Raw genomic sequence first — 55907 nt, 5'->3', positions numbered from 1 at the left:
CTGATGAGCGTCGAGGAGGCGGCGGCCGGCCTCGGCGTGCTCGCCGAGCAGCTCAGCCCCGGTGCGCTCGTGACCGACCGCGACGTCGTCGACGGCTTCGCCTCCGACCGGGCGCTCTTCTGCCCGGCCGGGCGGGCGCTCGGTCTCGTCCGGGCCAGGAGCGTCGATGATGTCGTCGCCGTCATGCGCTTCGCCACCGACCACCGCATCCCCGTCGTCACACAGGGGGCGCGGACGGGGCTCTCGGGCGGGGCGAACGCCGTCGACGGCGCCATGCTGCTCAACCTCGCCGGAATGGACGCGATCGTCGAGATCGATCCCGTCGACCAGATCTGCCGGGTCGAGCCCGGCGTCATCAATGCCGACCTCAAGGCCGCCCTCGCCGCCGAAGGACTCGCCTACCCGCCCGATCCGGGGTCGGTGGCGATCTCGACGATCGGCGGGAACGTCGCGACGAACGCCGGCGGCATGTGCTGCGTCAAGTACGGGGTGACGAAGGACTACGTCCGTGGACTCACCGTCGTCCTCGCCGACGGCACGGTGACGAAGCTCGGCCGCGCGACGGCGAAGGGCGTGGCCGGCCTCGACCTCGCCGCTCTCCTCGTCGGGTCGGAGGGCACGCTCGGGGTCATCGTCGCGATCACCTTGGGACTCACCCCGCTCCTGCCGCCGCCGCTGACCGGGGTGGGGATCTTCCCGGACACCGAATCGGCGGGCCGCACGGTCGCGGAGTTCATGGCCTCCGGTGCCCAGCCGTCGATGCTCGAATTCATCGACGCTGCGACGATGGCGATGATCAATGACTACGGCGACTTCGGCCTGCCCGCCGACGCCGGTGCCCTCCTCCTCGTCCAGTCCGACAAGCCCGCCGCCGAGGCGGCCCGTGACCTCGCCGGGTTCGAGGCGATCGCTGAGGCCAACGGGGCGACCGAGACCGTCGTCTCCGACGACCCCGACGACAGCGACATGCTCGTCGCCGCCCGGCGGGCCGTGGCACCGGCGATGGAGAGGTACGCGAACACCATCGGTGGGGGAGAGCTCGTCGACGATGTCTGCGTGCCCCGCTCGCGCCTCGGCGAGTTCTTCGCCCGGCTGCGGGAGATCGACGATCGCCACGACGTCGTCGTCGCCACCGCGGGACATGCGGGGGACGGGAACATGCATCCCTCCGTCGTCTTCGACGCCCGCGACGAGGCGATGGTCGCCCAAGCCCAGGAGGCGTTCGCGGAGATCATGCAGCTCGGCCTCGACCTCGGCGGGACGATCACCGGCGAGCACGGGGTCGGCTACCTCAAGCGAGAGTGGCTTGGCCGCGAGCTCGACGCCGGTGCCCAGCGCATGCAGGCCGCGATCAAGGACTCCCTCGACCCGCTGGGGATCCTCAACCCCGGGAAGATGCTCTGAGCACGAGCTCTGCGATGTCCGCGGGCGTCGTCCGGCAGCAGCCGCCGACGATCCGGGCCCCGCGGGCGATCCAGTCCGCGACCGGCCACGCGCCGAGGCGCTCGCCCGCCTCCGCGGTCGGGTCCTGCCACGTCATCGACTCCGCATCGTAGGTCTCGCCCGAGTTCGGATAGGCGATGAGGGGCAGCTCGGTGACCGCGGCCAGCGCCTCGAGCGCGGGAGACACCTGGTCGGGCCGCACGCAGTTGACGCCGACCGCGCGGACCGTCGGATGGGCGGCTGCTACCGCGGCGAGGGCCGTGAGCGGGGTGCCGTCGGGAAGTCGCGGGACGCCAGTGGGTCCTCCGTCGGCGAGGGTCACCGACAGCCACGCAGGGACGCGGGTCTCCTCGACGAGGTCGGCGAGGACCCGGATCTCGGGCAGGTTCGGTTGGGTCTCGAGCGCGATGACGTCGGCGCCCGCCTCGGCGAGGGCTTCGATGCGGGGACGGTGGAAGGCGGCGAACTCGGCATCGGTGAGCGCATAGTCGCCGGTGTACTCGGACCCGTCGCCGAGGACGGCCCCGAACGGGCCTACCGACCCGGCGATGAGGACGGGAGCGGCGGTGCCGCGTGAGGCAGCCTCGCGGGCGAGGGTGACGCTGTCGGCGCACAGTCGACGCACCGCAGTGTCCGTGAGCCCAGTGTCCGTGAGCCCAGCGCGCGGGCCTATCTGATAGCTCGCGGTCGTGACGATGTCGGCACCGGCTCTCGCGAAGGCGGCGTGCACCTCGGCGAGGGTGTCGGGATCGTCACGGAGGAGACCGGCCGACCACAGGTCGTGGTCGAGGACGATCCCGCGGGACTCGAGCGCGGTGCCCAGCCCTCCGTCGGTGACGAGGGGACGGCGGGAGCGCACGGCGGTCTCGAGCACGGCGGTGAGTCTCGGTCGCATCCACCCAGTTAAACTTGGCGGGTGACCGACATCGACACGCGTGCAGCATCTGAGACAGCGACACCGCCCATCAACGACCGTTCGCAGTTCGGCTTCGAGGTCGGCACCAGGCTCGAGACGGGCGGGCGCACCGGGGTGATCTCCACCCCGCACGGGCAGATCCGCACGCCTGCGTTCATTCCGGTCGGCACGAAGGCCACGGTCAAGGCCGTCAAGCCCGAGGACGTCGCCGCCCTCGGCGGGCAGGCTGTCCTCGCCAACGCCTACCACCTCTACCTCCAGCCGGGCTCGGACATCGTCGACGAGGCCGGGGGATTGGGGCGGTTCATGAACTGGCCCGGCCCGACGTTCACGGATTCGGGCGGATTCCAGGTGATGAGTCTCGGCGCCGGGTTCAAGAAGGTCATCTCCATGGAGGTCACGGGCGAGCAGAACGACGACGCCATCGCCGCGGGCAAGGAGCGGCTGTCGAACGTCGACGACGACGGGGTGACGTTCAAATCGCACCTCGACGGGACGATGCACCGGTTCACGCCCGAGGTCTCGATGCGGGTCCAGCATAAGCTCGGGGCCGACATCATGTTCGCGTTCGACGAGCTGACGACGCTCGTCAACACCCGCGGCTACCAGGAGACCTCGCTCGAACGGACCCGGCTGTGGGCGATCCGCTGCATCGAGGAGCACCAGCGGCTGACTCAGGCGCGTTCGCACCGGCCCTATCAGGCGCTCTTCGGGGTCCTCCAGGGTGCGCAGTACGAGGACCTGCGGCGCAAGGCCGCCCGCGACCTCGGCGCTATGGACTTCGATGGGTACGGCATCGGTGGGGCCCTGGAGAAGGAGAACCTCGGGACGATCATCCGCTGGGTGTGCGAGGAGCTGCCCGAGGACAAGCCGCGTCACCTCCTCGGCATCTCCGAACCCGATGATCTCTTCGAGGCGATCAAGACCGGCGCGGACACCTTCGACTGCGTCTCCCCGTCCCGTGTCGCCCGCAATGCCGCGGTCTACACCCGCGACGGCCGGTACAACCTCACGGGGGCGAAGTACCGCCGCGACTTCGGACCCCTCGACCCCGAGTGCGACTGCTACACGTGCGAGAACTACTCGCGCGCCTACCTGCGCCACCTCTACAAGGCCAAGGAGATGCTCTTCTCGACGCTGTGCACGATCCACAACGAGCACTTCGTCGTCAGCCTCGTCGCCGAGATCCGGCAGGCGATGGAGGACGGTCGATTCTCCGAGCTCGAGACCGAGGTGCTCGGACGCTACTACGCGTGAGTCAGGCCCAGCCGTGCGGCTCAGTCCTGGGCGTAGCTCGGTTCGTGACGTTTGACGAGCGTGATCACCCGGTACGTGACGGGCAGGAGGATGACCTCGACGCCGACCTTGTAGACGAAGCCGACGACGACGTAGTTGACGAAGTCCCAGCCGGGGATGACGCCGGCGAAGGCGATCGTGCAGAAGAGGAGCGTGTCGACGAACTCGCCGACCCCCGTCGAGGTGAGCAGGCGCACCCACAGCTTCGACTCGCCCATCCGCTTCTTCACTGCCACGAGGACGTAGGAGTTGAGGAGCTGGCCGACGAAGTAGCCGGCCAGTGAGGCCAGGACGATGCGCGGGTAGAAGCCGAGGACGGCGGCGAAGGCCTCCTGGTTCTCGTATCCGGGGCCCGGTGGTGAGATGAGGACGAGCCAGAAGACGAGGGTCGCGAGCACCTGCAGGGCGAAGCCGGTGATGACAGCCTTGCGTGCGGCCTTGAAGCCGTAGACCTCGCTGATGACGTCGCCGAGGATGTAGGCGATGGGGAAGAGGAACGCCCCGCCGTCGGTGACGATGGGGCCGAAGCCGATGACCTTCGTCGCCGAGATGTTCGAGATGATGAGCACCGCGCAGAAGACCGCGAGGAAGATCGCGTAGTACCGACCGCGCGAGGACGCGAAGGCCGCCAAGCGGTGAGAGGGGGGAGCGTCTGCCGAGTCGGGCGTCTCAGGACTCGTCGGCGACAACGGCGATCTCCTTCCCCCCGGTGAGCGTGACGAGCTGGTCGTAGGTGAGCGGCATCATCGACTGCGGGGTGCCCGCTGCGGCCCAGAGGACGGGGAAGTCACGGAGGGCTGTGTCGATGAACGTGGGGATCGGCGCGGGGTGGCCGATCGGGGCGACGCCGCCGATGACCTGGCCGGTCGCCGCCCGGACGAGGTCCTTGTCCGCGCGGTCGAGGGAGTCGACGCCGATGAGGGAGGCCACGTGGTCCGTGTCGACGCGGTGGGCGCCCGAGGTCATGATGAGCACCGGGTCCCCGCCGGCGGAGAAGACGAGACTGTTGGCGATCGCGCCGACGTCGACCCCGACCTTCTCCGCCGCCGAGGCGGCCGTCGGGGTGGCCTCGGAGAAGACCGTGATCTGCGGCTCGATCCCGTTGTCGGTGAGAATCTCGGCGATGCGGGTGTTGTTCGCGTGGTGCTTCGGGGCGGGGGTAGGGTCACCGGTCTCGGGGGAGGTCTCTTCCACCGGCTCCGCGAGCCCGCGACGGCGCAGCAGCGGTGCGACGTCGGGACGGACGCCGAAGAACTTCTCGATCGCCGTCATCGGGTCGACGGAGTAGCCGGGGGCGAGGATCGCCTCGCGGAACGCCTCGCCGGCCTCACGGTTGAGCCCGCCCTGGGATTCGAACCATTCGCTCACCCACGCGGCGATGACCTCGGAGTAGAGGTACGAGTAGTAGCCGGCCGCATAGCCGGAGGCGAAGATGTGGCCGAAGTACGTCGTGCGGTAGCGCGGGGGCACGAGCGGGGAGAAGCCGGAGGCGTCGAGCACCTCGGATTCGAAGGAGAGGACGTCTGTGATGTGCTCTCCGGCCTCGAGCGAGTGCCACGAGAGGTCGAGCATGGCGGCTGCGAGGTACTCGATCGTCGAGAAGCCCTGCCCGAAGTCCTCCCCGGCGATGAGGGAGGAGACCATGGACTCGGGCATCGGCTCGCCGGTCTCGACGTGCTTCGCATAGTGGGGGAGGACCTGCGGGTGGAAGCGCCACATCTCGTTGAACTGGGAGGGGAACTCGACGTAGTCGCGGGGCACCGAGGTGCCCGCCGTCGAGGGGTAGGTCGAGTTCGCGAAGAGGCCGTGGAGGACGTGGCCGAACTCGTGGAAGAGCGTCGTCAGCTCGGTCGGGGAGAGCAGGGTGGGCCGGCCGGGACCGGGCTTGGCAAGGTTGAGGGAGAGGGTGACGACCGGGAGGTCGCCGGTCAGCCGGGAGGCGGGCACGAGCTGGTCCATCCAGGCGCCTCCCCGCTTCGTGTCCCGCGCATAGGGGTCGATGAGGATGAGGCCGAGGGTGCGACCGTCGACGTCGGTGACCTCGTAGGCTCTGACGTCGTCGTGCCAGCCGACGACGCCCTCCGCGGGAGCGAAGGTGATCCCATAGAGCCCCGTGGCGGCGAAGAAGACGCCGTCCGTGAGCACAGTGTCGAACTCGAAGTACTGCGCGACCTCGTCGGGGTTGATGCCGAACTCGTCCTGCCGGTACTTCGCGAGGTAGTGCATGACGTCGGACGGGGCGATCTCGTCGAGGCCGTAGCGGTCGCGGACGGTGTCGAGCTCGGCCGCCAGCTGCGCATTGGCGGGCGCGATGAGGGAGGAGACGATGTCGGCTGCCGCGTCGGGGCCGCCCGCCGTCTGGTTGTCGATCGCGTAGGAGGAGTACGACGGGTAGCCGAGCAGCTTCGCCTGCAGGGCCCGCAGGGCAGTGATGTCCGAGACCTGCGCCCGGGTGTCGCCGTCCCCGCCGCGTGCACCGCGCGCCATCGAGTTCCGCAGCACGTGCTCCCTCGTCGCGGCGCTCTCGAGCGGTCCGAGGACGAGCTGCTGAGTGAAGTTGTTCAGTCCCAGCAGGTAGCCGGATTCGTCGCGTTCGCCCGCGCGGGAGGCTGCGGCCGCGATCTGGTCCTCGCTCAGCCCCTTGAGCTCGTCCGCCTCGCCGAGGTGGACCGCGAGCTCCCGGGTGTCCGTTCCCAGTGCCCGGGAGAAGGAGGTCGAGAGCGCGGTGAGTTCGGCTTCGATCGTCGCCATGTGCGCACGGTCCTCTTCGCCGAGGCGGGCGCCGGCCCGGACGAAGTTCTCGACCGTGAGCTCCTGGTGGCGCTTGTCCTCGGGGTTGAGGTCGGTGACCGGGACCTGTTCGATGCGGTGGAAGAGATCGACGCCCAGCAGCATCTCGGTGCGGGTCGCGGACAGCCGGACCCACACCTCGGCGACGGCATCGGTGAGCTCAGGGGTGAGGTGGTTCGATTCGATGGTGCGGACGAGGGCGGCGAGCCGGGCCATCGGCACGGTCGCGGACTCGAAGCGGACGGTCGTGGTGACGAAGGTCGGGTCGGCGTCGTCGGTGACGATGTGCTCGACCTCGGCGAGGGCGAAGTCGGTGGCGGCCCGGGCCGCGGTGCTGAGGGTGTCAGGGGTGACCGCGGAGAAGTCCGGGAGGGAGAAGTCGCCTTGTGGGTCGAGGAGTGCCTCCCAGACATCGATGGCTGTTGGTTCGGAACTCATCGTCGACGTACCACTTTCCTCACGATCTTCTCTCATGACGCCTCCGATCCTAACGTGTGGCGGCCGCCCGGTGCATGGTTGCTGGCTAGACTGGGGCGCATGAGCAGCGCATCCTTCCCTGTCACCAATGCCTTCCGCGTCGGGTTCGTCGGAACCCTCGGGGTCGGGCTCGCGATCGCGCTCATCACGGCGCTGCAGTCGGTGGGGACGGTGCTCATCTACATCGGCCTGGCGCTGTTCCTCGCGCTCGGCCTCGATCCCATCATTCAGTGGCTCGTCGCGCGCAAGGTCTCGCGGACTCTGGCGGTCATCCTCGTCGTCGTCGCGTTCATCGGCGTCGTCGTCGGCGTGGTGCTGCTCATCGCGCCGGCCGTCATCTCGCAGATCCAGCAGTTCATCGCCGATCTGCCGCAGATCGTCTCCCGTCTGCAGACGACCGAGTGGGTCGCCGATCTCGAGCGGCGCTTCACCGGAGCAGTCGACCTCGATTCGATCTTCGCGAGCGTGAGCTCGTGGGTCTCCGATTCGAAGAACGTGCTCTCCCTCGGCGGCGGCGTCGTGTCGATCGGGGCGGGGATCCTCAGCTTCATCACCGGGGTGATCATCGTCGTCATCCTCACGATCTATTTCGCCGTCACGCTGCCGACGATCAAGTCGGCGATGCTCTCGCTCGTCGCCGCGAGCTCACGGGACACCGTCGACTCGGTGTCCGAGGAGATCACGCGGTCGGTGGGGCGCTATGTGCTCGGGCAGGTGTCGCTCGGCATCATCAACGGCGTGTGCTCGGCGATCTTCCTCACGATCATCGGGGCGCCGCTGCCGGCACTGCTCGCGTTCGTCGCCTTCCTCGCCTCGCTCATCCCGCTCATCGGTCCGATCTCCGGCGCGATCGTCATCACCGCATCGTGCCTCATGGTCTCCCCGGGCCTCGGCATCGCGGCGGGCATCTACTACCTCGTCTACATGCAGATCGAGGCGTACCTGCTCAGCCCGCGGATCATGAACGCGGCCGTCGCCGTGCCCGGTGCGCTCGTCATCATCGCTGCGATCGCCGGCGGCACGCTCGGTGGGGTCCTCGGCGCCGTCGTCGCCGTGCCGGTCGCCGCCTCGTTCCTCATCATCATCCGCAAGGTCATCATCCCCGCGCAGGACAAGAAGTAGCGGCCGGACTCCTGTGGAATCAGCTGCGCCGAGGTGGGTCTCAGGCCTCGTCGAGGTGGTGCTCAGGCCTCGTCGTCGCCGTCGGTGCCGCTGTCGCGGGCGGAACCGCCGTGGTCCGTGCCGTGTCTGCGCGCGGAGTTGCTGTCGCGCGCGGAGCTGCGGTCGGCGAGGCGTCCGATGACGAAGCGGCTGAGGAAGAACGTCGCAGCGTAGGTGAGGGCGCCGATGACGATTCTCATCATGACGTCGACATCGCGACCGAGGGGGAACCCGACGAAGACCATGGCCGTGATCCCCAGCAGATAGGGGAGGGCACGGAGGGTCGGGCTCAGCTCGCTGCTCATGCGCTCAAGCCTAGCGCGCGTGCTTGAGCATCCGAGTCGGATGAACACGGGGCCCATACAGGGATGAACACGGTCCCATACAGGACAGTCGAGCGGCAGTTCGCGGCAGGTGATGCACGGAGACCCGCGCGGACCGTGAGTTGGTCACGATCCGCGCGGGTCGGCCGACGAGGGGACTTCCCGCTCAGCCAGCGGTGCGCTTCCCTCTGCGAAGGGTGCGCTTCAATCAGCGAACGGCGCGCCTCACTCCGTGAACGGTGCGCTGTCCTCGTGGAGGGCGTTGTGGAGGAAGTCGATGGCCACTGTGCGGGCGAGGTTCGCCGCCTTCGTGTCGCGGAGACTGTCGAGGAGGAGGAAGTCGTGGACCATGCCCGCCACGCGCAGCGACGTCACAGGGACACCGGCTTCGCGGAGCCTGTTGGCGTACTGCTCGCCCTCGTCGCGGAGGACGTCGGCCTCGTCCGTAATGACGAGGGCTTCGGGCAGTCCCTTGAGATCCTCGAGGCTGGCCTGCAGCGGTGAGGCGTACTTCTCCTTCCGCTGTGCCTCGTCGGTGGTGTAGGCGTCCCAGAACCACTTCATGCCGTCGCGGGTGAGGTAGTAGCCGTCCTCGAACTGGATGTACGAGGGGGTGTCGAAGTCGGCGTTGGTCACCGGGTAGAGCAGGGCCTGCGCCTTGAGGTCGAGCCCGCCGCGGTCCTTGTTCATCAGCGCGAACACTGCCGACATGTCCCCGCCGACGGATTCGCCGGTGACGGCGATGCGTGAGGTATCCATGCCGTGATCGGCGCCGTTCGCTGCCACCCATTGGCCGACGGCGTAGTTCTGCTCGACCTGGGTCGGGTACTTCTTCTCAGGAGCACGGTCGTAGACGGGGAAGACGCCGACGGCGTTCGCCCCGACCGTGAGCTCGCGGAAGAGCCGGTCATGGGTCTTGTCGTCGCCGAAGACCCAGCCGGCACCGTGGATGTAGAAGAGGACGGGCAGGTCGCCGGTGGCACCCTTGGGTCGGATGATGCGCGTGCGCACGGTTCCCCATTCGCCGGCGTCGACCTCGACCCATTCCTCGTCGACGTCAGGACGCTCGACGCCCTCGCCGCTCTGGAGGTCGAGGAGGATCTTGCGACCTTCCTCCGGCGGGACTTCGTAGATGCGCGGATGCGGGGCGGTCGCCTCGGCGAGCTCTTTGGCTTCGGGCTCGAGGAACGGGGTGATGGGGGCTGGGATCTCGGACATGGGAACGTGCTCCTTTTCATCGGATGAGGTCTCGCCTCAACGAGTGCGGCTGGGCCGAGGTCGGAGGATTCTGACAACCGACCTGTTCCCCCAGGCTATGAGTGCGCCTAAGCTGACGCCATGGTCACAAACGACATGCACCCGGGCGATGATGACAATCGGCGGCAGGCGAGCGACCTCGGGGACGGTCCGAGAGACGGTCCGGGGGACGGTGCGGAGGACGGTACGGGGAACACCGAGGAGCCTCGTTCGGAGATCGCCATCGTGCGGTACCGCGAGTGCCAGCTCGCCGCGGTCTACGGACTCACCGATGTCTTCCGCGTCGCGAACGAACAGTTGGCGCTGCTCGGCCGAGACGAGACTGTGCGAGTGAGCCACTGGGAGTGGTCGGAGGACGGGGTGCAGTGCGTGTTCGACTCGCACCCGGGGAGGCCGAATGCGCCGACACACGTCGTCTTCCCGCCGAGCCTGGTGCCGCCGCAGGGAATGGATTCGGCGCATGCCCTCCGTGACTGGGCGCTCGAGCGCCGAGGTGATGGGGCGGTGCTCTGCGGACTGTGCGCGGGGGTGTTCGTGCTGGCCCAAACCGGGTTGCTCGACCATCGTCGGGCGACGACGCACTGGGCGTTCGCGGAGGAGTTCGCCGAGAGGTTTCCTGCGGTGCGCCTCGATGCTCGGAGGATGGTCGTCGACGAGGGAGAAGTCATCACGGCCGCCGGCATCATGGCGTGGCTCGACTTCGGGCTGTCGCTCGTCGAGTCGATGTTCGGTCCGAGCATGATGATCCGGACGTCGCGGTTCATGCTCGCCGATGCGCCGAGGACGGATCAGCTGCCGTACATGGGGACGCTTCCGTCGACGACTCATCAGGACGAGATCGTCCTGCTCGCCGAGGAGACGATCGATCGGGAGCTGGGGTCGGCGATGACGCTCGGTCGGTTGGCCGCCGTGACGGCCACGCACCCGAGGACTCTGCAGCGCCGGTTCAAAGCCGCAACGGGGAAGACGGTGACGCAGTACGTCCAGCAGCTGCGGGTCGAGCGAGCGAATCATGCGCTGGCGACGACGGACGACACCTTCGAGTCGATCGCGCGCTCGGTGGGGTACGACGATCCCACGACGCTGCGCAGGCTCATCCTCCGCGAAACCGGGCTCACCCCGACCGGGTACCGGCAGAAGTTCGGCGCGAAGTCGTTGGTCAGGGGACGCCGAAACTGACAGCGTCAGTGAATTGGCGCGGTGTTCCGGCAGTAGGGCAGATCAGAAGGGGCTGATCAGAGCTGTGGCTCAGAAGGGCGGAGGATCGCCGTTGTCCCAGACCCATTCGGTTTCGGTCCGCTTCTTTCCGTTGTAGCTGCGAAAGAAGTCGGTCCGTTTCACCCACCCCGGTGTCCCGATGCTGCCTTCGGGTCCTGGGCACTCCTCACCGGTGCGGACGTCGCCGGGCTGGGGGTCGGGTTCCGGTGGCGGTGGTGGGAAGCGCGGATCGAAGTATTCGTCCGATGAGCCGCTCTCCGTGAGCTCGCCGCGCTCTGTGAGCTCGCCGCTCTCCATGAGTCTGGCGTGCTCGACGTTGACAGGGTTGTCCCCTGCCGCTACCGAGGCCCGGATTCCGTGGGGGAATCGGTACTCGATGATCCCTTTGTCGTTCATGGCCACGGAGTAGTTGCCGTCGGTCTTGCTCTGATGGTCCTTCTTGCACAGCGGATGGAGGTTGCCGAACACGGTCAGTCCTCCCAGAGCGGGATTGTCGTGGTCGAAGGGGATGATGTGGTCGACTTCGGATGCTTCGGCGCGTCTTCGACAGCCGGGCATCGTGCATGCCTGCCATTTGGCGGTCAGGGTCTGCCGGATCCTCGCTGGAATGTAGTAGCTCATGGCGTTGGCGTCGACAGGGGTTCCTGTTGCGGGATCGGTGAGGATCCGCGTCCACGTGGAGCATTCCCTGGCGATCCGGCGTGCCGTGTCGGCAGGGATCGGCGAACCGTCGGGAAAGGTGCCGGGCAGGTCGGAGTAGCCGAGGAGAGTGAGGAACGGCACCGTGGTGATCATCTTGCCCTGCGCGGCCAGCCAGTAGGCGTCAGTGGGCATGGTCAGGAGGATGTCGATCAGCCGGCCCTTCCTGCGGACGTTGCCGATGAGGTGGTCGTCTGTGCTGTCACCGCCGATGCCGTGATCGGTGCGGGCAATGGGACCGAAGGCCGAATCGGTGACCTCGGAGCCCGAAGCGTTCTCCGCGTCAGCCCCACGGCCGGCAAGAGCGTCAGTGCTGGCTCCGGTAGTGATGTCGGCGCTGTCTCCGGCGATGCATGCCCCGGTTCCGGCAAGCGACCTGCGGTTGCCGCTCACCGAGGGGTCCGCAGAGATGCCGACCGCCTCGGCGGCTGCGGTGATCCGCTCGGCGACATCGGCGACGTTGCGGACGCCTTCGAGGTCGAGCGGTAGTTCGCTGGTGCCGATCACCCCGGTGTCGGTCTCCTCGGTGCGAACCTGGATGCGGACCTGTGGGCAGGTGCGGGTGAAGATGTCGAACATCAGTGCCGCGATCGCGCGGTCGTCCTCGATGACGGCACCGTCGGGGATCTGGTCGCCGAACGCAGCCGTGTTGCCGTTGCGGATCGCCTTCGCGAACGCTTCGATGCGGAGGAAGCACGCCTGTAGCTCTGCCGATGGCCCGGTGAGGGTGAGACACGATGAGCCGTCGGGGTAGGTGGTGATGTCGACCCGGCGACGCTCGAATGCCTGTTGGGTGCGCTCGTCGGCGGGTTCGAGGACGCTGACCCTCATCGCGAGCGACTTCTTGAACGTCTCGATGGTGATGTCGGCGCGCCGGGTCTCGAGGTAATCGTCGATGTGGCGGAGGTCGGAGAACCGGACGCTCTTGCACAACCGAGTCGCGGCGTGGACGTGGGCGATGGTGAACTCTCCTGCCAGGCATCGAGCATGGAACTTCGGCAGGCCGTGGACCAGAGTCATCGCGTCGTTGATGTGTGCGTAGGTGCCTGCGGTGGTGGTGCCGAGAATAGCGGTGAACTCGCCGATCTCCTCGGTGTGGGAGTGCATGTGGACCCATCCGTCGATGGTCTGGGTCTCCCGGAACCTCGGGAAGCCGGGTACGGACGTCGCGTCAGGGGTGACTGAGGGGGCTTCCACGAGCGCGGCATCGCCGTCCGCGGTCGACTCAGCGGATGGATCCGACGTGCATTCCGCATCCGCCTCGGCGGAAGGCGTGGCAACTCCGTCAGCGGTGCTGGTCTCACCCTCCCTATTGGCGGCATCTGCGAATCGGGACGCGGTCTCGGTGAGGGTTGCGTGCCGGTAGGGGAATTCCGGATTGGGGTTGAGGAGGCCCAGGTGGTCGATGACTTCGGCGAGGAAGAGCGAGGCCGTGGTCTCGAGGGCGACGAGCTGAGCGCGATCGCTGCTCGTGTAGACGTCGAGGACGTCGGCGAAAGGGGAATCGGGGTCGACCTCGAGGCGAGGAGGCGTGCTCGGCTGATCGGGAGGCTCCTCGCCGGCAGCACTCGAGCCGGGTCCTGCGGGGTTCGCGAGGTCTGTCACTGCCGGTCACCTGCCTTCTCCACAACGGTGTGGACCGTTGCTCTCAGTCTAGACCTCAGAGGGAATCCTGTCAATAGAAAGTTCGAAACTCGTTCGAACTAAGATTCATCTGAATTCACGCAGGTGAGCGAGTTTGGGAGTGGTTTGTCCCGCGAGCGAAGTGGATCGGTCATGCGAGCAGAGGGAGAGCGCAGAGAGCATCGAACTTTATAAGCAACTGTCGTCAAGGTGGTCGGCACCGATCGCGTGTAGCCTCGAAGCTGATCATCAGATCGGACACCGGCAGAATCGCTCTTGGCGACAGAGAGGTGACATGCACTCTTCATCAGTCGGGCGCGCCCGTGCAGAGTGCCGGTGCGCCGAGGCCGTCGCCTCATCGCGCAGGCGGGCTCTGCCCGCTCAGTCACAGACGTCCGGACACCCCAAGTGACCCCGACCGGGCTGCCGCGGTGGCCGGATCCGCAGCCTTCCTATGGTCATGTCGCGCTCCGAGCGGTGAGCGAACGCGACATCGTCATGGCGCAGGAGCTGTCGATGGACCCCTATGTTCCGCAGACCGGATCCCTGCCACTCAACGCGACAGTGTCGCAGGCTCGTGACTGGGTCCGCAGGCAGCAGAATCGGCATGCCGAAGGCTCAGGCTTTTCGTTCACGATCGCCACTTCCGAGACCGCGGAGCCCGTGGGTCATTGCGGTCTGTGGCTTCGCGAACTCGACGAAGGGCGCGCCACAGCGGGATACGCGATTGCGCCATCGTGCAGGGGACACGGCTACGCAGCTGACGCACTGCGGGCACTGACGGATTTCGGATGGACGATACCCGGCCTTTTTCGCATCGCACTCTTCATCGAACCATCGAACCTCGGATCGGTGAGGACCGCTGAACGCGCCGGATACGGACGAGAGGGTGTGCTTTCGAGTTACCAGACGATCGGCGGTCGCCGGAGGGACATGCTTGTCTATGCCGCGATTCGGCCGCACGGTGAACGTCGTTCCACAGATGAAGGGTAGAGGGCAGGTGAGCTGAAGTGGACCTGGGAGAGATTCGAACGGTGGTCTTCGACGTCGGAGAGACGCTCGTTGATGAGACTCGCCATTGGACGGTGCTGGCTGAAGCAGCAGGAGTCCCTCCGCTGACCTTCTTCGCGGTGTTCGGCTCGCTGATCGAGCGCGGCGAAGACCATCGTCGGATCTGGTCCGAGTTGGGGGTGGAGAAGCCGCAGTCAGAGCTAACTGTTCGACCCGACGATCTGTATCCGGATGCGCTTCTCTGTCTGACTGCCGTGCGCAGGGCCGGTTTCACGGTGGGAATCGCCGGCAACCAGCCCGCGGCCGCCGAAGCGCATCTGAAGGAGATCGGTTTCGATGCGGATCTCATCGCCTCGTCCGAGCGATGGGGTATCGAGAAGCCCTCAGCAGACTTCTTTGCGCGGATCGTCGATGCCATGAGCGTTGAGGCGCACGCCGTCCTCTACGTCGGAGACCGCGTGGACAATTACATCATTCCTGCCCGCGAAGCGGGGATGCGGACTGCATTCCTCGCTCGAGGTCCCTGGGGAACGATCCACAAGCGCCGCCCTGAGGCGCGGCTCGCCGATATCACCGTGGGATCACTCGCCGAGTTCGAAGCACTTCTGCACTGACCCCACACGGTTCGCTCGACGCCTTCCCGCTGCTCTTGTCCCGGAACCGCGCGGAGCCTAGGCTTGAACGACAGGGTTCGCAGTCAGACGCATTGTCGTCACCCTGCTGGTGCCGAACCAGCCTGACCGGCTCCTGCGACAACCGATGGAGGTCATGTCATGAGCGAACAGATCGACACCGCGAAGGTCGGTGACGACCGGATCCCCGCCGACCGGAGCCCAGCAGAGTCGACGCCCGCTGGCCGCAGCGCACCCGATGAGCACGCCGAGCCAGCCGACCAGACCGCTCCGACCGCACTCGAATCGTCACCGACGATCGAGGGGGAGACGAAGTCCCGGGTGGCGATGACGCAGGCCACGGTCGACCTCCTCGGCGACCTCGTCGCCAAGCACGGTCAGCTGATGTTCCATCAGTCGGGCGGCTGCTGCGACGGCTCCTCGCCGATGTGCTTCCCCGAAGGCGACTTCCTCACCTCCGATGCCGACGTCCTCCTCGGCCACTTCGACCTGCCCCTGCCCGAGGCCGACGCTGACGGCGCCACCACCTCGGGGATCGACTTCTGGATGTCGGCCGAGCAGTTCGCGTACTGGAAGCACACCCACCTCACCGTCGACGTCGTCCCCGGCCGCGGCGCGGGCTTCAGCGTCGAATCCCCGACGGGAAACCGCTTCATCATCCGCTCGACGCTCATGGACGTCGGATAACGGGCGATATCGGGTAGGCAAGCGTCGGACGGGAAGGCGTCGGACAGTGTGCCGGACCGCCGCATCCGGCAGTCCCGCCGCGCCTACCTCGTCTTCCCCGATGCGATGAGCTCGGGCTCTCCCAGGGAGAGCATGAGCCGGTTCGCCCAGTTGAAGAACGCCGCCCCACCGAGGACATCGATGATGTCCGCATCGGTCAGTCCCGCATCCCGCAGCGCCGCCACCCGGTCCGGTCCGAAGGCCGGCGGGGTGAGGCTGAGAGCGACCGAGGCGTCGACGACGGCATCCCACACCGGATCGCCGAGGTGGGACGGCTCATCCGTCCCCGTATCCAACATCTGCTGGACGAGGTCCCGTCGGCCGGACTCCTCGCTCGCCCGGTCCGAGTGGATCGACGCGCAGAACAGGCACCCGTTGAGTCGGGAGGCCGCCGTTGCCGCGAGCTCGCGCTCCGCCCGGCCGAGGCCGTCGCTGACGTTGAAGAAGATGTCGAAGTCGGTCAGGGTGCGCGCCCGCAGCGCCGCCGGATCCCGCGCGAGCAGGCGGAAGTACGGGTTCTTCGCCCGCCCGGCCTCGATGAGGGCATCGCGCTGCGCCTCGGTGAGGTCCGCCTCGGCGACGGGCGCGATCCACGGCACCCAGCCGAGCCCGGACTGCTGGAAGACCTCCGGCCGCGCGAGGTCGGGGTACGTCTTCACCCGGGCCCCCACCTCGGCGAGGGCTGACGACCGCGCTCCGGTTCCGGATCCATCGGCACCCGACCCGGATCCCGCCCCCGAGGACCCTGCCCCGGAGGACCCACCGGCACGCCCATCCGCCGAGGTGAGCGGGCGGGAGGGGATCTGCTCCTCGGCCGCGGCGGGGGCGTGGAGGAGGGCGGCGAGCCCGGCGCTCAACCGGATCTGGAAGTTGAGGAACGAGATCAGCTGGGCGAGAGTGACGATTCCGTCCTCGTCCCAGCCGGCGGCGAGCAGCCTGGCGAGGTCCTCGGGCCCGGCATCGCGGGGATGGAGGACGAGGAGGTGGGCGAATTCGATCCCCGCCGAGGTGACCGGCCCGAGCGTGTCCCGTGCCTTCGCACCGACGCTCAGCCAGGGACCGTTGACGTTCTCTGCGACCAACCTCGCGGATCCGTAGTTCCCGTACGGGCCGCGGACGGGGTTCGTCGCGTCGAGGTCGACGACAGTGTCGTCGAGGAGTTCGGCGATCGCCCACGCCGCAGCTTCGTCCTCGTCGCGCAGCAGGTCCCGGTAGAACTCCTCGCCGGCGGTCGAGCCGAGCAGCCCGGCGGTGAACGCGGCGATGACGTAGCGGTCGCGGTAGGAGAAGTCGCCCGGCTCCTCGGGTTCGAGGAGTGCCTCGAAGCTCAGCTGCGCGTTCTCCTTCGCCTGAGGGCGGTGGTCGCGGAGGCGGTCGAGGGGGTCGCCCTCGGTGAGGCCGGCGAGGAGGTTGATGATGTCGGGCATCTCAGCGCGCCGATCCGGCCGCCGCAGCCCCGAGACCGACAGAGCCGCCGCCGGCGCCGGCAGCACCAGCTCGCGCACCCGAGCCACCCTCGACCTTCAGCCCGAGCGCCGGAGCGACCTCGGTGGCGAGCAGTTCGATCGAGCGCAGCGTGTGCTCGTTCGTCGCCGGCACCGAGTGGACCTGGAAGCTCACGTCGCTCACCCGCGGCAGCACCCGGTCGGCGGCGAGGCTCTCGATGACCTGCTCGGGCGTGCCGAGGTGGGTGTCGGTCGCGATGAGCAGCTCGTCGAGGCTGAGACCGGAGGTGTCGTAGCCGACAAGGCGGTTCGCCTCGGCGCGCAGGGCGGGTTCGGTAAGTTCGCGCAGCCGGGGGAGATCCTCGGCGTCGGCGACGACCGCGGTGCGCGAGGCGAGGATGCGCGGCTCGACACCGTCGGGCAGCGCGGACAGGTAGGTGTCGATGACGGGCAGCTGCACCTCGTCGAGGGTCGCGGAGATGTTCTCCGCCGGGCGCGGCTGGGTGCGCGAGAGCATGAGCCCGTCCCCAGCGGTTCCCGCGGCACCGGCCCCGACCGCGGAGAACGTCGCCTGCCACAGGCGATCGGCCAGCCCCGGCGCCTGCGGGTAGAGGCGGTAGCCGTCCGGTTGGACGTCCCCCGCGGCGAGCGCTTCGCCTGCGAACAGGGTCCTCAGCGCCGCAAGATTGTCGGCGAAGACGGTGCGCCGATCGTCGAAGGTCGTCCCGAAGGCGGGGAACGACTTCGGGTTCCCGCCCGAGCCGAGCCCGATCTCGAGGCGACCGCCGGAGAGTGCGTCGACGACGGCGGCGTCCTCGGCCACCCGCACCCCGTTCTCCATCGGCAGGGTGATGATCGCGGTGCCGAGCCGGATCCGCGAGGTCCGTGCCGCCGCGTGGGAGAGGAAGACGAGCGGCGAGGGCAGTCCGCCTTCGGCCGCGGAGAAGTGATGCTGGGCGACCCAAGCCGTGGCGAAGCCGAAACGCTCGGCCGTCTCGATCTGCTCGAGCGCGAACCGGTACCGCTGTTCGGCGGGCGCGTCCTCGAGGAGGCGGGTGAAGAACCCGAGCCGGGGGCCAGTCGTGGGCGTGGGGGTGGTGATCGTGTCGGTCATCGTGGATCTCAGCTCTCTGCCGCGGCGAGGGTGCCGGCGGCGGTGGGGTCGGAGGGGGTGGCGGAGTTAGGGGCGGAGGTGTCGGGGAGGCCGGAGGCACCGTGGGCACTCGGGGTGCCCGGGGTGCGGCTTCCCTGGAGCGCGAGCGGGCGGGGGATCGCGTCGAGGAGGGTGCGCGTGTACGCCGTCTGCGGCCGGGTGAAGAGGTCCTCGGTGCGCCCGGACTCGACGAGGTGGCCCCCGGACATCACCGACACCGTGTCCGCGATCTGCCGAACGACGGCGAGATCGTGGGAGATGAAGACATAGGTGAGTCCGAGTTCGTCCTGGAGCTCGCCGAGGAGGCGAAGGATCTGCGCCTGGACCGTGACGTCGAGCGCGGAGACCGCTTCGTCGAAGACGACGAGTTCGGGTCCGGCGATGAGCGCGCGGGCGATCGCCACCCGCTGCAGCTGCCCGCCCGAGAGCTCGCGCGGTCGCCGCTGCACATACGATCCCGGCAGTGCGACCTTCTCGAGGATCGACGCCACCCGCTGCCCGCGGTCGGCGCGGGTGCCGATGCGGAAGTTCCGCAGCGGCTCGGTGAGGATCGCCCCGATCGACTGCTTCGGATCGAGCGCGGAGTAGGGGTTCTGGTGGACGAGCTGGACCGTGCGCCGCAGTTCGCGCAGCCGCCGGCGCCGCTGTCCTCCCTCGCCGAGGCGGGCCGCATCGATCTCGCCGATCCGCACCGACCCGGCCTGCGGGGTGAGGAATCCGGCGAGTGCCTTGCCCGTCGTCGTCTTCCCCGACCCGGATTCGCCGACGATGCCGTGCGTCGTCCCGCGGGCGACGGTGAGGGCGACGTCCTCGACGCCGATGACCGGTGCGGGCTCGGCGGCAGTGGTTCCGGCGGCAGGGTCGTCGGTGCGCGCGTAGACCTGCGTGAGGCCCTCGACCGAGACGAACCCGGCAGCCGCCTCGGCGCCCTGACCTGCCGCCTCGGCGCTCGCATCTGTCCGCACCTTCGGTTCTCTGACCTGCAGCGCAGGCGCGTCGGCGAGCAGCCTCGAGGTGTAGTCGGTGGCCGGGCGGGAGAAGATCTCCTCGGCCGGCCCCGCTTCGACGACCCTGCCCGACTGCATGACGACGACGTCGTCGGCCCGTTCCCCGGCGACCGCGAGGTCGTGGGTGATGAGGAGGACACCCATGCCGGTCTCCTGGCGCAGTTCGTCGAGGAGGTCGAGGATGCGCTTCTGCACGGTGACGTCGAGCGCCGAGGTCGGTTCGTCGGCGATGAGCAGCCGCGGCCGCAGCGCGATGCCTGCGGCGATGAGCACGCGCTGCCGCATTCCGCCGGAGAGTTCGTGCGGGTACTGGTCGGCCCGCAGTTCGGGACGGTCGATGCCGACGCGCTCGAGGAGGTCGAGGACCTCGGCGCGAGCGGTTCTGGGGTCTGCGCGCCGGTGGATGCGCAGCGCCTCGGCGACGGACCGGCCCACGGTCTGCAGCGGGTTGAGGGAGCTGCCGGGATCCTGGGGGACATACCCGATCTGGGCTCCCCGCACATCGCGCCAGGCACGGGGTGACAGGGAGTCGAGTGCCACCTCGCCGAGGTGGATGCTCCCGGCCGTGACCCGCGCGGATTCGGGGAGGAGACCGAGGACGGCGTTCGCCGTCGTCGACTTGCCCGACCCGGATTCGCCGACGACCGCGGTCACGTGTCCGGGGCGGACGGTAAGGTCGAGCTCATCGACCGCAGGGTCACCGGTCCCGCCGCGGTGGGAGTAGTCGACGGTGAGTCCGCGCACGGACAGCAGAGACGCGGTCGGGGGAGCGAGGAGGTCGGTCATGATGTCGCCTTTCGCAGGGTGTTGCCGATCTGGTGAGTGGCGAGCACGATCGCCATGACGACGAGGCCGGGCAGGACCGTCAGCCACCACGCGGTGGCGACGAAGTTGCGGCCTTCAGCGATGATGAGGCCCCATTCCGGAGTCGGCGGCGGCGTGCCGTAGCCGAGGAATCCGAGCGTGGAGATCTGAAGGATCGCCGACCCGATCTGGAGGACGGCGAGGGTGAGCACCGGCGAGATCGAGTTCGGGAGGATGTGCCGGACGAGCACGGACCAGTAGGTGCCACCGGACCCGTACGCGGCGGCGACGAAGTCGCTCGTATCGATCCGCACGGCCTCGGACCGGGCGAGCCGGGCGAACTGCGCGATTGCGGTGACGCCGACCGCGATCGCCGCGTTGATCGTGCCGAAGCCGAGGACGATGACGATCGAGAGGCTGAGCAGGATCGCGGGGATCGAGAGGAGGACGTCGACGGCGCGCATGAGGACGTCGTCGACCCAGCCGCGGCGGGTGCCCGCGATGAGTCCGATGCTTGTGCCGACGATGAGGCCGACTCCGACCGCGACGAGCGCGGCGAGCAGGGACTGGGAGGCGCCGTAGACGACGCGGGTGAAGACGTCGCGTCCCGTCTGGTCGGTGCCGAACCAGTGCTCGAGGCTCGGGGCGAGCAGTGCCGGCGTCGTCCCGCCGTCGTTGGGGTCGTACTGCGTGAACAGGCCGGGCAGGAGAGCCCAGAGGACCGCGATGAGGAGGACGAGGCCGGAGATGACGGTGGCCGGACCGATGAGCGCACCGGCACTTGAGCGCAGTCGCCCGGAGCCAGGGCGGGTCCGTCGGGAGTTCGGGCGCACGCGTCCGGTGCCCTGCGCTGTGCGCGTGAGGCTGGAGATGAAGCTCATGGGGTCCTCTTTCCGTTCAGGGCTCGGCCCGGCTCGGCCGCGTCCTGGGCAGAGGTGCCGGGTCCGCGGGCGGGAGAGGGCTCACCCCAGTTGAGGGCGACGCCGACGCTGGACGCGCTCGCCGCCAGCGCCTCCTTCGTCGTGGGGTCGGTGGCGGTGACTGCGCTGCGTGCGGTGCTCGAACGAGCGCCGCCTCGACCGCTTCCGCGTCCTGCCCTCGCCGAGGCGGTTCCCGGCTTCCCGCGCAGACGGACGTCGATGACGGGGTAGAGGAGGTCGACGGCGAGGTTGATGACGACGTAGCCGAGCGTGGCGAGAACGACGACGGCGAGCAGGATCGGGTTGTCCCGGTTCGTCACGGCCTGCGCGGTGATCTGGCCGATGCCGTTGCGGCCGAACACGGTCTCGGTGACGACGGCCCCGGCGACGAGCTCGCCGAAGACGAGTCCGACGATCGTCAGGCCCGGCAGCAGGGCGTTGCGGGCGACGGTGTGGATGAGGATCCACCGCTCGGACGCGCCCTTGGCGGCGGTGACCTTGACGAAGCCCGCGGCTTTGACCTCGGTGATCGAGCGGATGAGGACCTGCGCGATCGGGGCCGAGAGCGGGACGGCCACGGTGAGCGTGGGGAGGACGAGCGCCTCGGCGGGGGTGGGGGAGACGACGGAGACGATGCCGAGCTGGAAGGAGAAGACCTGGATGAGGAGGATCCCCAGCCAGAACACGGGGATGGAGATGAAGAGGCTCGGCACGGAGTCGAGGACCCTGCGCACCCACGCCTGCGGGCCGGTCGCCGGACCGTAGGTCGCGAAGACGGCGATGAGAACGGCGAGGACGACCGCGGTGAGGAAGCCGGAGACGGCCAGGGCGATCGTCGACGGCAGGGCCGCGGCGACGATCGTCGAGACCGCGGCCCCCGTCTGGACGGAGAAGCCGAAGTCGCCGGTGAGGAATCCTCCGAGCGTGATGAGATACCGGGCGAGCAGCGGCTCGTCGGCCCCGGTCTCGGCACGGATCGCCGCGACCTGGTCGGCGGAGAGGCCGAGCGCGGGATCGGCGAAGCGTGCCGTGACGCCGTCGCCGGGGATGACCGAGAGGAGGATGAAGGCCGCGGTGAAGGCGAGGAGGAGGACGAGCACGGCTTGGCCGAGTCGGAGGAGGACATAGCGGAGGTCGATCATCATCAGCTCGCAATCCAGGTGCTGTAGAAGTCGGGACGGCCAACGGGTTCGGTGGTGAAGCCGTGGACGCGGCGACGGAACGCGAAGACCTGGGGCTCCTCGAAGAACGGGAGGACATAGGCCTGGTCGACGAGGTAGTCCTGAACCGCCTCGGCGGCGGCCTGGCGCTTCGTCGTCTCCGGTTCGGAGGCGAGCTTCTCGAGGAGGCGGTCGATCTCGGGGTCGACGGTGTCGTCGCGCGTGTCGTCTCGGCCGGGGGCGTTGAGGAAGACGTCGCGGTTGACCGAGGAGTAGTTCGACCGGAGGTTGTCGTAGTCGGCGCGGGCGACCATCGAGTGGTAGATCTGGATGCGATCGAGTTCGAGGGCGTCGAGCGTCTGCTTCGCCTGGTCGCCGGGGTTGATCGACAGGCGCACACCGACGCGGCGCAGCTGCTGCTGGATGAGCGTCTGGACCTCGTTCGACCGCGGTTGGGGCAGGGCCGTGTTCACGGTCAGCGCGAGCACCTGCCCGTCCATGACCCGGTACCCGTTCTCGCCGAGGACCCATCCGGCCTCATCAAGGAGGCGGGCCGCCTCGGCGGGGTCGTAGGTCCACGACCCCGACTGATCCTTGTAGCCCATCGCGCCCTTGGCGAGGAGGCCGGTGGCCAGCGGGTAGTTCGGGGTGAAGAGCTTGTCGACGATCTCCTGCCGGTCGATCGCCGCGATGAGCGCCTGCCGCACGCGGATGTCGGAGAGGAGGTCCGTGCGGAAGCGGAAGTTGATGCTGTTGTTGATCCCGTTCGTCGCCTTCGCATAGAGGCGCAGCCCCTGCTCCTCGACGCGGGTCTCGTCCGGGGCCTGGACGTCGCGGACCCCGTCCGCCTGACCGGAGAGGACGGCGCCGATGCGCACCGAGTACTCGTTGTTGACCAGGTAGTCGATGCCGTCGAGGTAGGGCCTGCCCTGGTGCTTGAGGTGCGGCGGTGCCCAGTCGTAGTCCTCGCGGGCGCGGACGGAGAGCTTTGTGCCGATCGTCTCCGCGGTGATGCGGAAGGGGCCGGCGGTGTGGATCTTCGTCGCCTCGCCGGGTCCGAAGCCCTCGGCGTCGAGGTCGAGGGTGGAATCGGCGAGGAGGCCCGCGTTCATCGTCGACGTCGCCTGCGCGAAGCCCGGGGACGGGGCGCTGAAGTGGAAGCGGACGCGGCGGTCGTCGAGGACTTCGCTGCGCTCGTAGTTCGAGATCTGCTCGGACACGGGCAGGGTCCGGGCTTCGTCGCCGCGGCCGAAGAGGTCGAAGTTCTTCGCGACGTTCGCCGGTGTCAGCGGCGACCCGTCGGAGTAGGTGACGCCGTCGCGCAGGGTGAACGTGTACTGCGTGGCGTCGGCATTGACCTCGGGCAACTCGGTGGCCAGCCACGGATGGAGCTCGAGGGTCGTCGGGTCCTGCCAGAGCAGGCGGGCGGAGATGTTGTTCATGATCCCGCCGTTGGGGTAGAAGCCCACCGACGGCGGGTAGAGCAGCGTCCATGTCTGCGGCTCGAAGTACGTGAGCACCCCACCGGTCACCGGCGCTCCGTCGGTGAGCGGGTCGGTGTCCGTGGGCGTGCACGCGCTCAGCGTGATGAAGGTGCCGAGTCCGAGGCCGACGCCGAGGATGCTGCGGCGGGTCCGCATCGCCCTCGCCGAGGCGGGGGAGCGGGTCTCCGTCGGGGTGGGGACGGTCATGGGGTGAAGTCCTTAGAGCGGGTGGGAACGCGGAGGATCCCGACAGCGGTGGAGCGACGGTGCAGAGTCGAGCCGATTCGGATCGGAGCTGTTTAGCTCAACAATCGATGGGCGGCATCAATTCCGGGGTGGCGCACGTCGATGTCCGACATGTGGCGCGCTGTGGGGTCATCTGCATGGAATGAGTCAACCGCACCGGGATATGTGGCGTCAATTCGTGCCTTAATATTGAGACATGCTGCTGCCGCGCACCTTCGATCACGTCGTCATCGCTGTCCCCGATCTCGCTCGATCTGTTGAGCAATGTGAGTCTGTCCTGGGGGTTCGTCCAGTTGAGGGTGGGTCTCATCCCGGCGCCGGGACCGCCAACGCCCTCCTCGGCCTCGAGGTGGCGGGATCTCCGCTCATCCGCGGCTATCTCGAGATCCTCGGCCCCGACCCCGAGCAGGATCCGGCCCTGGCCGAGACCAGGCTCGCCGGGGTCACCGAACCCATCGTCCAGCGGTGGGCGGTCCACCCGGATGACTTCGACGGCCTCGTCGCGGCTGCTGCGGTCTCGAACGATCCGCCCGTCGACCTCGGCGGGGTCTATGACATGAGCCGGCGGACCCCAGAAGGTGAGGTCCTCGACTGGCGGCTGACGCGGCGGACTCCGCTCGCGCTCGGGGGAGTCCAGCCCTTCCTTATCGATTGGAAGGGCTCACCGCACCCGGCCGAGCAGGACCTGCCGCGGGTCACGCTCGACCAGTTCTGGGCGACGAGCCCCGACCCCGGAGCCGTCCGCGCCGTCCTCGCGACCCTCGATGCGAGGATCGAGGTCGAGGAGGGTGAGGTCGACGCTCTCTATGTGCGGCTCGAGGGGCCGGGTGGACAATGGATCCTGTGATCCCTGCTCATCTTGACCACCTCGTCGTCACCGTTCCCGACCTCGCTGCCGGGGTCGACGACTTCGCGCGGGCGACCGGAGTGAGGCCGGTGCCCGGGGTTCGGGACGGCGAATTTCCTCGTCGGACTCGCCCCGGCCGGATTGCAGGCGGGAGCGCGCACGTACCTCGAGATCCTCGGCCCCGATCCTGGGCAGGAGCGCCCTGCCGACGGGACCCTGCCGCTCGATGCGCATCTGGCGACAGCCCCGACCCTGCAGACATGGGCGATCCACCCGCCGGAGTTCCCGGACAGGGTTGCGGCGGCGAACTCCGCGGGCGTCGACATCGGCGAGGTGAGGGACATGTCGCGTGAGACCGCGGACGGCGAGCTGCTCGAGTGGCGACTGACCTCCCGGGCGCCCCTGCCGGCGGAGGGGACGCAGCCGTTCCTCATCGACTGGGGAGAGTCGGCGCACCCCGCCGAGGCGGGACTGCCGACCGTCGAGCTGCTGTCCCTGCAGATCGTGTCGCCCGATGTGGGAGCCACACGGCAGGCGCTCGAGGTGCTCGGGGCCGGTGACGCCGAGGTGATCCCCGGTGATGAGTACCGCGTGCGGGCGGTGCTGCGCGGGCCGGGCGGTCGGCTCGAGTTCTGAGGGCAACTCCCCGTTAGACTCGCCCTGTGACCCATCCCCGTTCGCGCGCCGTCCGCGCCGCCTCGGCGCTCGCCGTCCTCACGCTCCTCGCCGGTATCGGCGCGTGCGCGCCGGCTGCTGAGCCGACAGAGACGCGGCGGACGCCGCAGGTGGTCGAGACGATCGCCGCCCCCTCGGTGACCGAGCCGGCCGAGCCGACCACGGGTCCGACCACCAGGTCGACGCAGGAGGCGGTGAGCGAGGACGACATCGAGATGGAGGGCAGCGGAGAGTGGAAGCGGCCCGCCGAGGAGGTCGGTCCCAATCGCGACGGCGGCCGGACCTTCCAGGTCGCGCTGCGGGTCGAGGACAACCTGCCGATCGACGTCGACGAGGCGGCCGGCTTCATCATCGACACGCTCCAGGACGAGCGGGGCTGGCAGGACATCGACGATGTCTCGATCGAGCTCGTCGACAAGGGACAGGATGCGATGATCAGCATCGCGAGCCCGAACACCGTCGACGAGATGTGCCTGCCGCTGCGCACCCTCGGCAAGCTCTCGTGCCGCAACGGGCCCAATGTCATCCTCAATGCGAAGCGCTGGGTGAGTGCGACCGAGGAGTTCGACGATCTCACTCAGTACCGGCAGTACCTCATCAACCACGAGGTCGGCCACGCCCTCGGCCACGGACACGAATCGTGCCCGGGCACGGGAAAGACCGCCCCGCTCATGCAGCAGCAGACGAAGGGACTCCAAGGCTGCAAGCCCAATGGCTGGCCGTCTGAAGGTTAGGGGCACAGAGGGTTAAGGGGCACAGGCTCCCCTCAGCCCTCAGCCCTCAGCGCCCGAATCTGCGTCCCTGAACCTCCGGGTCGCGACATCCTGCTGGGCCAGCCGGCGCAGGGCGAGCAGCACGGGTTCGAGGAGCAGAGTGCCGAGCACGGCCTGACGGACGGCCCCGTCGATCTCATCGGTGGGCACGGTCGCCACCTCCGCCTCGGCGAGGTCATGGATCGTACGACCGTATCGAGCGAGCCCGCCGTCGAGGACCTCGACGCCGCCGGCCTCGACGGCGCGCAGCGCGCTCGCAAGCTGGCGGACCTCGACGCTCTCCGGATCCACCGACCATCCGAGTTCGGCGATGAGCGCAAGGGCAGGGCCGTCGTCGGGGGCATCGGCGGGCTCCTGCGCGGTCGCCTCCTGTGCGGCGCCGAGGACGCCGATGAACGTGTCCGGCGGATCGTCGATGACTCCGAGCACGCGCTTCGCCTTCTCGATCGAGAGCCGTGCCGGGCCGAGAAGCGCGCGGATGAGCTCGAGGCGGTTGACGTGCGCCTCGGTGTAGACCGCCTGCGTCGCCGAGGTCCGCTCGCCGGCGGGCAGCAGACCTTCACGCAGGTAGTACTTGATCGTCGCCACCGGCACGTCGCTGCGGCGCGAGAGCTCGGAGATGCGCATGCGGACCTCGTTTCGTTCATCGGAGACGAATGTCGACCGACCCTTGACATTGGAGAGTCAAGGTATCCAATATTGGAGAGTGCAGATATCCATTATGGCAGGGGCGAGCGATGGCGACGACAGCGAACACACCAGAGGCGACTGATCCACCGACCGGCGCAGGCGCGCCGACGAGTTCGCGGCGAGCGGTCCCCGGGCCGGAGAAGCTCACCCACGACTACGACGGCGAGCTCGTCGTCTTCATCATCGGCATGCGGATCCGCCGATGGTGGCGCTTCGACCAGTGGATACCGGTCTTCGCGGCCATGCCGCGGATGCTCGCCGAGCTCTCCGCGGACCCGGACTCGGGAATGCGCGGCTACCGGCTCGTGTTCGATCTCCGTGGACCCTGGCTCGTCCAGTACTGGGATTCGCTCGAGAAGATCTACAGCTACGCCGCCGCCCCCGAATCCGAGCACCGTCCGGCCTGGACGGCGTTCAACAAGCGGGCCCGCTCGGCGCCGAACGCCGTCGGCGTCTGGCACGAGACGTTCCCCGTCGCCGGAGCCGAGTCGATGTACGTCGGCACGCCGCCGTTGGGACTCGCGAAGGCCGTCGGCACCCGTCCGGTCGGTCCGCGCAGCGTCCGCGCCCGTGACCGGCAGGCGCGTCGCGACCGGTGAGGGACCCGCGCCGCAGCGGCCGCGGAGACCTCGCTCACGCTCGGATTCGGGCGGGGAATAACCCCGAAGTGATTCTCGTTGATTGGGTCAAAGGACTTAACTGAGTCACCCTGACTCAACTTTCAAGAGGAGGTCACTTTGGCTAACTTCTTCGGACCTTCCAGCGGCGGCGAGGGCTCGTTCGACGAGTTCCTCGCCCGCTACCTGCAGGGTCAGAACACCCCACGTCAGGGCCGTTCCGTCGACATCAACCGGCTGCTGTCCAAGCGCACCCGGGAGGTCGTCGACGGTGCCGCCGCCCTGTCCCGCGGTCGCGGCCAGGAAGAGGTCGACGCGCTGCACCTGCTGCGCGTCATGGTCGAATCCGAGCACGGCTCGGCGTCGCTGCGTCAGATGGGCGCCGACCCCGAGGCGATCGTGACCGCGATCGACGAACGACTGCCCGAGGCAGCCGAATCACGCACCGGCGACGGTGCGCCCACGCTCACGGGCGCTGCTCAGAAGGCGCTGCTCGACGCCTACCAGGTGGCCCGGGCGTTCGGATCGACCTACATCGACCCCGAGCACGTGTTCTTCGCCTTCGTCCTCAATCAGGAGATGCCCGCCGGGCGGATCCTCGCACAGGCCGGGGTCACCCAGGCCACGCTGCAGGCCGGTGCTCAGGCCGCCGAGGCGAAGCAGAATGCGAACGCCTCCGGTGAGACCAATGGGGAGGAGTCGATGCTCGAGAAGTTCGGCACCGACCTCACCGCGCTCGCCGCTGAGGGTCGGCTCGACCCGGTCATCGGCCGCGGCGACGAGATCGAGGAGACCATCGAGATCCTCGCTCGCCGAACGAAGAACAACCCCGTTCTCATCGGCGAAGCCGGTGTCGGCAAGACCGCGATCGCCGAAGGCCTCGCCCAGGCGATCGAGTCCGGCGAGATTCCCGCGCAGCTGCAGGGCAAGCGCGTCATCGCCCTCGACATGCCCGGCATGCTCGCCGGTACCCGCTACCGCGGTGACTTCGAGGAACGACTGACCAACACGCTCGACGAGATCGCCGCCGACGGCGACACGATCGTCTTCGTCGACGAGCTCCACACGCTCGTCGGCGCCGGCGGCAACGGCGAATCGAACTCGATGGACGCCGGCAACATCCTCAAGCCGCGGCTCGCCCGCGGAGATCTCCACCTCCTCGGCGCGACGACGCTGCGGGAGTTCCGGACCATCGAGAAGGACTCGGCACTCGCCCGCCGGTTCCAGCCGGTCATGGTCGGGGAGCCGAGCATCGAGGACGCCGTGACGATCCTCGACGGCCTCTCCGGTCGCTACGCCGACCACCACGGCGTCACCTACGACGCCGAGGCGATCCGGGCAGCGGTCGAACTCTCGCACCGCTACATCACCGACCGGTACCTGCCGGACAAGGCGATCGACCTCATCGATCAGGCCGGAGCGCGGCTCTCGCTCAAGCGCGGACCCGTCGTCGACACCTCGGCGCTGCGGGCACGCCTCGGCGAGCTCGAAGCGGAGAAGAACTCCGCGATAGCCGCCGAGCACTACGAGCGGGCCGGGGAGATCCGTGACGAGATCTCCGCCCTGACGGATCAGCTCGAAGCCGTCCTCGGCTCAGCGGCCGCCTCGGCGAAAGAGGGCGGCGACCGCGTCGTCGATGCCGAGCAGATCGCTGCCGTCGTGTCCCGGGCGACCGGGATCCCCGCGTCGTCCATGACGCAGGAGACGAAGATCCGCCTCGCCGGGCTCGAGGACATGCTCCACGAGCGCGTCGTCGGTCAGGACGACGCCGTGACCGCGGTGTCGAAGGCCATCCGCCGGTCGCAGACCGGCATGGGCGACCCGCAGCGGCCGATCGGCAGCTTCCTCTTCCTCGGCCCGACGGGCGTGGGCAAGACGGAGCTGGCGAAGGCCCTCGCTGCGACCCTGTTCGATGACGAGGCGGCGATGATCCGCTTCGACATGAGCGAGTTCGGGGAACGGCACACCGTGTCGCGTCTCGTCGGTGCTCCTCCCGGCTACGTCGGCTACGACGAGGCCGGACAGCTCACCGAGCAGGTGCGCAGGCGCCCGTATTCGGTCATCCTCCTCGACGAGGTCGAGAAGGCGCACCCGGATGCGTTCAACCTGCTCCTCCAGGTCCTCGACGACGGTCGGCTCACCGACGGTCAGGGTCGGACGGTCGACTTCCGCAACACCGTCATCATCATGACCTCGAACCTCGGGTCCGAGTTCATCGGCCAGAGCACCCCGCTGGGCTTCACCTCGGCGGATGCGACGGTCACGGACAAGGACCTGCGGGCGAAGGTCAAGGGCCGGCTCAAGGAGGTCATGCGTCCCGAGTTCCTCAACCGGATCGACGAGACCGTGATGTTCTCCCGGCTCGACCGCACGCAGCTGCGGGAGATCGTCCGCCTCCAGCTCGAACTCGCGATCGAGCGGCTCTCCCGTCAGGGGATCGCCCTCGAGATCACCGAGGAGGCCGTGGACTTCCTCGCCGAGGCGGGCTACGAGCCCGAGTTCGGCGCCCGTCCGCTGCGCCGGGTGATCCAGCGCGAGCTCGACGACCGGATCGCCGACATCCTCGTGACCGAGGCCGTCGCCGAGGGCGGCACCGTCGAGGTCTCCGTCTCCGACGGTGAGCTCGTCGTCGCCCCGCGAGAGGAGCGCGCGCCGCTCGCTGCGTGAGGCAGGGGGCGTGAGGCCGAGCGCGCGGTCAGGCGTGTGAGGCTGGCTGCGCGAGGCCAGGCGTTTGAGGTCGGCCGCGTGAGGCCAGGCGTGTGAGGCTGGCTGCGCGAGGCCAAGCGTGTGAGGTCGGCCGCGTGAGGTTGGCTGCGCGAGGTCAGGCGTGTGAGGTCGGCCATGCGAGCGCCTGACCAGCGACGTTCCTCGAGCATCGTGTGTGACTGCACGGCCAGTGCCCGGGTGGGAAGCGTATTCCCACCCGGGCACTGTGCTGTCTGGGCGCCGAGAGCTGTCTGGGCACCGAGTGCTGTCTCGGCGGAGCGCACTCTGGGAGCGATCGCGGCGAGTACGTCACCGACGCGGTGAACCGACACGAACGCGGTGAACCGACACGACGCAGATTACCGACGCGGTGGTCCGACATATACGCGGTCTGCTAACCGCGTATATGTCGGACCACCGCGTCGGTGTTGTGCGCCCGCACCCCGCCGAGCCCGCACCCCGCCGACTCAGGCGAGCGGAACCGTGATCTCCTTCATCCAGGCCTTGCGCTTGAAGTCACGCGCGCGGACCGTCACGGAGTCGTCCGAGACCTCGACCTGGAGTCCTTGGTTGAACCCGCCGGGCACGCTCTTCTCGCCGCCGGTCCCGTTGTCGGTGTAGCCGGTCTCGATCGCGCCGGTGTTGAAGACGTTGAAGCCGGAGAGGTTGCCCGAGGAGGGCACGACGCGTCGCGTGTACCAGTCGGAGAGCTCGAGGTCCCAGTGCGTGTGTCCGGAGAAGAGGAAGACGTTCTTGTACGGCCCAAGTAGGTCGAGGAGACGATCGGACTGCAGGTAGTTCGAGAGGTAGAGCTTGTTCCTCGTCCCGGAGACCGTGTTCGGCAGCGGGTGGTGGGTGATGATCATGATCGGCTTGTTCCGCCGGTTCCAGTAGTCGAGGCGATCCTCGAGCCACGAGAACTGCTTGTCGCTCATCCAGACCTCGTCCCAGAGCTTCTCGTCGTGGTACCGCATGTAGCGCTCGGTGCCGATCGCGAGCACAGGGATGCCGCAGAAGCTGAACTCCTCGTAGATCGAGTTGCGGCCGGCGAAGTTGTAGAACGACTTGAACAGCGAGTCCTCGACGACGTCGTTGGGCCACGTGTCCTGGGACAGCGTGTTCGGGTCCTTGTACTTGGGAACGTAGAACTCGTGGTTGCCGATCGCCCACGCCACCGTGCCGGGGGACGTGTGCTTGTCCATGCGCTTGCGCACGTTCGCGTACTCGAAGTCGTATCCGCGAGGGGTGATGTCGCCGGCGATCGCGAGGCCGGAGCTGCCCGGGTTGATCTTGGCCATGTCGTCGAGTGCGACGCCGAAGTCCCCGAGGTCGCCCTGGATGTCGGAGATGACGTTGAAGGTCGTCACCTGGCCCTTGTCGCGGCCCCGGCCGCGGCCCCTTCCCTTGTCGTTGCCTCCCGGTTTCGCCGAGGCGGGTGCTGCCAAGCCGAGCGATGCGCCGAGGGCGCCGACGCCGGCGGTGGTGATGAGTGTGCGTCTGTTGACCATGGCGTCACGATAGGGGCGCCACACAGAGGCGAAGTGTCCGCTCGGTTGACCGGACCTGAACCGGGGAGTTCAATTCGAGTTCATGTCCGTCACCTCAGGACCAACTACAGTTCACGTGGCGCGCCGGTGTGATCGACCCCGAGGGCGCGGTTGATGACCAATCGTTCGCCGAGCGTCCACGCCGTCGTCGTCAGGAGGTAGAGGGTCGCGGCGAGCGGCACGAAGGCGGCGATGACCGCGGTGATGAACGGCATGAAGCTGAGCATCCTCGTCATCTGCGTGAGATCGGGCATCGTTCCCTGACCGGGTCCTGAGCCCGCCGAGGCGGCCCTCCCTGAGGCTGTCGCCGCCGTCTCGGGGATGGGTGGGGTGAGCAGGTGCCGGGAGAGGCCGGCGATGACGGCGATGAGGATGATGAGGACCGCGAACAGCGTTCCCGAGACCCACGTCAGCGACCCCGAGCCGATGAGCCCGACGAGGCTTGAGCTCAGCGGGATCCCGAAGAGCGTGTGGCCGAGCAGCTCGTTGGCCTGTCCGCCGATCGTCGCCTGGACGAAGAGGCCGTAGACGGCCATGAGGACGGGCGTCTGTGCGAGCACCGGCAGGCACCCGGCGAACGGGGAGGCGTTCTCCTCCCGGTAGAGCGCCATGAGCTTCTCCTGGAGCACCTGCTGGTTGTTCCGGTGCTTGGTCTGGAGCTCGGCGATCTTCGGGGCCAGACGCCGGCGGGTGATGCCGGCCCTGACCTGGGAGAGCCCGACGGGGATGAGGAGGCAGCGGACGGCGATCGTGAGCACGATGATCGCCAGTGCGGCACCGTTTGCGCCGGCGAGCGGTGCGAGCAGGTCGCTCAGGGTGGTGACGAGCCAATAGGCACCGCCGAGGAGGAGGCGGATGGGCAGGAAGTCGTAGATGTTCATGGTGAGGTCCTTCGCGAGGTGGTGGGGTGGAGGAAATCACCTGAACGACGGGGCAGTGGCCTCGAGGGAGGCGAGCCCCGACCCGGCTGCGGTCGTGGACCGGAGATCCTCGAGAGAGTTCTGCAGGGCGGGACGGGTGCGTCCGCGGAGCCGGCCCAGGCAGAGAAGCGTTGCCGGAGGCAGAGACGCGGTCGGCCAGCAGTCGGTCAGCGACGGAGCGACATGTCCGCACGGGCCGAGCCGAGAGAGCCAGTCAGCCCGTTCGCCGGTCTCGCCGCTGCTGATCGCACACGAGCGAGCGGCTCCGATGCGAAGTCAGCGACCGGCGGCGCGATCAGCGGCCGGCGGCATGTCTGCGTGAGCACTCTCCGGCAGGGTCGTCGTTCAGGCGTGAGCGCGAAGGACGAACGAGGGGGCTCTGGCCAAAGACGTGCCGGGAGTGCCCGGGGCCTCCGGGAGGAGGACGTCACGGACGAGGCCGGGTTCGCGGCGTCGCCACGGACCGTGCGGGGCCAGGGAGAGGACCCGGACGAGGGCGCTGCTCACCCAGGCTCCGGCGGGGGAGAGGAGAGCGGCGCCGAGGAGGACGAGGACGAGAAGATGCGCCGGGGACTGCGGAAGGACCGCGTCGAGATCGGCGCTGAGCACGACGACGATGAGCTGGATCGCCATCCACAGACTCAGCATCGCACCCGCCTCTCACTCATCGTTGGGCTTCGATGCTATCACCGGGACCTGACGGAACCGCTCAGCTCAGACTCCGCCATCGTCGCCTCACGCGCCCTCCGCAGTCTCCAGCGCTGTCCCCTCACGACAGCGCCGTCTGCTCACAGCAGTTCCCCGCCGCTCACGGCAGAAACGCATTCCGCCAGGGTCCGCCCGGTGCCACGGTGGGCACATGTCCACACACACTGCTCCGCCGGCCTGGACCGATGACGAGAGCCCCACCGCGACCACCGTCCCCGAATCCCACCGGATGCTCTACGCGTACCGCTCCGTCGTCTTCAACGGCGAACTCCGCGACGACAACGGCATGGAGATCGTCTCCCGCCTCACCCTGCTCTCCGCCGAGGACCCCGACGCCGACATCTTCCTCTGGATCAACTCCCCGGGCGGTTCGGTGCCGATGATGCACGCGATCGCCGACGTCATCGCGACCCTGCCCAACGATGTCGTCACGGTCGCGTTCGGGTGGGCCGCCTCGGCGGGGCAGTTCGTCCTCACCCTCGGCACCCCCGGGAAACGGCTCGCCCTGCCCCACGCCCGCATCCTCCTCCACCAGGGATCGTCGGGGATCGGGGGTGCGGCCGCCGACATCGAGCTCCAGGGCAGCGACCTCCGCGCGGTCCGCGACTCCGTCCTCTCAAGGATCGCCGAGGCGACGGGGCAGGACTTCGACCGGATCTTCGCCGATTCGCTGCGTGACCGGTGGTTCTCCGCCGAGGCGGCCCTCCGATACGGACTCATCGACCGGATCGTCGACTCCCCGGCCGACCTGTTCGCCCCGATGGGACCCGGGCGACCGCTCGGGCTGAGCCAGGCAGGGGTCCGGTCATGAGCCAGTACACGATTCCCCACGTCATCGACCGATCGGGCGGGAGTGAGAAGATCGTCGACGTCTACTCGCACCTGCTCGGCAATCGGATCATCTACCTCGGCGTCCCGATCGACGACGGGGTCGCGAACACGGTCATCGCCCAGCTCCTCCACCTCGATTCCTCGAGCCACGAGCTGCCGATCCATATGTACATCAACTCCCCGGGCGGCTCGCTCACCGCAATGACCGCCGTCTACGATGCGATGCGCCACGTCGGATCGCCTGTGGCCACGACGTGCGTGGGGCAGGCCGTCGCGGATGCCGCGGTGCTGCTCGCCGGGGGAGCGGCCAGGCAGCGGTCGATGCTCGCCCATGCGCGGGTCGTGCTGCGCCAACCCCACGCCGAGGGGGCGCGGGGGACGATTCCCGACCTCATCGTCGCCGCCGACGAGATCGTCAGGCAGCGCCGTGAGGTCGAAGCGATGCTCGCTGCTGACACCGGGCGCAGCCCTGAGCAGATCCACGCCGACCTCGACCGGGATCTCGTCCTCGACGCCGAGGCGGCGAAGGCGTTCGGCCTCGTCGATCAGATCGTCTGACGACGGCGCTCGCCCGGACCGCTCGACGACGGGCGTGCGCGACGCTCAGGCGGCGAGGGCGAGCATCGCCTGGCCGGTCGGGCTGAAGTCCGCCGTCCGCGCGGGGCCGCGGAGGTGTGGGCCCGGCGCCGACGCGAGGGCGCCCAGGTTCGCGAGGTGCAGAGACCCTTGTTCGGCGTCGGCGGCGGCGAGGACGAGGACCTGGGGCAGGGCGAGACCGAGGACGTCGGCGATCGCCTCGATGACCTCCGACGACGGGTCCTTGAGGCCGCGTTCGATCTCCGAGAGGTATTGGGTCGAGACTCCGGAGAGGCGGGACACCTCGGCGAGGGTGAGGCCGAGTTCGGTCCGACGCACACGGACGACGCGGCCCAGGGCCTGACGCCACAGCCGCGGTGGGGGCGGGGATGCTCTCATGCTGTGAGCCTAGAGCGGGCGGGCACGGGGAGCGAGCCTTTCCGCTGTGAGCAGAGGCGAGATTTCAAAACTTCTGAAAAGTTAAGTTAGGCTGTCCTTGTCAAAGTTCCGGCCGGGTTCCGGCCACCCCCGACGAAAGGGCAGGGATGTCGCTCAACTTCGTGCGTCGCACCATCGCCGCAGGCACGATCATCGCGCTCGCACTCACCGCGAGCGCCTGCAGCCCGGATACGCCGGCCGAGGAGTCCTCGGGCTCCGGCGACTTCACCCCGGTGACGATCGAGCACGCCCTCGGCGAGGCGGTCATTCAATCGGAGCCCGAACGCGTCGTCACCCTCGGCCAGGGGTCGACGGAGACGGCGATCGCCCTGGGCAAGACCCCCGTCGGGATGGAGGAGTACGCATGGGGCAGTGACGACACGGGCTACATGCCGTGGATCTACGAGGCGGTCCAGGAACGTGGCGACGAGCTGCCCGAGCAGTTCCAGGGCGATACCGAACTCGACGTCGAGAAGATCGCCGAACTCGCTCCCGACGTCATCCTCGCGCCGTGGTCGGGCATCACCCCCGAGCAGTACAAACAGCTCGATCAGATCGCTCCGACCGTCGCCTACCCTGAGCAGCCGTGGACGATCAAGTGGGACGAGCAGATCACGACGATCGGCAAGGCGCTCGGTCAGGAGGACGAGTCGAAGAAGCTCGTCGATGACGTGAAGAAGCAGCTCGACGACGCCAAGCGCGAGGAGTACAAGGACCTCACCTTCTCCTTCATCTACAACTCCGGACCCGGTACGCTCGGCGTCTTCTACCCGCAGGAGCAGCGCGTCGCGATGGTCTCCGCGCTCGGCCTCACGCCCGACCCGGTCATCGAGGATCTGCGCAAGGAGTACGACGCCCCGGGCACTGACTCTGCGCTCATCGGCCTCGAGAACGCCGACAAGCTGAACGACTCGGACCTCATCTTCACCTTCTACTCCGATGAGAAGAACCGGAAGGAGATCGAGTCGCAGGGCGTCTACGCGAACATTCCGGCGATCAAGGCCGGCGCCGTCGTCGCACCCGAGGACCAGCCGTTCGTCACCGGGTCCTCGATCATCAATCCGCTCACTGTGCCCTGGGCGCTGGAGCGTTACGTCCCGATGATCGACGAGGCCGTGAAGAAGCTCGACAGGTAAGACTCAGCCGTAGCGCTCGGCCATCGCCCGGGCCTTCTCACCGAGGCGGTCGCGCAGTGAGTCCGGGGCGATGACCTCGGCATCCGGTCCGAGCTGCCACAGCGCCCACTCGGCATGCTCGTAGTCCTGGAACCGCACGACGAGCTCCACCCCGCCGTCGACCGCAGCCAGAGTGCTGCGGTCGACGGCGGTCTCGTTGAGTGCCGTCGCTCCGGCCTCGTCCGTGCGCACGGTGACCGTGAGTCCCTCACCAGAGGAGCGGAACCGCTCGCTGCGCTCACGCCACAGGGCAGGCAGATCGACCGAATGCGGCCGCTCGGCCGGTTCCTCGGTGAGTTCGGCGGCGAGCATCCGGTCGAGTCGGAATGTGCGGTCCTCGCCGGCGACGAGGCCGAGGAGGTACCCACGGCCGCGGGAGGTCACCAGGCCGATCGGATCGACGGTGCGCCACCTCGGCGAGGAGCCAGGGGATGAGTAGTGCACATGCAGACGCAGGCCCCTGAGCACGCCGAGGCGGACGGCGGTGAGGACCTCAGGGGTGACGTCCTCGGTCGGCCGAGAACGGGCGAGCAGATCGGTCTCGGGTTCGACGAGGATGCGTTCGGCGACGGTGCCGACAGCAGTGCGGTGACTCTCGGGCAGGGCGTCGACGAATTTCCGCATGCCGGTGACCAGCGCCGTCGCCAGTCCGAAGAGCGCCTCGCCGCGAGGCAGTCCCGAGGCGATGAGCGCGAGGGCCTCATCGTGGGTGAGGCCGGTGAGCTCGGTGCGGAAGCCCGGCAGCAGGGAGAAACCGCCGTGGCGGCCGCGTTCGGCAAAGACGGGGACTCCGGCGAGGGAGAGCGCGTCGATGTCGCGGAGGATCGTTCGGGTCGAGACCTCGAGTTCTCTCGCGAGGGCGTCCGCGGACATGCGCCCGCGCTGCCGAAGGAGCAGCACGAGGGAGACGAGGCGGTCGGCGCGCATAATCACACTGTAGGGCAATACATGACAGGAGATGTCGTGATTGTCGGGAATCCTCATCAGTGGGCCGTCGAACGACGGCCGAGACAGCAGCGCCGGCGGATCCAGCCGGCCCGGCAGAGGAGGACGAATGGAACGCAGCGCAGTCAATCCGGTCACGTGGTCACAGGAGCTCGGCTTCAACCAGGGAGAGCTCGCCACGGGAGCCACCCGCACACTCTATATCTCCGGGCAGACGGCGATGGACGTCGACGGGCGCCCGCAGCACGACGGTGACGTCGCCGCGCAGCTGCGGCTCAGTCTCGACAATGTCGAAGCCGTCCTCGCTGAGGTGGGGATGGGCCTGACCGACCTCGTGAGGCTGAACGTCTATACGACGGGGATCGACGACCTCTTCCCTCACTACGGAGAACTGGCCGGGAGGCTCGCTGAGGCCGGCGCGGCGCCGACGACGACCATGCTCGAGGTCTCTCGACTCGCCGTGCCCGGGCAGGTCGTCGAACTCGAGGGGATCGCGGTGGGCTGAGCTCACTCCCGGTTGCTGCGCAGGCGCTCCCTGTGGCGTGACCACGCGGCGGCGAGGTCGACGTCGTCGATGAGCCACGACATGTAGTCGTGCATGTTCGTCACCCGGGCATGGGCATCCGTGCCCGGGTCGACGTGCGTGAGCGCTGCCGCGGCGAGTTCGCGCTGAGCCCGGAGGTAGGCGTACTCGCGTTCGAGGAAACCCGCCCACACGTCGGCATCCATGACGAATCCGTCCGCCCGCGAACCCGGCCGTCGGACCCGGCGGACGAAGCCTGCGTCGATGAGGCGCCTCGTCGCCGTCGACACCGTGCCCGTGCTGATGCCGAGCGTGTCTGAGAGCTCGGCGGCGCTCACCCCGCCGGAGGAGTCGAGGAGCAGGTAGCCGGCGATGCGACCTTCGAGCGCCGAAGCCCCCGACATCGCCCACAGTGTGCCGAAGCGGACGGCGAACTCGACGCGGAAGTCCCCGTCGTCGTGCGGTCGCGTCGTCATCAGCTCAGCGCGCTCATCTTCTTCCAGTCCTCCCAGTCGTAGACCCAGTCCGAGATGTCGCTGTCCTCGGTCGAGAGGTCGACCGAGGAGTCCTTGACGATGACGGGGTCGCCGTAGATCGCGGAGTCGTAGTACTCCTTCGCGCGCTTCGTCGTGAGGTTGATGCAGCCGTGGGAGACGTTCTGCGAGCCCTGCACACCCGCCGACCACGGTGCCGCATGGACGAACTCGCCGTTGTTGTGGATGCGCACGGCCCACTTCACCGGGGTCGTGTACCCCCACCGGGCCGAGGTCATCGTGTAGTCCGAGTGCTTCGACATGACGACGTGGACGCCGTTGTACGACGGTGCCTTCGCCGATCCGAGCGAGGTCGGGAAGTCCATGACCTCCTTGCCGTCGCGGGTGACGACCATGCGGTGGGTCTTCGCGCTCGCCTCGGTGATCTGCTCCCGACCGATCTCGAAGTCGAGGGTGAGGTCGTTCTCACCGACCCGCCCCTTCGCGGTGGGCACGTTCTTCAGCGGCGCGTCGACGGAGACCTTCGAATGCGCCGGCCAGTACTCCTTGGGGCGGAAGTGCAGGCGCGACTGCGGATCGTCGGGCAGCCACGCCCACGAGCCCTCGACCTCGCGCTTCTTCCCGTCCATGTCCGTGACATCGACGCTGAGACGGTGCTCGACGTCGTCGCGGTACTTCTTCTCCACGGTCGATCCGAAGCTGAGGATGATCGGGGCGGCGACTCCCACGGTCTGGTCGTCGGAGAGGACGGTGCGCACCGCCATCGGATCGCCGTCGGAGTCATCGACCGTCGCCGAGGCGGTGAAGTCGTGGTCCTTCCCGTCCGGGGTCGTCGCGGTGGCCGTGACCTCGTAGGTGCTCGAGGCGACGAGGTCGAAGTCCGAGACCCACGACGCAGACCCGTCGGGTGCGGAAACCGTCGTGTCGTCGACGGGATCCTCGGCCTCGATGACGGTGCCCGCCTCGTCGAAGAACGTTCCGGGATCGGCGCTGATGCGCGGGTAGTCGGTGTCGGTGATCGTCACGTCCTTGAGGGTGGCGCCCTCGACGCTCAGACTGATCCGCTTGCCCGCCTTGACGTCGACGGACGATCCCGACGCGACGGTCTCACCGGTCGGTGCCTGGCTGGGGTCTGCGGTCGCGCTGGGACTCCCGGGTGCCTCGGCGGCGGTCTTCTCAGCCTTCCCGGTGTCGTCGACGGCACCGACGCGGAAGGTCGGGGCGGGGGAGGCCTCGGTGGTGGCGGAGTCCTTCCGGGTGGCATCGGGATCGGAATTCGTCGGAGTGCAGGCGGCCAGCAGCGCCAGTGCTGAGACAGCGGCGACTGCTCCGGTGGATTTCAGACGTGACAAATCGGGGACCTCGTTCGCAGGACGGGAGCGGGGAGCACGCACAATGCTAGGAAAGCCACATCTCGAAACTATGACGGATGTTGTCTCGCGCTCATGGATGCGGCCGGCGGATCGGCTCTGACCTGGGGAATCAGTCGGAGAGGGAGTTGCCGAATCGTGATCTGGGCAAAGAGGACTCCCCGTGCACCCGCCAGAGCTCGCTTACCCTTGCTGCCTTCCGGCCCTGGGGGAGTTCACAAGATGACGCCGCACGGGGAGCCACCGACCAGTCTAGGCGAGAGCGACGCCGGGGGACAAAATGAGCGGGTGCGAGGTCGCTCACGGCGGCGCGGTGAGCCGGCGCTCACCCCTGCGCGGTGAGCCGGCGCTCACCCCTGCGCATCGACGACTGCGGCATCTGCCCCGCCGAGCCGCCGGGCCTTCCCACGCAGCACCTCACGCTCCCGCTCATTCGTCGCCAGCTCCGCGGCCCGTGTGAACTCCGCAACCGCCTCGGCGTCCCGGCCGAGCCTCGCGAGAAGCTCGCCGCGGACGCTGGGGACGAGGTGGAAGCGGGCGAGGGCGCGAGCGCCTCGAGGTCGGCGTAGAGAGCGGCGATGCGCACCCAGTCGGTGTCGGCGAAGCGGCGGGCCGAGGAGTGGACGCCGGCGATCTGAGCCTGCACCGTGTAGGAACCTCGCCGCTCGCGCAGCCCCAGCGCCGTTGTCAGCGAAGCCTCGCCGAGGCGGATGAGCGACCGGTCCCACCGGGACCGGTCCTGATCGGCCAGGAGCACCGGCTCGCGTGCCGGCCCGAGCCTGGCGGGGAAGCGGGCCGCGGTGAACGCCATGAGGGCGACGAGTCCGTGGACCTCGGGTTCGCAGGGGAGGAGGCCCGCGGTGATGCGGGTCAACCGCAGCGCGTCCATCGAGAGCTCCGGTCGCATCCAGTCCCGGCTCGCGGTCGCGACATGCCCTTCGGAGAAGAGGAGGTAGAGGACGGAGAGGACGGCGGAGAGTCGGGCCGGCCACTCGTCGGCGGGTGGGAGTGCGAAGGGGACATCGGCCGCGGCGAGCGCTTTCTTCGCCCGGACGATGCGCTGCTGGATCGTAGAGACCGGGACGAGGAAGGCGCGGGCGATCTCCTCGCTGGTCAGGCCCCCGACGACGCGGAGAGTGAGCGCGAGCTGAGCCTCCCGGCGCAGGACGGGATGACAGGAGATGAAGACGAGCCGGAGGACGTCGTCGTCGATGGCATCGGGATCCCAGGGCAGTGCGTCCGAACCCGAGACCTGCTCATCCTCGAGGCTGCGCCCGAGTGCTGCGATGCGCTCATCGAAGCGCTCACGCCGCCGCCACGCGTCGATCGCACGTCGCTTCGCCACGATCATCAGCCATCCGGCGGGATTCGCCGGCACCCCGGACTCCGGCCACGCTGCCAGGGCCTCGGACAGCGCCTCCTGCGCAAGATCCTCGGCGAACCCGAAATCGCCGACGTGGCGGGTGAGGGAGGCGACGATCTTCGCCCCCTCGATCCGCCACGTCGCCGCGATCACCCGGGCCACCGCCTCGGCGGGGTCCGGGGAATCAGGACCGCCTGAGGTCACGATGTCCCGCCGACCTTCCCCTCGGCGATCCATTCCTGCTCCTTCTGGATCCATTCGTTGTCCTGCGGGAAGTCCTCGGGACCGGTCACCCGACGGATCTCGATCTGGGATCCGACCCCGAGCGGAGCGCGCTTGGCCCATTCGATCGCCTCCTCCTGCGAGGGCACCTCGAGGATCCAGAAGCCGTTGAACAGCTCCCGCAGCTCGCCGTAGGGGCCGTCGGTGACGGCGGGATCGTCCTCGCCGAAGTCGACGACCGCGCCCTCGGAGGCGTCGGTGAGTCCGGCCCCATCGGCGAGGACTCCGGCGTTGACCATCTGCTCGTTGTAGGCGCCCATGGCGGCGATGATCTCGTTGAAGTCGGCCTTTTCGAACGCGTCCACGGCGGCCTGGTCGACGGTGCGCATGATGAGCATGTACTTCATGATGACTCCTGTGTCAGGGGTGTCGGAGGATCCCGGGCGGGACCCTCTCATGCACTGCGTCGAACAAGCGTATGCCGGATCGACACCTTCCCGGATCTTTTTCGCCGAGGCGGTCGGCGGCTGCTCCGTCCGTGTGGACCGGGGGTCCGCCGAGGTGGTCGGGTTCTCCCCGCCGACGACGAGGGGATCTCCCTGCTGTGACGGTGGGGAAAGCCGCCCACCTGCGGATCGAGACCACAGTGTTATGGCCTCGTGACGCGAACGCGACCGAATCGTGCTGGCCCCCTGCATAGGGTGGAGTGTCCGCTCCCCCAAACCCCCAAGGAATCATGCAGATCTTCCGCCGTGTCATCCTGCCCAGTGCGTTTCTTCTCGTCCTCGTCGTCATCGCGGCGATGCTCGCGTGGATCGCGTTCAAGCCGGCGCCGGAGGACGGGTTCGATGCCGCCTCGGCGAGCGGTCAGCCGGTCGGTTCCTCGGTCGTCGCCGAACGCGGGTCGATCGCCAACACCCTCGAGCTCAAGGGTGCGATCGCCGTCGACAGCCCGACCGCGGTCAAGGCGGGACGGGAGGGCACCGTCAACCACTTCTTCGTCGAACCCGGCGCCGAGGTGCTCGAAGGTGCAGAGCTCTTCCAGGTGAGAAGCGAGGGCGAACCGTCAGCACCGTCCGAGGACGGTGGAACCGGGGACGGTGGAACCGGCGACGGAGCTGCGGCGCCCGCGGCCCCGCCGAAGCCGAAGTACCACACGGTCGTCGCTCCCGCCGACGGCACGGTCGGCGACTTCGCCGTCGACAAGGGCGACACGGTCACCGCCGAGACCGAGGTGACGCAGCTGCTCAAGGACTCCTTCACCGCGCAGGCGTCGATTCCTGCAGTCGACCTCTACCGCGTGCCGAAGCTGCCGGAGACCGCGTCGATCACGATCACCGACGGACCCGAGCCCTTCGACTGCACGGCGCTGCGCCTCGACCAGGGGGCCGCGGTCAAGCCGGCGCCGAAGGCCGACGGCAGCGGCGGCGAGTCCGACCCGGCGGCCGAGGACCCGGGCACCGACACCTCGGCGACGGCCGGTGACGGACCCAAGCTCATCTGCGCGATCCCGGAGAAGCAGACCGTCTTCAACGGTCTCGATCTCACGATGACCGTCGAGGCGGGGGAGGCCTCCGACGTCATCGTCGTCCCCGTCACCGCGGTGCGCGGACTCACCGATACAGGCACCGTGTGGGTCATCGGCGACGACGGACAGCCCACGGAGCGGGCGATCGAGATCGGCCTCAACGACGGGGCGATGGTCGAGGTGAAGTCCGGGCTCGAGGAGGGGGAGGAGATCTCCGAGTTCGTCCCCGGCACCGAACCCCAGGACGAGGGCGACATGTCGGGTGACATGTCCGGCGAGGAGTTCGACTTCTGATGGCTGAGGTGCCACTGCTGGCCCTGCGCCACGTTGCGAGAACCGTGCCCATCGGCGAGGGGAGACTCCTGACGATCCTCGCCGACATCAACTTCACCGCGAGCTCCGGAGAGCACATCGGCATCGTCGGCCGCTCCGGCACCGGAAAGTCGACCCTGCTCAACATCCTCGGCCTCCTCGACGCCCCGACCGGCGGGGAGATGGAGTTCGAAGGGGTGCCCGTCCACTCGATTCCCCGCAACCGGGCGGCGAAGATCCGCGGACGCGACGTCGGCTTCGTCTTCCAGCAATTCAACCTCCTGCCCGGCCGATCGGCGGTCGAGAACGTCGAAGCACCGCTCATGTACGGCACCGGCAGGGAGTTCCGGAACCGGCGGCGGATCGCCTCGGAGATGCTCGATCGCCTCGGCCTCGGCGACCGTCTCGACTCGAAGCCCAACCGCCTCTCCGGCGGCGAACAGCAGCGGGTCGCGATCGCCCGAGCACTCGTGCGTTCACCGAAGATCGTCCTCGCCGACGAACCCACCGGCGCTCTCGACGTCGAGACCGGACAGCACGTCATGGCCCTCCTCGACGGGATCACCCGGGAGTCAGGAGCCGCTCTCGTGACGATCACCCACGACCTCAGCATCGCGAACATGGCCACCAGGCGGTACTCGCTCCACCGCGGGGCGCTGCATCCAATCACCGCGGGGGCGACCGCGGAGTCGCTGGTGGGAGGTTCACGATGATCTCAGCATTCGCCGCCTCGATCGTCGAGGCGTGGCAGGAGCTGCGCGTCCACAAGGTCCGGGTGCTCATGTCCCTCATCGGCGTCGGCGTCGCCGTCTGCGGCCTCACCCTCGTCGTCGGCTTCGGCGACATGATGCAGAAGGGCCTCGCCGACGACTTCGAGAAGCAGAGCGGTCGGGAGGCGACGTACACGTACACGCTCACCCCATCGGGTCAGGCCACGCCGGCGGAGAGCGAGAGGATCGCCACGGCGCTCGCCGAGACTCAGAAGCGCTTCGGCATCGACTACGTCTCGGCGAGGGGGTACGCGGAGACGCGGGTGCAGAGCCCCTCGGGTGCGGTCACCGCCTCGGCGAACATCGTCGATCCTGACTTCGCCGTGATGCACCGCGTCACCGTCGAGACCGGCCGCTGGTTCATCGCCGGCGACGCGGAGAACCTCTCCCCGCCCATCGTCGCCGACACGACGTTCCTCGAGCAGTACGGGATCGATCCCGAGGCGCTGCCGGCGACCGTCGAGCTGCCCGGTCATCAGACGGGCACGGCCACGGTCATCGGCTCGGTGCGCGGCTACCCCGACGCCGAGGCGGGCGAGATCTATGTCCTCAACGGCCAGGAGCAGAAGTTCGGGCCCGACGTCACCGCCCCCACCGACTACGAGATGTGGCTGCCGCCCGACGTCGCGAAGCAGCTGAGCAAGCAGGTCGAGACCGATCTCAAACGACAGCTGCCGGGAGTCGGCGTCGAGACGATGCGCTCGGATATGGCCTCCGACATCGGGGATGCCCTGGGACCGGTGAAGAACGTCCTCCTCTTCATCAGCGTCCTCATCCTCTTCATGGGCATGCTCGGGCTCGTCAACATCTCCATGGTGACGATCCAGCAGAGGATCAGGGAGATCGGCATCCGCCGCTCCTTCGGTGCGACGAGCAGGCGGATCTTCTTCTCCGTGATGATGGAGAGCGTCGTCGCGACGACGCTGGCCGGCGGCATCGGGGTGCTCATCGCGGTCCTCGTCCTCAAGGCCCCGATCGTCGGGGAGACCGTGTTCCAGGGCATGACCGCCCCGCAGGTCCCGTTCACCGCAGTCATCGTCGGCATGATCGTCTCGATCGGCATCGGCGCGCTCGCCGGACTCGTTCCCGCGCTCGTGGCGATGCGGGTGCGCATCATCGACGCGATCAGGGCGTAGGCACCTGACCCTCGCCGAGGCGGGACCCGGGTGGGCGCGGTGCCGCCGGGTCCCGCCTCGGCGAGGTCGGGCGCGTTCCCCAGGGAGGGCCGTCGTCGTGGCCCGGGTCAGGCCGGCGTCGCCGCCCGCTGGACGCGCAGGAGCACGAGGGCACCGGCGCCGAAGACGAGGCTGAGGACGATCTGGGTGAGGCTCGCGAGTGCGAAGGCGTCGTCGTAGCCGAACCAGGCGGTGAAGACGTGGAACAGGGCGCCGAGGAGGGCGACCCCGACGGCGATGCCCGCCTGCTGCATCGTCGCGATGAGTCCGCCGCTCAGTCCCGCCACCCGGTCGGGTACGGCGCTGACGACGGTCCCGACGAGGGGCCCGAACTGGAGGGCCTGACCGGCGCCGAGGATGAGCGCCGGCAGCTGGAACCACAGGTTGAACTCCCGACCGGCGGCGTCGGCGACCTCGGCGACGCCGAGGAGGCCGAGGATCTGCAGGCCGGTGCCGAGCAGCATCGTGCCCGGTCCGCTCAGGCGCCTGACGATGCGGGGGACGAGGAGGGAGACGGCGAGGAACGCCGCGGCGAAGAGGCCGAGCGTCATCCCCGAGACGAACGCGGGATCGCCGTGCCCGGTCTGGCTGGTCAGGGCGAAGTTGAAGAGGAACGTGCCGAACCCGCCGAAGAAGACGAACGACATGAGCATCCCCACCCACGCCGCGGGGGCGCGGACGACCTGCGGCGGGATGAGCGGGTCGCGGCCGCGCGCCTCGGCGACGGACTGCCAGACGGCGAACGCCGCCAGCGCTGCGGCGGAGACGACGAGGAGGGTGGCCGGCAGTGGCACCCAGCCGGTGACGGGACCGAGGGCGAGTCCGATGACGAGGCCGACCATCCCGATGCCCAGCAGCGCGGCCCCGCCGAGGTCGAGCGGCGCGGGGGACGGCGTGCGGGATTCGGTGAGCCGAAGTGAGCCGAGGAAGGCCGCCAGAGCGACGACCGCGCAGCTGAGGAACGCCGCACGCCAGCCCCATGTCGGGCCGAAGGCGGAGATGAGGCCCCCGCCGATGACCTGCCCGCTGACGGTGCCGACACCGGAGAAGGCACCGAAGAGGCTGATCGCTTTGAGCCGCTCGGCGCCGAAGAGAGCGTGCTGGATGCTCGCGAGGATCTGCGGCATCATCACGGCCGCCGCGAATCCCTGGACGGTGCGGGCGATGAGGAGTTCGGCCGTCCCCGGAGCGAGGCCGACGGCGAGGGAGATGACGACGAGGGCGGCGGTGCCGAGGGTGAAGAGGCGCCGACGTCCGAACCGATCGCCGATGCGTCCGCAGAGGATGAGACCGGAGGCGAAGGCCGCGGAGAAGAGTCCGACGACGAGCGCCGATGCGGAGTCCCCGGCACCGAGCGCCTCCTTGACCGCAGGGATCGCGATGTTCGACACGGAGAACATGTAGGTCGCGAGGAACGCCCCGACGTGGAGCGGCCAGAGGACCGCGCGGTCGGTCGCCTCGGCGGGGGTGGTGTGGTCGTCGACGGGAGCACTCGATTCTGCCTCAGCGGCACCAGGGGTGATTCTCATGCTTCCATTCTTCGGTGCCCGTGACCAGAGTGGGAGGGCGTGGTCATGGTGGTGGTCGCGCCACCTGGATGCGGGCGGGGCAGTGGGCGGAGAATGGGGAGCATGGCACAGGAGAGGACGAGCGAACTGGGACGGTTCCTGCGGTCGCGCCGCGACCGCGTGCGGCCCTGCGACGTCGGATTGGCGAAGGGACCGCGGCGGCGGGTGCCCGGGCTGCGGCGCGAAGAGGTCGCGGTGCTCGCGAACATCGGGACGAGCTGGTACACGTGGCTCGAGCAGGGGCGTGAGGTCCATCCCTCCGAGTCGGTGCTCGAGGCGATCGCCGAGGCGCTGCTCCTCGACCGCGAGGAGCGCGCGCACCTCTTCCTCCTCGGCGGGTACCCGGATCGGGTGACGAACCCCGGGGATTCGGAGGTGGGGGAGCAGCTGCGGACGATGCTCGAGGAGCTCCTGCCGCTGCCGGCGATGGTCACCGACCCGACGTACACGATCCGGGCGTTCAATCCCGTCGAACGCTACCTCGTCACCGACCTCGCCGAGGTAGCCCCCGCCGACCGCAACTGTGCGATCCAGGCGTACGAGAACCCCGAATGGGCGGAGATCTTCCAGCCCCTCGACGAGCACAAGCGCCTCCTCGTGGCGAAGATGCGCGCGGCCTACGCCGAGTCGCTCGAGGACCCGGAGTGGGGACCGCTCCTCGAGCGCCTCGGCCGATTCGAGGAGTTCCGCACGCTCTGGGACTCCGGCAACGTCGGACGCAGGCCGGGGCGGACGAAGGTCATCGAGAACCCGTACGTCGGCACCCTCAACCTCACGATGACGACGCTCATCGCGCAGGAGAACCAGCGGCTCACCCTCTCGGTCTACCTGCCCGTCGACTCGGTGACGCGGTCGCGGCTCGAGACCCTGCACGGGTGGATCAAGGACGGCAGCATCGAGAAGCGGCGCGCAGAGGTGGTGGCGGCGCGGGAGGCTGCCGCGCGCGAGGCGGTTGAACGGGCGGCGGCTGAACGGGCGGCTGCTGAACGGGCGGCTGCTGAACGGGCGGCAGTTCCGGGGCGTCACCTGCGGGCCGTCGGTGACTGAGCGGGCCGTTCACCTGAGGGCGGGCGGGCCGTTCACCTGCGGGCTGTCGGCGACTGGGCGGCCCGTTCACCTGCGGGTCGTGTGATGGTTCACACTTCGCCGCCGCGATTTCGCATTGCGGTGACGACTCCGATAAGCTGATCCGCGGAGGATTCGCCTAGTGGCCTATGGCGCTCGCCTGGAACGCGGGTTGGGTTAACGCCCTCAGGGGTTCGAATCCCCTATCCTCCGCCACACGACGAAGCCCCTCACCGGTAGTGCCTCGGTGAGGGGCTTCTTCGTGCCGCCACGATATCGCCGACGCGATGTCCGCGCGAGACGACAACCGCTCGGTTTCGATCCGCACGCTATGGATCGGACCAGCGCGTGCGGATCAAAACCGAGCGGTTGCTCCGGCTGCGGCTCGGAGCGACGCCGCGCGCGTCACCCCATCGTGAACGACGCCGACTTCAGCTTGAGCGAGCTGCGAAGCTCCGCACCTGTGCGCGTCGCGGTCTTCCCCTTCGTCGACGTCGCCTTCGCCGAGGTGACGAGACCGGAGGAGGAGCGCGTGAGGTCGACGCGGGCGACATCGGGCAGTCCGAACGCCTTCGCCATCGCCGCCTGCGAGGGCTTCGCCGTCCACGATGCGTTGGGATTGCCCGCGGACTTCGATTTCGCTGCCGCGTCGTCGCGCGAACGGAGGTAGGGGACGTCGCTGCCCCACACCTCGGCGGCGGAGTTCGTCTTCCCACCCGAGGACGACGAGTACACGGCATCGATGAGCGCGCCCCTGTACATGACGACCTTCGCGTTCCTCACGGTCGACCCGGACCCGGACTGGGTGGCGCGGACGGCATTGCGCCACGGTCCGCTGTCCTTCGCGTTCTCATGCCCCCAGCCCTTGAAGTGCTGGGAGGTGACCTCGTCGTAGACGTTGCACGCGCACGCCGACTTGAGCGGTCCGAGGTTCCGATAGGCGTACGTGCGCGCGGCGATCGCCTGCGCCTCGAGGGCGGGTGCCCTCCACGAGGCGGGCACCTCGGCGACGCCGGGCAGGTACTCGCTGTTCGTGCGCATGACGCCGAGGACGTTGAGCGCGTTCTTCAGCTGCCGGATCTCGATCTTCCCGTGCCGATACGTTCCCGTCGACCCGCTCTGCGCCTTCGACACGGCGACCGTCGTCTTCTGCGAGCCTGACCAGTAGCGGGTGCCCTGCCATTCGACGGTCAGCCATGAACCCTCGTACGACTTCTTCCCGACCTTGGCGCGCACTTTGCCCGCCGAGGTGCGCTCGACGGTGATCTTCCCACTCGACTCCGCGGTCGTCTTCCCGACCCGCACCCGCAGCCTGCCCGAGGCGGGGGTGAGCGTCACTGACCGCTCGCCGGCTAGGAGTTGGACGGTGATGTCCGAGTTCGCGTTCGTCGTCGTCGAGGTGACCTTCGCCGGGTTGTAGTAGTGCTCGAGGATCTGGGTGGCGCTCCTGCCCTGGGCGGCCATGCCCTGGGCGCCGTACTGGCTCATCCCGACGCCGTGGCCGAACCCTGAGCCCTTGAGCGTGAACGTCGACGGGGCCGCCTCCTTGACGACGACTGTCGCTCCGCCTCTGCTCGTCCACGTGATCCGGCCGTTCTGAAAGTCCTGGCGGGTCTGCGAGCCGGACCTGTACTCGTTGCTCGTCGGGTACCCGAGCGGACCGTTCTCCCAGCCCGACCGCTGCCAGGCCGCGCGGATGGCACCCCAGGTCGCATGCGCGCCAGTCGCCCTCGTCCAGTGGATCGTGCCCGACCGGAAGGTCTGATAGCAGCCGCGGTCCTTGAGCGTGCAGCGCTCCGGGCCATTCGCCGGCCCCAGCCGTCCCTTGTCCCCTCCGAGCGAGCGGTGCATCGCGCCGATCCCACCCTTCGTCGGGTAGGCCGCCTCTGCCGGTGAGGCGACACCGAAGAAGATGAGGAGCACGGCGATGAGCAGGCAGGACACGAGGCCGGACGCATTGCGCCCGGGGGAAGAAGCACGCATGGCATGATCCTATGCCGAGGTGTCAATTCCTCCGGGCAGACGCCGGATGACGAACAGGCGAACTCCCCGGACCGGGGCTATCAGGCAGGGTCCGGGGAGTCCGCTCAGGCGTGTGGGGTCAGCTCAACTTCTCGCTGATCGCCTCGTTGAAGGCGTCGAGATCCCCGGGGTTGCGCGAGGTGATGAGGTTGCCGTCGACGACCACCTCGGCGTCGGTCCAGTCTGCACCCGCGTTCTCGAGGTCGACCTTCGTCGACTCGAACGATGTGAGCTTCCGGCCCTTCGCGACACCCGCCTCGGCGAGGATCCACGGGGCATGGCAGATCGCGGCGACGGGCTTGTCGGCGTCGAAGAACGCCTTGACGAACGCCACGGCGTCGTCATCGGTGCGCAGGGTGTCGGCGTTGATCGTGCCGCCGGGCAGGACGAGGGCATCGTAGTCAGCGGCGTTCGCCTCGGCGAGCGGCACGTCGACGTCGAAGACCTCGGCGTGGTCCCAGTCGCCCTCCATCGCCTGGAGGGTGCCCTCGGACGGGGAGATGAGCACCGTCTTCGCGCCGGCCTCGTCGAGTGCGGCGCGGGGGCTGGTCAGTTCGACCTGCTCGACTCCGCGGGTGAGGAGGAATGCGATCGTCTTGTCAGAGACTGCCATGGTCGTTCTCCTTCGCTGGGTTTCGGCAATACCGGTTGTCATCATAGAACGCCATCGGGGTGCGCGGGTATTCCCTCCCAGGGGAAGAGTCCGGTGGGTGAGAGGAGTCTTCCCAGTCCTCCCGGGTGTCGTCGTCGACGCGGAGTTCAGCTGCCGTCCGGCCCGTCCCCGAGGGCGACGATCGCGTCCGCCGAGGCGGCGACCGCGTCATCGACCCAGGCGGGAACCTCAGTGCCGATGAAGGGGCGGACGATGCCGTACGGGGCGAGCCGCGTGCCCATCGACAGCAGCTCCCGCCGGTGCGGGGTCGGGTCCGGGAAGCGGCGGACGAGCAGCTCCTCCATCGCCGCATCGATGTCGTCGTTGATGTGGAGGGCGTCCTCGCGCACACCGACCGGGCCGTCGGCGGCGAGTCGGGACGCCCGGTGAAGGAGCATCGAGCGGGCCTCCAACGGGTGGTCGCGGCAGAAGGCGGAGACGTGCCTCGCCGAGGCGGTCACCGCCTCGTGCGGATCGGGCAGGGCGTACGCGGCGAGCAGGCCCTCGTGGAAGTGGGCGATCGAGCGCAGCCAGAGTCTCGCGAAGACGTCGTCGCGTGAGGCGAAGCGGTGGTAGATCGAGCCGGTGGGCCCGCCGATGGCGCGGGCGACGTCGGCGATCGTCGCGCGAGGTCCGTGGTCGGCGAGCGCGCGAGCGGCGCCGTCGAGGATGTCGTCGTCGGAGAAGCGTGAGGGTCTTGCCATGACACCCCATCATAGCTAGTTTTAGAGCATGAGTTTTAGAACAAGTAATTTAAAACCGACCGTGACCACCGCACCGGTCCAGCGCTGGGCGCTCATCGCCGGGTGGGGGAGTCTCCTGCTGCCGCTGCCGAGCGTGCTCTGGCGACTCCTCATGCTCGCCGGCGTCGACGTCGGGTTCGGGCTCAGCGGTGAGGTGCGTGAGTCGGCGGCGGGGATCGGCTACGTCCTCGGTCTCGAGGTGCTCACCGTCCTCGTCGCGGTCCTCGGCTTCGGACTCATCCGACGCTGGGGAGAGGTGGTCCCCGGATGGGTGCCCCGCCTCGGCGGGCGGACGATCCCACCCCTGGTCCCGATCATCGTCAGCGGCATCGGGAGCGCGGTCCTGCTCGGCCTCATCGGCTCGGTGCTCGCCAAGTTCGTCCTCGCGTGGACGGGGACGGTGCCCGGCTGGACCCCGGATGTCGGGATGACTGCCGGTGAGCGGGCCTTCCTCCTCACCTGCTACGTCCCGTTCTTCCTCTGGCCGGTGGCGATCGCCGTCGCCCTCATCGGGTATGCGCGCAGACGACTCGGGACCCGACCCGGCCGCACGAGGGTGCGGCAGGGACAGGCCCCGATCGTGTGCTGAGGCGCGCGGCTCAGCCGACGAGGAACTCCCGCTGGGCGTCGGTGAACGGCTTCGGCTCCGTCTTGAGCAGGACCTTCCCGGCAGGGTGGCCCTCGCGGAGCGGCTGGAAGTGGCGTCCGCTCGCGGTGCCGATGACGTGGGCGGCGATGATGCCGACCCCGCCCGAGGCACCGGAGATGAAGACCGTCTCCCCGGCGGTCGGGGCGATCGCACGGATGCCGGCGATCGCGGTGCGCCCGGCGATGTAGAGGCTCCCGGCGACGTCGCTGCCCAGTCCCTTGGGGATCGGGTCGAGGTGGTACTCGGGTCGGTGATGAGGAGGGTCTCGGTCTGCGAATGGTTGGGGTAATTCAAGTCCAAGTAGCTGAGTACCGGCTGTAGACTTGCCGCATGTCGGTTGAGGAACATCTGCACAATTTTGTCACCGCGGCGCGGGAGATTCTTGAAACACCCGGTGCCAAACCTGAATCATCGCTGTACAGTGCATTTAGCACATTCCTCGAAGCCGTCACATACGAGTTGAACCCGCAGAGTACGCCCACCTTCTTGCCGCAGATGGGGGCGAAAGATATTGGTATCCCAGACTACCGGGTTAACCAGCGTCGCGAGCTACTTGGGTGGGTTGAGCTCAAGGCGGCAGCTAAACCACTTAACGAGCTCACCGGACACGACGCACGTCAGCGCGAACGTTTTGTCGACGGACTTCACAACCTGATTCTGACGAATGGTTGGGAATGGGAGCTGTACCAGGATGGCCGCCAGGTGGGATCGACGGTCCGTGTCGGTACGGCAGACATCTTCAAGCCCGATGCATTGCCCGCGGCACCGACTGATGCCGAGCTTAGGGACCTTCAAGACCTCCTGCGATCATTTCTCACGGCACGACTGGCCGATTACTCGACGGTCTCATCCGCCGTTGCCGCTCTTGCAGTTCGGGCACGTGCGCTGCGCAATGGCTTGAGCGAGGTTGGAGAGGCCGAAGCTGGAGAAAACTTGGTATCTCTAAAGGCTGATTTCAAGGACCTCGTGTTCCGTAATGGGCAAAAGTTCGATTGGGCGAGATTCGTTGACTCTTATGTGCAGATTGCCGCGTTCGGTGCGTTGCTCTGGCGGTTGCAGACTGGCTCGCCCATCTCGCTCGACCACCAGGTCGGGCTCAAGTATGGCGTGCATCCACTCCTATACCAATGTTTGCAGATCTTGTGGTCGCCTTCGTCTCGGCCACCTCTTCTCCAGCCGTTGCTCGAGGAGCTGTGCCGCACAATTAACTTGATCCCCACCTCGCTTTTCGATGCTCCTCCAATTGCTGATGACCGCCGTTACGTGCCCGACCCTATCGTCCACGCATATGAGCCGTTTTTTGCGGTATACGATTCGAAAGCTCGTGATGCCGCCGGCGTCTACTACACGCCGGTACAAGTGGTGGAGCACATTGTGTCCGGGGTCGAACACGTGCTAACAACCACCTTTGACCGACCTCTCGGCCTGCTAGATCCAAACGCGCGATATCTCGATCCTGCGACTGGTACCGGCACATTCTTGCTCGGTCTCGCCCAGGCAACGGCAAGATCCGCGTCCTCACTTGGACTGCCGTTAGACGCTGCCGTGCATGAATTGGTCACCAAGCGGTTGGCGGCTTTCGAGCTTTTGCCCGGGCCGTACACGATCGCACATCAGCGTATGGAGTCGCTTTTGGAGACCTTCGGTGCGCCGGTAGATGAGCGACTTCCGATCTATCTAACGGACACATTGGCGGCACCAGAGGGAGACAAGCTCACAAAGAGCGGGTTCGGCGTAGCCGGAGACGAGATTCTCAGGGAACGGCAACGAGCCGATGAGGTCAAAGCTACCGACGAGCTATTGGTCGTACTGGGTAATCCGCCCTACGAGCGCCTCCCCGCGGCTAGCGGGGTGGAACAGTTCACCCGCGGATTGATGGACATTCTCCGCGACCACACGCCAGCTGACTATCGTAGCGACCTTAAGAGCACTTCCGACTTGTACGTCGCATTCTGGATGTGGGCGTTATGGGCGCTGCAGCCACCGAGCACTCGCCAAGAGACAAGCGTGATCCCGGAAGTCGACACTCGAGACGCAAACGGTGTGGTTGCTTTTATCTCAAATCGCACGTGGATTCAGGGTCGATCGCTTATCGGGTTGCGTGCCATTGCTGCACGAGGTGCGCGGGACATCTGGGTGCTGGATCTCGGTGGGGACACCCGCGGATCAAACGGAATCAAGGATTTCGCAGGTGCCGACAGAAATGTATTCGACATTCAGACCGGCGTCGCAATTGTATGGGTCGTCTTCGACCGCACTTATGACGGCGACCCGAAGATTCACTACCGGCGTCTACTCGGGACTCGCGCCGAAAAATACGCCTCGCTCCGCGAGCCGTTCGACCCGGACCTATTCGAGACGTTATCTACTGACCCCAGGGACGGGCTCGTGCCGGTTTTTTGGGACAATGATGATCTGGCCGAGAGCCCGGCATTGCCGAGTTTGTTCGCAGACGAACCGAAGACTGGATTCCAGACTGCGCGAGACACAAAGCCCCTTTCTCCGATAGCTACAGACCGCGACGCTGTTTTTGCTGTTGCCCCCGCGAGCCGCCGAGGCGACCCTCCGGTATACACAGGAAATCTCGGGAAGTGGTCGAGGCTTCCGCTGGCGGAGCGGAAGGCTGAGTGGAACACAGCAGACTCCAAGCGGCGGAAGCGGAAAGTCCCGACCCCCGAATCACTGTCGACTGACAAGGTGCGGCGCATCCTGTATCGCCCTCTTGACTACCGTTGGCTTTACAATGATCGCGACTGGATCGACTGGTTTAGGGGCTCATCGTGTTTGAGGGTGTAGTAGTGGCCTGAATCCGCCGGTCTCGAGCAAGCTTCTCGCGATGTAGTGGGTCAGGTTCCTGAAGCCCAGGGCAGACCCGCGGAGGTGCTCGAGGCGGCCGTTGATGGCCTCCGATGGCCCGTTGGACGTGCCGGGGCGGTCGAAGAACGCGAGGATGTCGGCCGCGCGGCGCTTGATCGTCCGGCCGAGGGTGATCAGCTCGGGCAGATCCTTGGGGACGCCTGCGGAGAGTTCCGCGATCACGCGTTCGAAGATCTTCCTCCCGCGGGCGGGATCCTTGTGTCGGTAGGCGGCGACCGCGCGCTGGTAGACGTCCCAGGTGACCTCGACGGCGACATGATCGGGATGCTGGTCGAACACTGCCTCGAGCGTCGCGAGTTGGTGCTGCTTCAACAGTCCGAGCCCCGTCCTGAGCAGACGGCGGCAGCCGTAGAGCGGGTCGCCGGTCCGGCCGCGATGCCCGAGAGTCTCCTGCTGGACGCGCTGCCTGGTCTTGTCGAGCGCATCGCCGAACAGCTGAACGACATGGAAGGGATCCATCACGGCCGTCGCGTCGGGGATCTCTTCGCCGGCGGCGGTCTTGTAGCCGGTGAAGCCGTCCATCGCGACGACATCGATGCCATCGCGCCAGGCCTTGGGGCGTCCGGCGAGCCAGGTCTTGAAGGCGTGCTTCGAGCGGCCTGGGACCATGTCGAGCAGCCGGGCGGGGCCGGTCTTCTCGCGGGCCGGGGTGAGGTCGATGATCACGGTCACGTATTTGTCGCCGAGGCGCGTGTGGCGCCAGACGTGTTCGTCGACGCCGATCGTGGTCACCCCGTCGAACCTGCGGGGGTTGTCGATCAGGACGCGCCGGCCCTCGACGAGCACGGCGTCGTTGGCGGCATGCCAGGACACGTCGAGGGACTCCGCGACCCGCGCGACGGGCAGGTGCTGGCAGACGACAGCTTCCAGGGCCCACCGGATCGCGGCGCGAGTGAGTTTCCCCCGCGGCTCGGCCGCCGCCGTGGTGTCCTCGCGCCAGATCGTCCCACAGTCGGAGCATGCGAAGCGGCGGACGCGGACGAGGAGCGTCGTCGGCCGCCAACCCAGCGGGACATGCGCCAGCCGGCGGGCCTGTGTCCCGCGGGCGATGCCTTCGGCGCCGCAACCGCGACAGAACGGGTCGCGGTCAGTGACGCGGCATTCGAGTACCGCCTTGTCAGGATCGATCTGCTGGCCCGTGACGGTGAGGCCGTGCTCATCGAGGAGGCAGAACGCAGACAGGTCAGGGGCGGCGAAGGTACCGTGGAACATCGTCGAGGTCTTCCTGATGGACAGCGTGAGAACTTCCATCATCGGAAGGCCTCGACCTCGTCTCCGCGACCGCCACGCCGCCGGCTCGTCAACCGACGGCTACACCCTCATCCGCGAAGAGCC

50 protein-coding genes, 1 tRNA gene, 1 other RNA gene and 2 pseudogenes (1 of these 54 running past the window's edge) are annotated in these 55907 nt (G+C 68.1%); 26 read left to right on the top strand and 28 right to left on the bottom strand.

Annotation, left to right across the window (positions count from 1 at the left end; genetic code table 11):
- Together EZE58_RS06960 and EZE58_RS06955 are read left to right on the top strand one after the other, a co-directional pair.
- A protein-coding gene (locus EZE58_RS06960) for a histidinol-phosphate transaminase (RefSeq protein ID WP_009378025.1) crosses the window boundary here: on the top strand, positions 1 to 4 show its 3' portion. 1073 nt of this gene lie to the left of the window's left edge; 4 of the gene's 1077 nt are visible here — the last part of the coding sequence; its start codon lies beyond the left edge, outside the window; its stop codon occupies positions 2 to 4.
- Positions 4 to 1404 (top strand): FAD-linked oxidase C-terminal domain-containing protein, encoded by a 1401-nt coding sequence (locus EZE58_RS06955; protein WP_167560148.1) that lies wholly within the window; start codon positions 4 to 6, stop codon positions 1402 to 1404. Before EZE58_RS06960 ends, EZE58_RS06955 begins: the two co-directional genes overlap by 1 nt.
- Here EZE58_RS06955 and mmuM read toward each other — a convergent pair.
- A complete protein-coding gene (gene mmuM, locus EZE58_RS06950) occupies positions 1382 to 2338 on the bottom strand; it encodes a homocysteine S-methyltransferase (protein ID WP_119296512.1) in 957 nt (318 codons plus the stop codon). The two genes, EZE58_RS06955 and mmuM, sit on opposite strands and share 23 nt — an antisense overlap.
- A 21-nt stretch (positions 2339 to 2359) precedes the next feature.
- Here mmuM and tgt point away from each other — a divergent pair, with 21 nt between their 5' ends.
- Complete coding sequence (tgt, locus tag EZE58_RS06945; RefSeq protein ID WP_009378032.1) at positions 2360 to 3616, top strand: tRNA guanosine(34) transglycosylase Tgt; 1257 nt, start codon at positions 2360 to 2362, stop codon at positions 3614 to 3616.
- Between the two features lie 20 nt (positions 3617 to 3636).
- On the opposite strand, the gene EZE58_RS06940 is transcribed toward tgt, so the two are convergent.
- Positions 3637 to 4287: a queuosine precursor transporter gene (locus tag EZE58_RS06940; protein ID WP_040341707.1), complete on the bottom strand. Its 651-nt coding sequence runs from the start codon at positions 4285 to 4287 to the stop codon at positions 3637 to 3639.
- Between the two features lie 37 nt (positions 4288 to 4324).
- Positions 4325 to 6883 carry a M3 family metallopeptidase gene (locus EZE58_RS06935; protein ID WP_009378034.1) on the bottom strand — a complete coding sequence of 853 codons (2559 nt, stop codon included), beginning with the start codon at positions 6881 to 6883 and terminating at the stop codon, positions 4325 to 4327.
- A 99-nt stretch (positions 6884 to 6982) separates the two neighbouring features.
- On the opposite strand from EZE58_RS06935, the gene EZE58_RS06930 reads away from it, so the two are divergent.
- Positions 6983 to 8044 (top strand): AI-2E family transporter, encoded by a 1062-nt coding sequence (locus EZE58_RS06930; protein ID WP_009378035.1) that lies wholly within the window; start codon positions 6983 to 6985, stop codon positions 8042 to 8044.
- Positions 8045 to 8106: 62 nt separating this feature from the next.
- Here EZE58_RS06930 and EZE58_RS06925 read toward each other — a convergent pair whose 3' ends face one another.
- Positions 8107 to 8388, bottom strand: coding sequence for a hypothetical protein (locus tag EZE58_RS06925; RefSeq protein ID WP_009378036.1), 282 nt, complete (start codon positions 8386 to 8388; stop codon positions 8107 to 8109).
- Positions 8389 to 8631: 243 nt separating this feature from the next.
- Positions 8632 to 9624 (bottom strand): alpha/beta hydrolase, encoded by a 993-nt coding sequence (locus EZE58_RS06920; protein WP_009378037.1) that lies wholly within the window; start codon positions 9622 to 9624, stop codon positions 8632 to 8634.
- Positions 9625 to 9744: 120 nt separating this feature from the next.
- Between EZE58_RS06920 and EZE58_RS06915 the strand changes: the two genes are divergently transcribed.
- A complete protein-coding gene (locus EZE58_RS06915; RefSeq protein WP_009378038.1) occupies positions 9745 to 10842 on the top strand; it encodes a helix-turn-helix domain-containing protein in 1098 nt (365 codons plus the stop codon).
- 69 nt (positions 10843 to 10911) lie between these two features.
- Here the strand turns inward: EZE58_RS06915 and EZE58_RS17685 are convergent, their stop codons facing one another.
- The gene (locus tag EZE58_RS17685) at positions 10912 to 13185 is read right to left on the bottom strand and encodes an HNH endonuclease signature motif containing protein (protein ID WP_009378039.1); all 2274 of its coding nucleotides are present in this window, start codon (positions 13183 to 13185) and stop codon (positions 10912 to 10914) included.
- Positions 13186 to 13611: 426 nt separating this feature from the next.
- Here EZE58_RS17685 and EZE58_RS06905 point away from each other — a divergent pair, with 426 nt between their 5' ends.
- The 3 genes from EZE58_RS06905 (at position 13612) to EZE58_RS06895 (ending at position 15533) form a co-directional block, all read left to right on the top strand.
- Positions 13612 to 14196: a GNAT family N-acetyltransferase gene (locus tag EZE58_RS06905; protein ID WP_259787251.1), complete on the top strand. Its 585-nt coding sequence runs from the start codon at positions 13612 to 13614 to the stop codon at positions 14194 to 14196.
- Between the two features lie 41 nt (positions 14197 to 14237).
- On the top strand, positions 14238 to 14828 hold the full coding sequence (locus EZE58_RS06900) for an HAD family hydrolase (RefSeq protein WP_167560146.1): 591 nt from the start codon (positions 14238 to 14240) through the stop codon (positions 14826 to 14828).
- 345 nt (positions 14829 to 15173) lie between these two features.
- The gene (locus tag EZE58_RS06895) at positions 15174 to 15533 is read left to right on the top strand and encodes a DUF779 domain-containing protein (RefSeq protein ID WP_227007106.1); all 360 of its coding nucleotides are present in this window, start codon (positions 15174 to 15176) and stop codon (positions 15531 to 15533) included.
- Between the two features lie 83 nt (positions 15534 to 15616).
- Here EZE58_RS06895 and EZE58_RS06890 read toward each other — a convergent pair whose 3' ends face one another.
- From EZE58_RS06890 to EZE58_RS06865, 6 genes are read right to left on the bottom strand one after another with little or no spacing between them, the layout of a single operon-like run.
- Positions 15617 to 16999 carry an alkylhydroperoxidase domain protein gene (locus EZE58_RS06890; RefSeq protein ID WP_063249981.1) on the bottom strand — a complete coding sequence of 461 codons (1383 nt, stop codon included), beginning with the start codon at positions 16997 to 16999 and terminating at the stop codon, positions 15617 to 15619.
- A 1-nt stretch (position 17000) separates the two neighbouring features.
- Positions 17001 to 18131: a putative FMN-dependent luciferase-like monooxygenase gene (locus EZE58_RS06885; protein WP_063249903.1), complete on the bottom strand. Its 1131-nt coding sequence runs from the start codon at positions 18129 to 18131 to the stop codon at positions 17001 to 17003.
- An 8-nt stretch (positions 18132 to 18139) separates the two neighbouring features.
- Positions 18140 to 19963 (bottom strand): ABC transporter ATP-binding protein, encoded by a 1824-nt coding sequence (locus EZE58_RS06880; protein ID WP_063249901.1) that lies wholly within the window; start codon positions 19961 to 19963, stop codon positions 18140 to 18142.
- On the bottom strand, positions 19960 to 20862 hold the full coding sequence (locus EZE58_RS06875; RefSeq protein WP_063249898.1) for an ABC transporter permease: 903 nt from the start codon (positions 20860 to 20862) through the stop codon (positions 19960 to 19962). The genes EZE58_RS06880 and EZE58_RS06875 overlap by 4 nt, the downstream gene beginning before the upstream one ends.
- Positions 20859 to 22046, bottom strand: coding sequence for an ABC transporter permease (locus EZE58_RS06870; protein WP_144588380.1), 1188 nt, complete (start codon positions 22044 to 22046; stop codon positions 20859 to 20861). The genes EZE58_RS06875 and EZE58_RS06870 overlap by 4 nt, the downstream gene beginning before the upstream one ends.
- Positions 22046 to 23752, bottom strand: coding sequence for a TIGR04028 family ABC transporter substrate-binding protein (locus EZE58_RS06865; RefSeq protein WP_063249893.1), 1707 nt, complete (start codon positions 23750 to 23752; stop codon positions 22046 to 22048). The genes EZE58_RS06870 and EZE58_RS06865 overlap by 1 nt, the downstream gene beginning before the upstream one ends.
- A 235-nt stretch (positions 23753 to 23987) precedes the next feature.
- On the opposite strand from EZE58_RS06865, the gene EZE58_RS06860 reads away from it, so the two are divergent.
- The 4 genes and pseudogenes from EZE58_RS06860 to EZE58_RS06850 all read left to right on the top strand — a co-directional run bounded on the left by EZE58_RS06860 (position 23988) and on the right by EZE58_RS06850 (position 26047).
- Complete coding sequence (locus tag EZE58_RS06860) at positions 23988 to 24638, top strand: VOC family protein (protein ID WP_009378047.1); 651 nt, start codon at positions 23988 to 23990, stop codon at positions 24636 to 24638.
- Positions 24626 to 24700: pseudogene (locus EZE58_RS17360) on the top strand (hypothetical protein); the annotation flags it as partial. The gene EZE58_RS06860 and the pseudogene EZE58_RS17360, both read left to right, overlap by 13 nt.
- A 79-nt stretch (positions 24701 to 24779) precedes the next feature.
- A complete protein-coding gene (locus EZE58_RS06855; RefSeq protein ID WP_009378048.1) occupies positions 24780 to 25274 on the top strand; it encodes a VOC family protein in 495 nt (164 codons plus the stop codon).
- A gap of 26 nt (positions 25275 to 25300) precedes the next feature.
- Positions 25301 to 26047: a DUF3152 domain-containing protein gene (locus tag EZE58_RS06850; protein WP_009378049.1), complete on the top strand. Its 747-nt coding sequence runs from the start codon at positions 25301 to 25303 to the stop codon at positions 26045 to 26047.
- A 39-nt stretch (positions 26048 to 26086) separates the two neighbouring features.
- On the opposite strand, the gene EZE58_RS06845 is transcribed toward EZE58_RS06850, so the two are convergent.
- Positions 26087 to 26713 (bottom strand): MerR family transcriptional regulator, encoded by a 627-nt coding sequence (locus tag EZE58_RS06845; RefSeq protein WP_009378050.1) that lies wholly within the window; start codon positions 26711 to 26713, stop codon positions 26087 to 26089.
- A gap of 110 nt (positions 26714 to 26823) precedes the next feature.
- On the opposite strand from EZE58_RS06845, the gene EZE58_RS06840 reads away from it, so the two are divergent.
- Both EZE58_RS06840 and EZE58_RS06835 read left to right on the top strand, forming a co-directional pair.
- Positions 26824 to 27375, top strand: coding sequence for a DUF4188 domain-containing protein (locus EZE58_RS06840; RefSeq protein WP_009378051.1), 552 nt, complete (start codon positions 26824 to 26826; stop codon positions 27373 to 27375).
- A 138-nt stretch (positions 27376 to 27513) separates the two neighbouring features.
- Positions 27514 to 30060, top strand: coding sequence for an ATP-dependent Clp protease ATP-binding subunit (locus EZE58_RS06835; protein ID WP_009378052.1), 2547 nt, complete (start codon positions 27514 to 27516; stop codon positions 30058 to 30060).
- Between the two features lie 506 nt (positions 30061 to 30566).
- Here the strand turns inward: EZE58_RS06835 and EZE58_RS06830 are convergent.
- The 3 genes from EZE58_RS06830 to EZE58_RS06820 form a co-directional block, all read right to left on the bottom strand.
- Positions 30567 to 31607: a DUF4073 domain-containing protein gene (locus tag EZE58_RS06830; RefSeq protein ID WP_009378054.1), complete on the bottom strand. Its 1041-nt coding sequence runs from the start codon at positions 31605 to 31607 to the stop codon at positions 30567 to 30569.
- A 104-nt stretch (positions 31608 to 31711) separates the two neighbouring features.
- Positions 31712 to 32527, bottom strand: coding sequence for a YidC/Oxa1 family membrane protein insertase (locus tag EZE58_RS06825; RefSeq protein ID WP_009378056.1), 816 nt, complete (start codon positions 32525 to 32527; stop codon positions 31712 to 31714).
- Positions 32528 to 32911: 384 nt separating this feature from the next.
- Positions 32912 to 33214 (bottom strand): hypothetical protein, encoded by a 303-nt coding sequence (locus EZE58_RS06820; RefSeq protein WP_009378058.1) that lies wholly within the window; start codon positions 33212 to 33214, stop codon positions 32912 to 32914.
- Positions 33215 to 33425: 211 nt separating this feature from the next.
- Here EZE58_RS06820 and EZE58_RS06815 point away from each other — a divergent pair, with 211 nt between their 5' ends.
- Both EZE58_RS06815 and EZE58_RS06810 read left to right on the top strand, forming a co-directional pair.
- A complete protein-coding gene (locus EZE58_RS06815; RefSeq protein WP_009378059.1) occupies positions 33426 to 34085 on the top strand; it encodes an ATP-dependent Clp protease proteolytic subunit in 660 nt (219 codons plus the stop codon).
- Positions 34082 to 34663, top strand: a complete 582-nt coding sequence (locus EZE58_RS06810; RefSeq protein WP_009378061.1) for an ATP-dependent Clp protease proteolytic subunit — start codon at positions 34082 to 34084, stop codon at positions 34661 to 34663. Before EZE58_RS06815 ends, EZE58_RS06810 begins: the two co-directional genes overlap by 4 nt.
- Positions 34664 to 34708: 45 nt before the next feature.
- Here the strand turns inward: EZE58_RS06810 and EZE58_RS06805 are convergent, their stop codons facing one another.
- Positions 34709 to 35080 (bottom strand): helix-turn-helix transcriptional regulator, encoded by a 372-nt coding sequence (locus EZE58_RS06805; protein ID WP_051995539.1) that lies wholly within the window; start codon positions 35078 to 35080, stop codon positions 34709 to 34711.
- Between the two features lie 146 nt (positions 35081 to 35226).
- On the opposite strand from EZE58_RS06805, the gene EZE58_RS06800 reads away from it, so the two are divergent.
- The gene (locus EZE58_RS06800) at positions 35227 to 36255 is read left to right on the top strand and encodes an iron-siderophore ABC transporter substrate-binding protein (protein WP_009378066.1); all 1029 of its coding nucleotides are present in this window, start codon (positions 35227 to 35229) and stop codon (positions 36253 to 36255) included.
- Positions 36256 to 36258: 3 nt separating this feature from the next.
- Here EZE58_RS06800 and EZE58_RS06795 read toward each other — a convergent pair whose 3' ends face one another.
- The gene (locus EZE58_RS06795; protein ID WP_009378068.1) at positions 36259 to 37221 is read right to left on the bottom strand and encodes a WYL domain-containing protein; all 963 of its coding nucleotides are present in this window, start codon (positions 37219 to 37221) and stop codon (positions 36259 to 36261) included.
- Between the two features lie 127 nt (positions 37222 to 37348).
- Between EZE58_RS06795 and EZE58_RS06790 the strand changes: the two genes are divergently transcribed.
- Positions 37349 to 37744, top strand: coding sequence for a RidA family protein (locus EZE58_RS06790; RefSeq protein WP_009378070.1), 396 nt, complete (start codon positions 37349 to 37351; stop codon positions 37742 to 37744).
- Positions 37745 to 37746: 2 nt separating this feature from the next.
- Here the strand turns inward: EZE58_RS06790 and EZE58_RS06785 are convergent, their stop codons facing one another.
- The 5 genes and pseudogenes from EZE58_RS06785 to EZE58_RS06765 form a co-directional block, all read right to left on the bottom strand.
- On the bottom strand, positions 37747 to 38238 hold the full coding sequence (locus tag EZE58_RS06785) for a MarR family transcriptional regulator (protein WP_009378072.1): 492 nt from the start codon (positions 38236 to 38238) through the stop codon (positions 37747 to 37749).
- Entirely contained in the window at positions 38238 to 39608 is a 1371-nt protein-coding gene (locus EZE58_RS06780; protein WP_009378074.1) for an Ig-like domain-containing protein, read from the bottom strand. The genes EZE58_RS06785 and EZE58_RS06780 overlap by 1 nt, the downstream gene beginning before the upstream one ends.
- Positions 39609 to 39775: 167 nt before the next feature.
- Positions 39776 to 39871, bottom strand: an RNA gene (gene ffs / locus EZE58_RS06775) — signal recognition particle sRNA small type.
- Positions 39872 to 39976: 105 nt separating this feature from the next.
- Positions 39977 to 41226 (bottom strand): annotated as a pseudogene (locus EZE58_RS06770) (DUF6596 domain-containing protein).
- Positions 41190 to 41618 (bottom strand): YciI family protein, encoded by a 429-nt coding sequence (locus tag EZE58_RS06765; protein WP_009378078.1) that lies wholly within the window; start codon positions 41616 to 41618, stop codon positions 41190 to 41192. The pseudogene EZE58_RS06770 and the gene EZE58_RS06765 overlap by 37 nt, the downstream one beginning before the upstream one ends.
- Positions 41619 to 41947: 329 nt before the next feature.
- Between EZE58_RS06765 and EZE58_RS06760 the strand changes: the two genes are divergently transcribed.
- From EZE58_RS06760 to EZE58_RS06750, 3 genes are read left to right on the top strand one after another with little or no spacing between them, the layout of a single operon-like run.
- Positions 41948 to 43033, top strand: coding sequence for a hypothetical protein (locus EZE58_RS06760; protein WP_119296517.1), 1086 nt, complete (start codon positions 41948 to 41950; stop codon positions 43031 to 43033).
- A complete protein-coding gene (locus EZE58_RS06755; protein WP_119296518.1) occupies positions 43033 to 43764 on the top strand; it encodes an ABC transporter ATP-binding protein in 732 nt (243 codons plus the stop codon). The genes EZE58_RS06760 and EZE58_RS06755 overlap by 1 nt, the downstream gene beginning before the upstream one ends.
- Positions 43761 to 44957 (top strand): FtsX-like permease family protein, encoded by a 1197-nt coding sequence (locus EZE58_RS06750; RefSeq protein ID WP_009378089.1) that lies wholly within the window; start codon positions 43761 to 43763, stop codon positions 44955 to 44957. Before EZE58_RS06755 ends, EZE58_RS06750 begins: the two co-directional genes overlap by 4 nt.
- Before the next feature lie 107 nt (positions 44958 to 45064).
- On the opposite strand, the gene EZE58_RS06745 is transcribed toward EZE58_RS06750, so the two are convergent.
- Positions 45065 to 46525 carry an MFS transporter gene (locus EZE58_RS06745; RefSeq protein ID WP_063249859.1) on the bottom strand — a complete coding sequence of 487 codons (1461 nt, stop codon included), beginning with the start codon at positions 46523 to 46525 and terminating at the stop codon, positions 45065 to 45067.
- Between the two features lie 102 nt (positions 46526 to 46627).
- On the opposite strand from EZE58_RS06745, the gene EZE58_RS06740 reads away from it, so the two are divergent.
- Positions 46628 to 47611, top strand: coding sequence for a helix-turn-helix transcriptional regulator (locus tag EZE58_RS06740; protein WP_063249858.1), 984 nt, complete (start codon positions 46628 to 46630; stop codon positions 47609 to 47611).
- 146 nt (positions 47612 to 47757) lie between these two features.
- A tRNA-Ser gene (locus tag EZE58_RS06735) sits at positions 47758 to 47845 on the top strand.
- A 189-nt stretch (positions 47846 to 48034) separates the two neighbouring features.
- On the opposite strand, the gene EZE58_RS17680 is transcribed toward EZE58_RS06735, so the two are convergent.
- The 3 genes from EZE58_RS17680 to EZE58_RS06720 form a co-directional block, all read right to left on the bottom strand.
- Complete coding sequence (locus EZE58_RS17680) at positions 48035 to 49612, bottom strand: SpoIID/LytB domain-containing protein (protein ID WP_167560144.1); 1578 nt, start codon at positions 49610 to 49612, stop codon at positions 48035 to 48037.
- Between the two features lie 118 nt (positions 49613 to 49730).
- A complete protein-coding gene (locus tag EZE58_RS06725; RefSeq protein WP_095376059.1) occupies positions 49731 to 50264 on the bottom strand; it encodes a type 1 glutamine amidotransferase domain-containing protein in 534 nt (177 codons plus the stop codon).
- 146 nt (positions 50265 to 50410) lie between these two features.
- Positions 50411 to 51007: a TetR/AcrR family transcriptional regulator gene (locus EZE58_RS06720; protein ID WP_144588408.1), complete on the bottom strand. Its 597-nt coding sequence runs from the start codon at positions 51005 to 51007 to the stop codon at positions 50411 to 50413.
- Positions 51008 to 51068: 61 nt separating this feature from the next.
- Between EZE58_RS06720 and EZE58_RS06715 the strand changes: the two genes are divergently transcribed.
- The 3 genes from EZE58_RS06715 (at position 51069) to EZE58_RS06705 (ending at position 54491) form a co-directional block, all read left to right on the top strand.
- Positions 51069 to 51635, top strand: a complete 567-nt coding sequence (locus EZE58_RS06715; protein ID WP_144588410.1) for a hypothetical protein — start codon at positions 51069 to 51071, stop codon at positions 51633 to 51635.
- 62 nt (positions 51636 to 51697) lie between these two features.
- Positions 51698 to 51883: a hypothetical protein gene (locus tag EZE58_RS06710; RefSeq protein ID WP_144588412.1), complete on the top strand. Its 186-nt coding sequence runs from the start codon at positions 51698 to 51700 to the stop codon at positions 51881 to 51883.
- Positions 51884 to 52025: 142 nt separating this feature from the next.
- Complete coding sequence (locus tag EZE58_RS06705) at positions 52026 to 54491, top strand: N-6 DNA methylase (protein ID WP_167560142.1); 2466 nt, start codon at positions 52026 to 52028, stop codon at positions 54489 to 54491.
- Here EZE58_RS06705 and EZE58_RS06700 read toward each other — a convergent pair.
- Positions 54471 to 55784 (bottom strand): ISL3 family transposase, encoded by a 1314-nt coding sequence (locus EZE58_RS06700; RefSeq protein WP_167560186.1) that lies wholly within the window; start codon positions 55782 to 55784, stop codon positions 54471 to 54473. The two genes, EZE58_RS06705 and EZE58_RS06700, sit on opposite strands and share 21 nt — an antisense overlap.
- Between the last annotated feature and the right edge of the window lie 123 nt (positions 55785 to 55907).

Origin of the sequence: Brevibacterium sp. LS14 (assembly GCF_012027885.1) — a bacterium.
Taxonomy (GTDB): Bacteria; Actinomycetota; Actinomycetes; order Actinomycetales; family Brevibacteriaceae; genus Brevibacterium; species Brevibacterium casei.
Note: the sequence above shows the minus strand (reverse complement) of the source record. Positions and strands in the feature narration are given on the sequence as shown.

Excerpts from the sequence above, each read along its gene's own strand:
- EZE58_RS06955 (WP_167560148.1), top strand. The coding sequence starts at position 4 with ATGAGCGTCGAGGAGGCGGCGGCCGGCCTCGGCGTGCTCGCCGAGCAG.
- mmuM (WP_119296512.1), bottom strand. The coding sequence starts at position 2,338 with ATGCGACCGAGACTCACCGCCGTGCTCGAGACCGCCGTGCGCTCCCGC.
- EZE58_RS06935 (WP_009378034.1), bottom strand. The coding sequence starts at position 6,883 with ATGAGTTCCGAACCAACAGCCATCGATGTCTGGGAGGCACTCCTCGAC.
- EZE58_RS06930 (WP_009378035.1), top strand. The coding sequence starts at position 6,983 with ATGAGCAGCGCATCCTTCCCTGTCACCAATGCCTTCCGCGTCGGGTTC.
- EZE58_RS06925 (WP_009378036.1), bottom strand. The coding sequence starts at position 8,388 with ATGAGCAGCGAGCTGAGCCCGACCCTCCGTGCCCTCCCCTATCTGCTG.
- EZE58_RS06920 (WP_009378037.1), bottom strand. The coding sequence starts at position 9,624 with ATGTCCGAGATCCCAGCCCCCATCACCCCGTTCCTCGAGCCCGAAGCC.
- EZE58_RS06915 (WP_009378038.1), top strand. The coding sequence starts at position 9,745 with ATGGTCACAAACGACATGCACCCGGGCGATGATGACAATCGGCGGCAG.
- EZE58_RS06895 (WP_227007106.1), top strand. The coding sequence starts at position 15,174 with ATGACGCAGGCCACGGTCGACCTCCTCGGCGACCTCGTCGCCAAGCAC.
- EZE58_RS06890 (WP_063249981.1), bottom strand. The coding sequence starts at position 16,999 with ATGCCCGACATCATCAACCTCCTCGCCGGCCTCACCGAGGGCGACCCC.
- EZE58_RS06885 (WP_063249903.1), bottom strand. The coding sequence starts at position 18,131 with ATGACCGACACGATCACCACCCCCACGCCCACGACTGGCCCCCGGCTC.
- EZE58_RS06880 (WP_063249901.1), bottom strand. The coding sequence starts at position 19,963 with ATGACCGACCTCCTCGCTCCCCCGACCGCGTCTCTGCTGTCCGTGCGC.
- EZE58_RS06875 (WP_063249898.1), bottom strand. The coding sequence starts at position 20,862 with ATGAGCTTCATCTCCAGCCTCACGCGCACAGCGCAGGGCACCGGACGC.
- EZE58_RS06870 (WP_144588380.1), bottom strand. The coding sequence starts at position 22,046 with ATGATGATCGACCTCCGCTATGTCCTCCTCCGACTCGGCCAAGCCGTG.
- EZE58_RS06865 (WP_063249893.1), bottom strand. The coding sequence starts at position 23,752 with ATGACCGTCCCCACCCCGACGGAGACCCGCTCCCCCGCCTCGGCGAGG.
- EZE58_RS06860 (WP_009378047.1), top strand. The coding sequence starts at position 23,988 with ATGCTGCTGCCGCGCACCTTCGATCACGTCGTCATCGCTGTCCCCGAT.
- EZE58_RS06845 (WP_009378050.1), bottom strand. The coding sequence starts at position 26,713 with ATGCGCATCTCCGAGCTCTCGCGCCGCAGCGACGTGCCGGTGGCGACG.
- EZE58_RS06840 (WP_009378051.1), top strand. The coding sequence starts at position 26,824 with ATGGCGACGACAGCGAACACACCAGAGGCGACTGATCCACCGACCGGC.
- EZE58_RS06830 (WP_009378054.1), bottom strand. The coding sequence starts at position 31,607 with ATGGTCAACAGACGCACACTCATCACCACCGCCGGCGTCGGCGCCCTC.
- EZE58_RS06825 (WP_009378056.1), bottom strand. The coding sequence starts at position 32,527 with ATGAACATCTACGACTTCCTGCCCATCCGCCTCCTCCTCGGCGGTGCC.
- EZE58_RS06820 (WP_009378058.1), bottom strand. The coding sequence starts at position 33,214 with ATGCTGAGTCTGTGGATGGCGATCCAGCTCATCGTCGTCGTGCTCAGC.
- EZE58_RS06815 (WP_009378059.1), top strand. The coding sequence starts at position 33,426 with ATGTCCACACACACTGCTCCGCCGGCCTGGACCGATGACGAGAGCCCC.
- EZE58_RS06810 (WP_009378061.1), top strand. The coding sequence starts at position 34,082 with ATGAGCCAGTACACGATTCCCCACGTCATCGACCGATCGGGCGGGAGT.
- EZE58_RS06805 (WP_051995539.1), bottom strand. The coding sequence starts at position 35,080 with ATGAGAGCATCCCCGCCCCCACCGCGGCTGTGGCGTCAGGCCCTGGGC.
- EZE58_RS06800 (WP_009378066.1), top strand. The coding sequence starts at position 35,227 with ATGTCGCTCAACTTCGTGCGTCGCACCATCGCCGCAGGCACGATCATC.
- EZE58_RS06795 (WP_009378068.1), bottom strand. The coding sequence starts at position 37,221 with ATGCGCGCCGACCGCCTCGTCTCCCTCGTGCTGCTCCTTCGGCAGCGC.
- EZE58_RS06790 (WP_009378070.1), top strand. The coding sequence starts at position 37,349 with ATGGAACGCAGCGCAGTCAATCCGGTCACGTGGTCACAGGAGCTCGGC.
- EZE58_RS06785 (WP_009378072.1), bottom strand. The coding sequence starts at position 38,238 with ATGACGACGCGACCGCACGACGACGGGGACTTCCGCGTCGAGTTCGCC.
- EZE58_RS06765 (WP_009378078.1), bottom strand. The coding sequence starts at position 41,618 with ATGAAGTACATGCTCATCATGCGCACCGTCGACCAGGCCGCCGTGGAC.
- EZE58_RS06760 (WP_119296517.1), top strand. The coding sequence starts at position 41,948 with ATGCAGATCTTCCGCCGTGTCATCCTGCCCAGTGCGTTTCTTCTCGTC.
- EZE58_RS06755 (WP_119296518.1), top strand. The coding sequence starts at position 43,033 with ATGGCTGAGGTGCCACTGCTGGCCCTGCGCCACGTTGCGAGAACCGTG.
- EZE58_RS06750 (WP_009378089.1), top strand. The coding sequence starts at position 43,761 with ATGATCTCAGCATTCGCCGCCTCGATCGTCGAGGCGTGGCAGGAGCTG.
- EZE58_RS06745 (WP_063249859.1), bottom strand. The coding sequence starts at position 46,525 with ATGAGAATCACCCCTGGTGCCGCTGAGGCAGAATCGAGTGCTCCCGTC.
- EZE58_RS06740 (WP_063249858.1), top strand. The coding sequence starts at position 46,628 with ATGGCACAGGAGAGGACGAGCGAACTGGGACGGTTCCTGCGGTCGCGC.
- EZE58_RS17680 (WP_167560144.1), bottom strand. The coding sequence starts at position 49,612 with ATGCGTGCTTCTTCCCCCGGGCGCAATGCGTCCGGCCTCGTGTCCTGC.
- EZE58_RS06725 (WP_095376059.1), bottom strand. The coding sequence starts at position 50,264 with ATGGCAGTCTCTGACAAGACGATCGCATTCCTCCTCACCCGCGGAGTC.
- EZE58_RS06720 (WP_144588408.1), bottom strand. The coding sequence starts at position 51,007 with ATGGCAAGACCCTCACGCTTCTCCGACGACGACATCCTCGACGGCGCC.
- EZE58_RS06705 (WP_167560142.1), top strand. The coding sequence starts at position 52,026 with ATGTCGGTTGAGGAACATCTGCACAATTTTGTCACCGCGGCGCGGGAG.
- EZE58_RS06700 (WP_167560186.1), bottom strand. The coding sequence starts at position 55,784 with ATGTTCCACGGTACCTTCGCCGCCCCTGACCTGTCTGCGTTCTGCCTC.